The following is a 46,670-nucleotide window of genomic DNA, read 5'->3' as shown; positions in this document are numbered from 1 at the left end:
TAAAACCCTGGACTATTTGGAAAAATCCATTTCCAGGGGGGCCAAAACGGTAAACGTCTGGAAAAATATTGGAATGGAGTTGAAAAATGAAAAAGAAGAGTTGGTAATGATTACCGATCCTGCGTTTGATTCCATCCTGCAGTTGTTGGTGGAAAAGGATATTACCCTGTTAGGCCATCTTGGGGAACCCAAAAATACCTGGTTGCCGCTAGAGGAAATGACGGTTCAGGGGGATCGGGATTATTTTCGGGAAAACCCCCGATACCACATGTATCAGTTTCCGGATTTACCCTCGTATGAGGAGCAGATTAGCGTCCGGGATCAACTGCTCGCCAATAATCCCGATCTAAGATTTGTCGGGGCGCATTTGGGAAGCCTGGAATACGATGTAAACGAACTGGCAAAAAGACTGGATTCCTTTCCCAACATGGCCGTGGATATGGCAGAAAGGATCTCACACCTGCAACACCAGGCCGTATCCAATTGGGAAGGGGTGCGCGACTTTATCATTACCTACCAGGACCGACTCCTCTATGGAACGGATTTGCGCGTCGGAGCATCGGACTTAACGGCAAAGGGATTGACGGAACCGGAAGAAATTTCAAAACATGCCCATCAGGTTTGGTTAAGGCATTGGCAATTTTTTACCGGGGACCAAGAAATGCAGGTACCAAAAGTTACCGGTACCTTCAACGGATTGAAATTGCCCAAGACAGTGGTGGATAAGATCTACCGGACCAATGCCGAAACCTGGTACCCGGGGCTCCGCCGCTAGTTCCAGATGGTAATAAAGTTTTCAATCCTTGCGAATGCCAATGGAACAACTAAAGAAAGGCTTGATGCAATAGCTGCTGCTACCAATCGGTTTTATTTACCGTCAGTTTTCAGCTTAAATTCCCTGCTGCTTGATGTTTCTGCAGAGGGAAAATCCTGTGGGATAGGAATGGTTACCTTTCCTGTTGCGGCCCATTCCACACCCCTTAAAAAAGAGGTAATAAAACCAACGCTTTCCATGGAGTAATCATCATGTCCCAGTGCCGTGTGAAATATCCGGCCTTTACCGTAGTCAATCACCATTAGCATGGGTTCGTGCCGATCGGTGGGAGCTTTGCCTGAAACATCCTTACCAGTAGCCAGTATGGTCAAATTTTCGGCAGGTCCGCGCAATTGGGCATAGCATTCGTCCTTATTTGTTAACCATACTTCCGGCATTCCATCGGTGATAGCATGATCTTTTACACGAAGTGTAATAGGAAAAACATGACTTGGTCCATGAGCACCACTTTTTCCCGGTGAAGAATCACGTATCAGTTCACCTTCGTTGTTGTAATACACATAAGGTCCATCTTTTTCGGTACGGTCACCCCAGCCACCCAGGCCAATCATTCTGTTGTATTCCAGCCAGTCAGGAAAAGAATTGTTAGCGGCATGCACAGAGACAAAGCCTCCCCCGGATGACATATAATTTTCCAATGCTTTTTGTGTATCCTCCGGCCAATTGGCTGCTTTCCAACCGAAGTTTGAAACTATAACATCATAATTCTTGAATTTTGGGGAGAAATCCGGATCATGTTGTGGGTTTTCCAGGTCTGTTGTCTCTCCAACACCAGCAAGTGAAAGGTACTTCTTTTCCCTTGCTGCTCCCCAGGTAAACCTTGTCCGATAAACATCTACCTGAAAAAGCCCGGTTTCTTCCAGGTACTGCTTCATCATTATGGTAGATTTTGGCCACACCGCATGGTTGTTTTGGCCGTCAATGATTAAAGCTTTTAGTGGTGCATTTGGTTTCAACCCATTCTGCCCCTGGGTTTCTTTGTTTGAACCAGGTTCACCCGGCAAAGCAGATTTGGTGCTGGATTGTGCGGTTAAATTTAAGGAAAGAAAGTAGATTACAACATATTGAAGAAATTTCATGCTATTATATTTTAAATATTAATAATATCGAGGTTTTCGGCAGATTTGAAACTTGCACTAAATGTCTTTACTTTTCTCACCACTATCCATTAGCCTGCCGACTTCCTTGTTACCCACAGGACGAAAACAGCATTCAGGGCATCAAAACTTTTAGTCCCTCTTTGTCCCCAATTTCATTGATCTAAAGATAGAGAATATCGTGAATTTTAAACAGATGTCTGGTTTTTTTCCTTTGAATCTGAATAGTTGAATGGCTATCATTTTCGAGTTTGATCATAACAAGCTGTTGCAATTAATATTCCTACCTGTAAGATTTGCTAAGGAATTTTCCTTCTTTCACTCTAAGATCTCGTATTTGCGGAAATTCAATTGTCCAGCAAATAGGATCAAAGCCTATTGTCAAAATAAAAAGGGAGTACATCAATCAATTTTACCTGATAAAATTCCGGATGAAGGGTATTGATCACATAATTGGACTCATCAGGAATAACCGCAGAAGGAACTTTTAGCAGTAGGGATTTATTTTTCTGAAACCAGGGGGATCCAATTTCCTGGCAAGGTTTATAAAATGAGCTTTGGTTCCAGTCATTCGGTAGGTCGGACAAATTCACCTGTCTGGCCGAAATTTGGTCAGGCACATAGATCACCATGGTTCTAAAGGTACTTTTGGTTTGTCCAATGTTTTGGTGTACCATATTTTCCAAACAGGCCAATGAGCGGCTCCGCGAAGTGTATACGACTTCTTCACCTGCTCTGTTCCACCTTCCCGGAAATCCAGGGGTAAAAATTGTTTGCGAAAATGCTGCTTTTGTAATCCTGAAAAGCTCCATTTATCAGACCACGTATCCATGTGCAATGCGCAATATTGCCTGCATTACCAGTTCAACTCCGGTATTTGATTTCAAGAAATCCAATGGCTTTTTATTGTCAAATGCAAAAGCAGGCGAATGTAACCAATCTCTAAAAACCTTACTGCTTTCAAAAACCTCCGCTCCAAATTCAAACAGCTCGTTTAATTTCAAAAGCAGCTCTCCCTCTAAAGCACCAAAACTCCTGCCTTTATTTCTGTAATTATCTATAGTCCTTGGGTCCAAACCCAATAAAGCGGACAATACCTGCTTTTGTAGTCCTGACTTTTTGAGCAACTCATCAAACAGGTCAATGTGAATCCCCTTATCCACTTGATAAACCACCTGAAAATCGTCTCGTGCCTCCATCAAATCAAATTTTTATTAAAAATAAGTATTTTTTCTTTCGATACAAGAATTTTTGTTGTTTTTTCTTGATCTCGATATTCTAAATGATCGTTTTATAGTTCAACCCGGATTTTGAAATAGGGATTGCAGTATCTGCCCCGTTTTTCTCGTGAATGAAAATAATTACATGAAATCAAGCATGAAGAAATCGTCACACAAAAAGATGATTATCGTGGTGAGATTCCATCCCGACCTACAGTGCGGGACAAGTTATGACCGTTAAAAAAACAAATTATAAAAATGCAAAATCAGGTTATTTGGAGAATGAGGCTTAGGCACCGCTGACTCCTATGATTTTTTCTCATTTTCCGAGGCTTTCCACTTCTTCCCAGAGCAATACACTGGCACCGGCTGTCCATTCAGGGTATTTTTGCTCCAGCTCCTCCACCAATTCCAGATAGATTCCACTGGCATGATTTTAGGGTTTAAGGCCAATTTCAAAAGTATGATCACCTGCCTTGTTGTTGGATTTCCAATTAAAAACCAACCTGTAAATTTCATCACCATGATTTTGTTTTAACCGGTTATCTGCAATCCTTATCGGCTCAATTTTGGCGTACAGATTTTCCTGGTCATAGCGGACTTGGATGGTAAAACCATTTCCTACCAGTTCAACCAGACCCGCTCTGACCACTTTACCGGGTAATCCGGTCATAAAATGAAAAGCTGTCTCCCCGGTGTTCTCCAACAGCTCAAAACTGTCTTCGATCAGAAATCTTTTTTTTCGATCCAAAGTATATGTACGTTCCCATGATTTTACCTTGGCATCATCAGGATAGGCCCCAGCTATGTTTGTCGAATACGTCACCTTACCTTTTGACGGATTGTAGGAAGAATCGGAAGCTTTATACCCCCCACCCGGCCTTTGGCCCAAACCGTTGATAACCGGAAGGTTATGGTAATTGGACTGCATGGTCCAAATGGAATACCGCTCAGGACCAAAAGTCTCCCTGGTATAGGTCCCTACTCCAACATCCATAAATACAGGATTCCCATTATAATATAGCATAAATGAGCCCACATCATTGTGATTGTGCTGTTCTCCGTTACTGCCTCCTTTTGCAGCAAAATAAAAGCCCTTGTCGGTTCCCTCTTCGTCACGGGCAATGACCGCATCCAGGTCAATAAAATAATATTCCGCAATCAGTGGTTCTTTTCCCTGTAAAGATTGCCAACCTTCCACATTAAACAGGTTTTCAAGAGCTTCTCCCAATTTTCCGCTAATAGCAGAAATTTTAAATTCAGACTGATCCATTAAAAAAACTCCGAACCCAACCATGGTTTCATCGTTTATGCGCTGTCCATACCGGTAAATTCTTCCTGGATTGTGCCTGATCCTAAAAGGGGAATCCGCAAAATTGATATAATGTTCTCCATTGCTGATGTAAGCCCTGTAAATGTACCTTCCCATATTCTTAATCAGCTCACGATCAAATAAATCAATGGCACCATCGGTATTCTTATGCAATAAATCCAGATAATCAAACATTTTCCCTCCTGCATGCGCCCAATATCCCGGTCCCTCGCTACAAGAACCATCATCAGGATAGGAATTGATAAATAAATCCACCGACTCCATGGTTTTGTAAATGCCGTCATTCTGCTTGATGGGATCCTCCTCTACCAGTAAAATACAGGTTAAAATGTTGTAATTGACCCAAGGGGTCCAATTGTTCACCCTTCCTTCCCCCCAGCCTGTGATCCACCAAAAGTCGTAACGCTCATAAAAAGGTTCCAAAACTTTTTTGGTTATTTCACTTTTTAGCCGCTTGGAAATGACAGGACTGACTTCGTCAAATGCTTCTTTAAAAAAATGGAAGGTCCAGGCAAGATCCGAAGCCACATCCCCTACTACCAAATCAATAATGGGGTCATCAATATCAGGCAAAACTGTTGTTGGTTTCGCAATTGTCCCATCAAAGCCATACAGGTAAAAATGGGCTGAAGCACCCCAATAGGTTTGTTCACAAAAAGCAAACACACCATTTATAATATCATCCAAAAACCTGCCCTTACCCTCCATGAGTTCTGCAAGAACAAGGGATTGAAGGGCCTTTCTACGTGCATTATTGACTTCGGCATCCTTCGTCCGATCGCCAGACCTTGTAAATTCCAGGTACATGGTTGCCTTTACCAGTGGCCAGTCAAATCCCAGAAACTTTTCTCCTTCCTGAATGGTCCTTACTCTCAAATCATCAGGTAAACGGTCCCATGCCTTGCGGTCGGAATATGCTGGATAACCGGCCCAGGCTTGTCCCCGGTCAGTAGAAGCCGAAACAAATTTACGGCTGTACTCGCTTGTCAGCAGGTTCCGTTGTGCCTGGGCAATGGCTTCAAGAGACAAAAATACCGAGAACAATACTATAAGAAGGATTACAGAACAATTTTTCACTTTCTTGTATTTCTTAGTTGTGATTATATTTGTAAATCCAATATAAGAAAGAATTACAATAGGAATAACTTTCGGGAAAATTGAAATACACCTTCAACCTGATTTGATTACTTTCCGTACCGATAAGATATGGTCAAGAAGTTCCCTTCTTGAAAAGGACACCGAAAAAGCAAGTCGGGAAAATCAGCCATTTAAAGGAGGAATCATTCCTATTTCTCTTTCAAAACAGGCTCCAACACCTCAAAATTTCCATCAATATCCTCCGGTGCGGTCAAACCCAAAATCGAACAAAGTAAGGGATAAACATGAATGTTCTGAAAAGGAGGAATGGTAAAGCCTTTCTTTATCGCCGGGCCATGGGCATAAAAAATTCCATTAAGATCCCGAAATTCCGGGCTGTAGCCATGTTCTCCAAAAACGTCCGTCCCAAACATGGCAGAACGGTTTTGGTAAGTCACCATGCCCTTGGTAGTCGCCAGGTAATAGCCCAGCTCGGGCATGATCAGGAGATCGCCTTTTCGGTTTTTGAATTTTTCAGGATCTTTATAGTACTCCAGGTCCTGTACCTTTACGGCCTTAAAAGGTCCCTCTAGGGCATTAATTTGATGGTACACTTCTTCGATTTCCTCAGTGTTTTCCAGATATACGTGTGCCAGCGCACCGTTATTTACCAACCTCGCATTGATACCTTCTGTAATATGGTCCAGGTTCAATAAGTTTTCCTTCGGGACACTGGTCATTCCATGGTCTGAAACAATGACTATATTAATGTCCAAATCAAAACTTTTTAACCCCTCAAACAAGGCTCCCAATTCATGGTCCAGCCGACCCAGCCTTTCTTGTAATTTTTCATCATTATCGGGGCCATACCGGTGGCCAACTTCATCCATGTCAGAAAAATACAGGGTAATCAGTCTGGGCCGTTCCGCATCCGGCAACTGTAGCCACTCGAAAACCTTGGAAATCCGGGTAAGATTAGGAACACTTGCATCAAATGTATAATAATAACTGGGCCTGATTCCCTTTACGGGAGCTTCGGAGCCCACAAAGAAATAGCTGGCTGCTTTTATCCCATTTTGTTCTGCCAGCATCCAGATAGGCGCACCCCCATACCAATATCCATCCTCTACAATGCTTCTGTTGCCCATGCTGTAAACCTGGTCTTTTTCGGGTTCATAGAAAGAATTGTCCACCAAACCGTGGTTTTCCGGAAGCATGCCAGTAGCAATGGTGTAATGGTTGGGAAAAGTCTTGGTGGGAAAGGAAGGAATCATGGCATCGGCGGCAGTCCCCTCGACGATGAATTGGGTCAGGTTTCTCGGTTTAAACCTATCAGTGTAATCGTACCGGTAGCCGTCAAGGGAAATTAATATCAGATAGGGTTCCTTTTCCTGAGCAAAAAGCCAATTAGTAGAAAATAGCAGCAATAGGCAAATACAGCAGCCGGAAAATAATGGTTTCATGCTTCGTGAAATTCAATCGGCAAGGCATCGGGGTCAGCAATATGTTGGACTTTGTTGATTTTGATCATGGAATCATACCCTTGTCCATCTTCTGAATAATTTGTCTTAACAAATCGTTTTGTTCTCTTTTAAGGGTAAAGTACCTGTTGACCCAGGTAAAAATAAAGTAAATCGCGGTGGCAATTACAGCCAGATAAAATATTCCGTAAGCAATTATGGGGAAAAACATATTGAACAATTTAATGAAGAATAAATTAGCAATGGCAAAATAATGAATTTTTATTTAACTAAAGCCTTTTCATTTGGCAAAAATCTGCTTAGGGTCCTGAAAAGCTTTAAATTCAAGGGCATTGCCACTGGGATCCAGAAAAAAAAGGGTGGCCTGCTCCCCTGTTTCCCCTTTGAATCGGATATAGGGTTCAATAATAAATTTGACTTGATGCTTTTTTAACCTTTCTGCCAGATCATGCCAGTCTTCCCATTTCAAAACCACGCCAAAATGCCGCACAGGCACATTTTGTCCATCCACCTGGTTGGCTTCTGCCAGAGCCAATTCTTTCGGTTTGACATGGGCGGATAGCTGGTGTCCGAAAAAGTTAAAATCTATCCATTTTTCGGTGCTTCTGCCTATTTCACAACCCAGCAAATCCTGGTAGAACGCCCTGGTTTCTTCAATGTCCCTGATCGGAAAAGCAAGATGAAAAGGTTGCATGGCCTGCATATATTTTAAGATTCACAATTATATCAAATTAAAGCAAAAAGCATGAAGACCTGAGGCCTTCATGCTATATTTTTTTCCAATCTCAATCAATATCCCGGATTCTGTACCAGATTAGGGTTGATATCGATTTCAGATTGTGGAAAGGGAAACAAATAATGTTTGGATGGATCAAATTGCCGCTGTATACCAGACCCAGGTTCCACCAGGGTGGGAATGTACTCCTCGGCATACCTCCACCTTTTGATATCCCTGTACCGCATGCCCTCAAAGGCGAATTCCACCCTTCTTTCGTTTCGGATCCGCTCCCGCATTTCATCCTGGGACAAGCCTTCAGGAAGAGATGGCATTTCCACCCCCGGACGGGTTCTGATGGCATTCACCGCATCATAAACTGCCTGAGTAGGCCCATTCAATTCATTGGTGGCTTCGGCAAAATTCAATAGGACCTCTGCATAGCGGATCAAAACCCAATCCTGTTCACTTTTTGTGGAGTAATCAATCGGCAGTGTTTCCACATTTCCTCCTTTGGCTGGCATTAACCCGGTCATAGAAACCCCATTGTAGGCAAATTCCACCACTTCACCTGACTCTTTGACAGCAGGATCATTGAAATCCCGCATCGTCTTACCCAAACGCGGATCCCTGTTTTGTTTCCAGTTATCAGGGTCATACAATGGGGATTCGGAGATGGGCAAACCATCGGTACATTCAAATGCATCTCTTAATTCAGCCCTTGGGTTCCATATGCCATGCCAGAGAATACGGATGTCCTGATTACTGAAATTATCAGGATTCAAATACCTGGTAGAAAACATGATTTCCGGATTATTACTCTGCCCTTCAGTTAAAAACATATTTTGCCAATCTTCTGTATAAAGGCCAAACTGACCGTCTGACATCACCTGGGAGGCCGCTTGTGCAGCAGCAGCCCAATCGGATTCAAACAGGTGTACCCGGCTCTTCAGGGCCATGGCAGAGCCTCTTACAGCATGCCCGCTGGAACTGTAATCAGTATTGGGAAGGCTGGAGATGGCCACATCTAAATCGGCCAACACCTGATCGATCACCTGATCCCTGGAGCTTTGGGCCACCTTTGCTTCTTCAGCAGATACCGTGGAAGTATAAAGCGGCACTCCTCCGTAAAAATCGGCCAGGGTAAAATAGAAGAAAGCACGTAAAAAGAGAACTTCCCCTTTATACCGTGTAATTCTTTCAGCAGGCATATCCACCCTGTCAATGTTCTCCAGGAAATAATTACAGGTAGCTATCCCCTGATAACAATGGTTGTAAACATTGGCGAGAAGCCCTCCTGAAACCGCTTCCATTATACCCATAGCGAAGGTTCCGGTAGAGGCTGCACCCAGGCTCTGCCCTCCTTCATTCGCATCACCTGCCATGATGGCCAGGGAATAGACCCCTTCATGGTTAAAGGTATTGGTATTTAACCGGGAATATACTCCCGCCAGAGCCAGATCAGCATCCTTCTGTGAGGTCCAGAAGGTAGGGCCTGAAATTTGGGTTGTAGGGTTTCTTTCCAGAAAATCCGTACAGGATACTGCCAACAAGACCAGCAACCCTATTAGCATATGGTGAATATATGATACTTTTAAATATTTCATCTTGGTAACTGTTTAATGATTAAAGAGAAACTTTCAGGCCCAAAGTATAACTGGTGATCTGTGGATAAGCCTGAAACCAGTTGGTATTGGCTCTTTCGGGATCTGATCCCGGCCAGTCCGTGATGGTGAATAAATTGTCACCGGACATGTAAACCCTGGAAAACCTAAGCCCTAATTTTTCATTTAAACGATCAGGCAAATTGTATCCTATCGCCAGGTTTTTCAACCTCAGATAAGATGCATCCAGTAACCAATAGGAGTTTCGGGTACCTGTCACAGGAGCATAGCCAGAAATATACATGGCAGGGTGTTCATTGGTAGATCCCTCTCCGGTCCACATGTTTTCGATAAAATCCAAAGGAGGAGGCGAGCCTTGTATGTATGGCACCAGGCCCCATGACAAACCCTGGGTGCTCTGCTTGTAGCCTTCCAGACCTTGAAAAAAGGCATTTAAATCAAAATTCCTCCAGGAGAGGTTGATTGTGCTTCCATAGTGAAACCGGGGATAGGCCCCATCCATTACTACCCTGTCATCAGCATTGATCATATTGTCTCCATTTTGATCCACAAATTTCAAGTCGCCGGGTTTGGGGTTAAATTGGTGCTGGGGACTATTCGCGATTTCTTCCTCATTTTGGAAAATACCGTCCCATTCAACCATAAAATGAGAATTAAAAGGAAGCCCCTCCTGAATGGTGAAATTGCCATAAACCGGGGAAAGGATACGCAATACTTCATTTCTGAAGGTGGAGAAATTGACGCTGACATTATAGGCAAATTCCCCAAATCGTTTCATGGATCCCAATTCCAGCTCGATGCCGGTGTTTCTCATCTTGCCATAATTCACAGTGGGCGGGGAAAGTCCCACACTGGCCGGAATAGGCACATTGTACAGGATATCATCCGTCACCTTATCAAACCAATCGAAGGTAACATTGATCAAGCCCTCTTTTAAGGAAAGATCGAACCCAACGTCAGCCATAGTGGTAGTTTCCCATCTCAAATTGGGATCTACCAGGCGGTTTACAAGTGCCCCGGGATGAGCCGTATTAAATGGATAAGAAGTGGTGGTCAAAACTTCCTGAAAAGGATATAAGCCAACATTCTGGTTGCCCAATTGCCCCCAGGATCCCCTGATTTTAAACTCATCTATCCAGGAATTTAGTTGCAAAAATTGTTCTTGAGAGACCCTCCATCCCGCAGAGACAGAAGGAAATACTCCCCAACGGTTATCCGGAGAAATCCTGGAGGTTCCATCGTAACGGATATTGGCCTCTACCAGGTATTTTTCCTTATAATCGTACATGGCGCGTCCAAACAAGGACATGATGGCCCATTCCTGCAAATATCCCCCGGTGCTTTGGTCCAGCGGTGCTCCCGCATCCAATTCCATCAAGGTATTGGTAGGGAAATGTACCCTGGAACCCCTTAGCTGCCGGTTGGAACTGTATTCCTGATTGTAGCCGGCCAAAATATTGACATTGTGGGTTTCATTGAAAAGCCTTCGGTAATTCAAAGTGGAATAAAAGGTGGTCCATAAACCGGTATTCCAGGTTTCCCTGACGCCCAATTGCCAGGTAGAATTATTGTGGGCATAGGAGCCATCCTTGAAAAAATAATTGTCCACCGGGGTTTCATGGTTTTTCAGTGCCCGGTTGTCATAAGACACGGCTCCTTTGGTATACCAGGTGAGGTGTTCCGTTGGTTTGATCTCCACATAAAACTGAGGCAATACATTGTAATTAATATCCGTTTGAATGCCACTGGCATCCTGCGCATCCGGGTTCCTAACAGTCCATTCGCCTATATTTGAACTGTACCTTGCCACGTAACCAGTAGATCCGTCGGGCAGGGTCATGGTAGGAGTATAATTGGGACCTGCTCCGTAAATGGCCAGAATCTGGTAATCAATGTTTCCATTGTCCCAATTACTTCTTTGTATGTCTTTATTAACCAGTTGAATATCACCACCTACCGTTATCCAATCATTAATTTTTGAATCAACTGTTAACCTTGCATTGTATTTTTTAAATTCATACAGACTGGTCAGACCAGGTTGATCAAAATAACCTAATGATAACCCAATGCTTGTTTTTTCCGTGCCACCACTTACCCGTATCGATTGCATGTTTGCCACCGCGGTATTGAAAGAATGATCTATCCAATCAAAATTGGGATAATTAATGGGATCATTTGGGTTATTTCTGAACGCATCGATCTCCTCCTGGCTGAAATAGGGTACCTGGCCTCCGGCCCTTTGCCTTCCCTGATTCCAGTACATCATGTAATCGGCAGAATTGCTTAGTAACCTGGGTAAGCGGGTAGGCTGATGCACCTGCACATTGCTGTGTATATCAATGGTAAGCGCTCCTTCACTACCCCTCTTGGTAGTAATCAGGATAACTCCATTGGCAGCCCTGGCACCGTAGATAGCACTTGATGCTGCATCTTTCAAAACAGAGACCGATTCCACATCATTGGGATCCAAATTGGTCATGTCACCGGCAATACCATTGATGAGAACAAGTGGTTCACTTCCAGCAGAGCTAAAAGTACCTAAACCCCTGATCCGTAATGAATTATTTTCACTTCCGGGTTTTCCGGAATGGGAAGAAACCTGCAGACCGGCTACTTTACCCTGCAGTAGTCCTGCCACATTGGTCAATGGTCGTTTGATGATTTCATCCGCACCAACCGTAGCCACAGAACCCGTCATATTGGCCTTTTTCTGGGTACCGTAGCCTACCACGACCACTTCGTCCAGGGAAGCCATGTCTTCTTCCAATACTACATTGATGGTACTTTGGTTGCCTACCTGTATGGTCTGGGAAGTAAAACCAATAAAGGAAAACACCAGCTCGGCGTTATCCGGGACGGTTAGGGAATATTTACCATCCAGATTGGTGACAGTTCCTCTATTGGTGCCCGGAACCGTAACGGTAACCCCCGGCAAGGGAACCTCATTGGTGTCGGTGACAGTGCCTGAAACTGCAATGTCCAGATTCACAGCTATTCCCGAAGGAATTGCCACATGGGCACTTAAGCATCCAATAAAAAATAATTGGAGTAGCAACACCAAAGACAGCGTTTTTAACAAGTTATCAAATCGCCTGAATACAGTTGTTTTCATGATTTTTGTGGGTTTAGGTTGATGTTAATTTTTGAAATGCAAACGAATGCCCCAAGGGCTGACTTAAACTGAAAACACCGAAGAAAATACCACAGGCATCCTTCCTTTCAATCGAAAGTCATCTGATTTTTTTGGAACAATAAAGTGGGCAGTGGGAATACGAAGCTGTTGGTCTTTTATAAATCCCAGCTAAATAGGCTTGATCAGCATTGACTTAATTTCGTCCAATCAATATAAAAAATATTTAACACAATGTATAATCAATAATTTAATTAATTATAATGAACTTAAACTATAATACAGAATTAAATATGTTACTTTGTACCTATTAAAAAATAACATATTTAATTATTAATATTATTTTGTTATTTTAAATATAAAATACCAAAAATTATATATTAACCGTTTATAAAAATATTTTTTTTACCTGTTAAAAGCATGTATTGTATATAATTTTTTAATATCAATTGTTTCCTGACTTTGGTTTGAGTCACGGTGTACATATCAATTAATCAGATAGTTTTAATCAACCCACACCGGACCCTCAACATTTCACTTTAAAAAAAAACAGCTTCCTCACTCATAAAAATCTTTTTTAATGTTTATATTATTAACCTAATAATGTTAATTAAATAAACAAAATGCACATCAACTGCCACAGTCATTACAGTTTCAAGTATGGTACCCTCTCCGTGGAAGCCCTTGTAGCGGAGGCCATAAAGCACAAACTCGACGCCCTGGCCCTGACCGACATCAACAGCACTTCCGGGGTCTTCCCCTTTATCCGGGAAGCCCAAAAAAACGGGATCCACCCCGTAGTCGGCATCGACTTCCGCAATGGCGTCAGACAGCAGTACATCGGGCTGGCCCAAAATCAGGAAGGCTTTTATGAGCTGAACCTCCACCTCTCCCATCACCTGGTCCACAAACAACCTTTTTCCGACAGGGCCCCGGCCATGGACCATGCCTTCATCATTTACCCATTTTCAGAAGTGCTTTTTTCCCTTCGTGAAAACGAGTACATCGGGCTGCACCCCTCTCAGCTGAAGCGGCTGCCCTACAGCCCCTGGGCAAAGCACAAAGACCGGCTGGTCCTTTTGCAGCCGGCTACATTTGCCGGCAAAACCGACTTCAACGCCCACCGCCTGCTTCGCTGCATGGATGGCAATACCCTGCTGAGCAAATTACCTCTCTCAGAACAGGGAGACCCATCCGATCGGTTTTACGGCTACGCCGACATGGTGGCCCGCAGCGAGGGCCACAGCTACCTGATCTACAATACCCAAAAACTGCTGGAACAATGCCAGTTTTCCTTCTATTTCCAGGCGGTAAAAAACAAGCGTGATATCCTGGGCTCAGACTGGGATGACTTTGACTACCTGCGGCAGGAAACTTTTAAGGGTGCCCTGTTGCGCTACGGCAGCCTGGACGAAACCAAAGAAAAGCGCATCCTGAAAGAACTGGAAATGATCCAGCAAAAAGGCTTTGTCTCCTACTTCCTGATCAACTATGACATTGTCAACTATGCCCGAAAAAAAAACTTCTTCTATGTGGGCCGTGGCAGCGGAGCCAACAGCATCGTGGCCTACAGCCTGTGCATCACGGACGTGGATCCCATCGAGTTGGACCTGTATTTTGAGCGTTTTATCAACCTGTACCGGGAAAATCCCCCTGACTTTGACCTGGACTTCTCCTGGAAAGACCGGGATGAAATGACCGGCTATATTTTTAAAAAATACAACCGCCCCGAAAGTGAGCATGTCTGCCTGCTGGCCACCTTCAATACCTTCCAGTACAACTCTGTCCTTCGGGAATTGGGAAAAGTCTTTGGTCTGCCCAAATCTGAAATCGAATCGCTGATATACCATGGAGACAAGCTGCAACACAACAACTATAGACCTGATCAGTATGGCAAGCTGATCTACCACTACAGTCAGGTGATCCGGGACATGCCCTCCCACCTCAGTATCCATGCCGGAGGAGTGCTGATCGCCCACAAACCCATCCATTATTATACCGCAACGGAACTACCACCCAAAGGCTTCCCCATTTCCCATTTCGACATGCATGTGGCGGAGGACATAGGCCTGCACAAGTTTGACATCCTCAGCCAAAGAGGCCTGGGGCATATCAAAAGTACCCTGGAAATCATCTACCAAAATCAGGGCAAAGAAGTGGATATCCGCCAGGTAGCCACTTTCAAAGAAGATCCCAAAATCAAACAACACCTGCGTGAGGGACGTACCGTCGGTGCTTTCTATGTGGAATCACCGGCCATGCGCATGCTGCTGGCCAAAATGAAAGCTGACGAATACCTGGAACTGGTGGCCGCCAGTTCCATCATCCGCCCCGGAGTGGCCCGCTCTGGCATGATGCGGGAGTACATCCTGCGGCATGTAAATCCTGCCAGAAGGGAAATGGCCCATCCCGTACTCCGCGACATCATGCCCGAAACCTATGGCATCATGGTGTACCAGGAGGATGTGATCAAGGTGGCCCATTACTTTGCCAGTCTTTCCCTGAGCGAGGCCGATGTGTTGCGGAGGGGCATGAGCGGCAAGTCCCGCTCCAAAGATGAATTCCAACGGGTAAAGGACAGCTTCTTTGCCAACTGCCGGGAAAAGGGCCGTGACCCAAAGGTTACGGGAGAGGTCTGGCACCAGATCGAGAGCTTTGCCGGTTATTCCTTTGCCAAGGGCCATTCCGCTTCCTTTGCCGTAGAAAGCTACCAAAGCCTGTACCTCAAGGCCCATTTTCCCCTGGAATTTATGGTGGGCGTTATCAATAATTTCGGTGGCTTTTACCACACCGAATTCTACATTCATGAACTCCGCATGAACGGTGCCGACATACAGGCCCCGCACATCAATGAAAGCGAAAACCTCAGCTGTATCCGGGGCAAAACCGTGTACCTGGGCTTTGTGCACATGAAGTTCCTGCAAAAAGAAAGTGTGATCAAAATCCTGCAGGAAAGGCAACAGGGAGGGCTGTATACCAGCCTGGTGGACTTTGTCTCCCGGGTAGACATCAGTCTGGAACAATTGCTGATACTGGTGCGGATAGGCTGCTTCCGCTTCACCGGCAAGAGCAAGCAGGAAACCCTCTGGGAGGCCCATTTTATCCTGCACCGCAAAAAGACTCCTGCGGGCGGTAGCCAGCGGCTGTTTGCACAAGTCGGATTCCGGGAACTACAGCCACCTGTGCTGGAAGCTGCCGATATAAGGCAGGAGATCATCGACCAGCTGGAGATCCTGGAATTCCCCCTGGACTCCCCTTTTCTATTGGTAAAGGAACAGCAGGTCCGTGGCATTGCAGCCAGAGAAATGGCGCAATTTCTGGGCAGACGGGTGCAGCTGGTCGGTTACCTGGTCACCGTCAAATACACCCGGACGGTAAAGGGGGAAGTGATGAATTTTGGCACCTTTATCGACCGCGAGGGCCACTGGATCGATACGGTGCATTTCCCCCCGGTAGTGAAAAAGACACCCTTCAAGGGCCGCGGCATCTACCTGATCAAGGGAAAGGTCACCGAGGAATTCGGCTTCTACAGTCTGGAAGTCAGCAGCTGTGAGCGGATGGCCTACTGGAATGCGGATGATTGACCGTTCAATTTGTTTTTGCAACGGACACCTTGTTTCATACCTATGACCTGAGCCAACAGGGGAATGGTTTGTCCATAGAAGGCATTCCCTTTGATAAGTTTATCCTCAATCCCGGATATCCAATTGGGGGAAGAAAAGATTATGATACCCCAAAACCAATGGCCGGGGTAGTGGAAGGCTTTTTCAGCATCCATAATAAAGGGCTGATGCTTTATCGCTCCGGTATTTCTCTTGAAGAATTCCCTACCCCTGGCACAGTTACCCGGGAGGAAAGAACGGAAATCATTTCCCAATTAAATCCCTTGAAATTTCTGGTAAGAGAAACAGAAGGAGGATATAGCAAAGTTGGTCACTGCCCCCCTCTTTTCACCCCTACCCATGTGGATGAAAAAAACCGTTTGTGGGCCAGGCAAAACGTTAACCTATTAGATCAGGAGCCTGAATTTTTTACCATTTATCAGGTGGCGTTGGTCGCCCAATAGAACCATTACCTGGCAGTATATTGGACAATGATTGATTGTTGAGGTTGAAATCTAAATTCTAAAATCGGGATTCAATCCTATCCCTTATTTAACTATTCTCAAATATTGCGAACTGACAAGTCCGCTTCGGTAACTCTTGCTCCTGCAACCACTACCAAACCAATGTTGCCTTACCTTTCACCCGGAATTTATATCACCTCCCTGTCCAGCTGACTTGATGTCTTTGTTACATGATATCAATTCCACAAAGAGTCCTTACTTTTATGGGAACCATTTGAGTTTGATATGAAATATTATCCATTCTTTTTCATTTTTTCAGTCATTGCTTTTTGTAGCTGCCAAGAGGCACCATCACCGGAACCTATTCCCGCTGCTGACCTTTATTTTCCGCCTCTCCAATCGGGAAATTGGGAAACTACCAGTTTGGGATTGGAGGAAGAAAAGTTAGAGGAGCTGGAGCAATTGCTCGCCCAAAAAGGCACCAGGGCTTTCATCATTCTTAGGGATGGAAAGATTGCTCTGGAGTACTACTTTGGCAATAGACTGGCCGGTAATCAGCCCTTTCAGGAAAACTCAGCCTGGTACTGGGCTTCGGCGGGAAAAACACTTACCGCTACTTTGGCGGGCATAGCACAAGCGGACGGAAAACTATCCCTGGATCAGTCCACCAGCGAAATCCTTGGGCCTGGATGGAGCAGCCTGCCGGCGGAAAAAGAAAACCTCATCCAGGTCCGCCACCACCTGAGTATGACCACCGGACTGGATGACGGTATAAGCAACTCCGATGATTATGCTCCTGAAAACCTGCAGTACCTGACAGATCCCGGGCAAAGGTGGGCTTACCACAATGCTCCGTATACCCTGTTGGACCCCATCCTTGAACAGGCTACCGGATTGGGTTTATCGGAGTATTTTCAACAAAAAATAGGTGCTAAAATAGGCATGACTGGTTTTTGGCAGGAAATAGGGTATAACAAGGTCTTTTTCAGCGATGCACGCTCCATGGCCCGGTTTGGCCTGATGATACTGGCAAAGGGAATGTGGGGAAGCGAGGAAATCATCAGCGATAAGGCCTACCTTCAAGCCATGCTGGCACCGTCTCAGGAACTGAATGAAAGCTACGGCTACCTTTGGTGGCTCAACGGGATGGATAGTTTTATGGTCCCCGGGATTCAATCTCCTTTTCTGGGAAGTTTTATCCCCAATGGTCCAACTGACATGGTTTGTGGAATGGGCAGGGATGGTCAATATGTGTGTGTTGTGCCTTCCCAAAACCTGGTTTTGGTCCGCATGGGAGAAAACCCTGAACAAAGCCTTATCGCTTTCCGGTTTTTAGACACCATCTGGGAGACAATCAATAATACTCCTTAAAGTTTATCAGGCAGATAATTTGGCCAGCATTACACCCAATGGATAAGTCCAAAAAATTGACTAACTTTTAATCATGAAAATTTATCCCTTAATCGGCCTTTCACTTTTATGCCTCCTTGCCTGCAAAAATGATATACAGGAGGAAGCCGCCTTCACTGCCTTTTCAGGTGCCAAGATCATCGATGGCAGCGGTGCTACCCCAATCGAAGATGGGATTCTTTTGGTTCAGGAGGATCAAATTATAGCCATCGGGTCCAGGGAAGAAGTAGAAATTCCTGAGCATTCCCATGTGATTGATCTTACGGGCAAAACCATTATCCCTGGACTGATCAATGGCCATGGTCATGTGGGGGATGTAAAGGGTATATCTGGAGGCCATTATTCCGCTGAAAACCTTGCTGAAAATTTATCCATATATGCAACCTACGGCATCACAACTGTCGTCAGCCTCGGCGGGGATCAGGAAGAGGCGGTTTCTTTCCGACACCTCAATGATAAAAACCCCCAGAATAGGTCAAGGTTATTTATCGCAGGCGCAGTCATCACGGGAGATACGCCGGCCGAAGCCGAAAAAATGATTGAAGAAAATCACGAAATGGGGGTAGATTTCATGAAGATTCGGGTGGATGACAATCTGGGTAATGCCACAAAAATGTCTGAAGAAGTGTACCGGGCGGTGATCGGCAGGTCCCATGAACTTGGATACAAAATCGCCACCCATTCCTATTATCTGGAAGACAGCAGAAAGTTATTGGAAGCCGGATCGGATCTGCTGGCACACAGTGTAAGGGACTTACCCGTGGACGATTCCTTCATCCAGTTGATCAGGGAAAAAAATATCGGGTACTGCCCCACCCTTACACGCGAACTCTCCACTTATGTCTATGAAGATACGGCTGCCTTTTTTTCGGATCCCTTTTTTCAAAAAGTTTATCTTATGGAAACCATTCAACCCCTTCTGGATCCGGAAAGGCAGGCGAGTGTAGCGGCTAACAGCAATGGACAGACCTATAAAAAACAATTGCCGACAGCCTATGCCAACCTGAAAACATTGAGCGACGCCGGTGTGCCCATTGTGTTTGGAACAGACAGCGGTGTACCCACCCGATTTATGGGATACTTTGAACACCTGGAAATGGAAATGATGGCCGATGCGGGCATGTCTCCCATGGAAATCCTTGTTGCTGCCACCAAAAATGTAGCCGAATATCTGGAATTGGAAGGTTTGGGAACTTTGTCAGCGGGCCATTTTGCTGATTTTATCATTTTGGATGCCAATCCTCTTGAAGATATCCGGAACACCCGGGAAATCAACGAAATATATATTGGAGGAAACAAAGTGGTGGAAATGGATAAATGATGGAATTGATTTTTTTTTTAACAATTGCCAAATAGCTGCAATTCTCAGCCTGAAAAAAAAGCGGGACATTTAAATCCCGCTTAATGATTAAATTAAAGGCGATAACCTGGCCTGTAAGCCCTGTGAAGGTGTTTTTCTGCCTCCGGATCATTCACAAACTGTTCCTTCGCCGGATTCCACTTTAATGGCCTGCCCAGTTCATAGGCAATATTTCCCAGGTTACAGGTAACACAGGTGCTATGACCGATCTCCACCGGGGCAATGGGATCTTTTCTCCTTTTGACAGATTCCATAAAATCGATGTGGTGGGCCCTGCCGCCGCCGCCCTGCAGGCTTTCTCCCTCATCCAGAACCTGATATAGAGAAGGATCTGATGCTTCATAGTGAGAGCGGGAAACTTCTATCCAACCGTCTTTTCCAAAAAACTTGCAGCCCCTGCTTTCCTTGTCATCAAAAGGCTGTTCGGTGACGGTCACCCCATTGGCATATTTAAAAGTCAGGTATTCTGTATCCTGGTATCCCGCAGGAATAATTTCAATTGGCCCGCTTCTGTCCATTCCTATAGCCCATTGAGCAATGTCAAACATATGGGCTCCCCAATCTGTGGTCAGTCCACCCCCGGTTTCTTTGTACCAACGCCATCCTCCCCAGATTTTTTCATTTTCGGGAGGATTCAGGGAAATCGGAGGATTGAGTTCATTATTAAAATGAATGGAAGCATTCAAAGGTCCCAACCAAAGATCCCAGTTCAGCCCTTCCGGAACCTCCTCTTTTGGCAAATCAAAGGGCTTGGGAGGCCCTCCAACACAGGCATAAACCTTGCTTATCTGGCCAATTCTTCCTTTTTGAACCATCCGGACAGCCTGCTGAAAATTAGCGTAGGACCTTTGCATGCTCCCCGTTGCCAAAACGATGTTATTTTCCCGAACAGCCTTGACCAATTCCTGCCCTTCCTTAATGGTAAAAGTGAGTGGTTTTTCCAGGTAAATATCCTTTCCTGCTTTGCAGGCATCAATGGCCATCAAGGCATGCCAGTGATCAGGTGTGGCTATGACCAAAGCGTCTACATCTTTTCTGGACAATAGGTCATGGTAATTTTCATAAACCTCCACTTTTATTTCCCGCTTGTTTTCCTTGTAATAGGCTTGAGTTTTATTCAGAAACCGCTGCCTTTTGGCTGCATATACATCACATCCTGCTACTACATCCACATTGGGAAGGGATATAAAACTGTTTAACAACCCATTGCCCTGTCTCCCAAGCCCAATAAAGCCCAAACGAAAAGTTTCATCCCTAATTATTTCATTTTGTCCTGCCTTACCTACGCTGACATGTGGCAACACTCCCATTCCTGCTGCACCAAGCAGACCGGTTCCCATAAATTTTCTGCGAGATAGCAGGCTCTTTCTTTCCTTATTCATTGTTTACAGGTTTATTGTTTGATTGCATAAAATTAATAGATAAAATTAAAACCCACTTATAAAACCCAACAAATGGATGTTTCAGGTTTCCAGTTAAATACGGTAAAACGGACATCCCGGGCCATCCCTTCCGTCAGTTCTGCACTGATTTAACCATCTTCTCCTTTCTTTAACGGGTTTTAAGGGCTTGAAAGGCGCTCAACCTGAGCATCAAATTTCCTAATATACTGTTGGGCTCCTGCCATGGATCTCAGTGGCTCACCTATGCTTCCGGAAGCAGTATCATCCCCGGCTAATGACTCATGTATGTCTGTTGCCCAAATTGGAAATGAAAAAAATGAGCAACAAAAAACAATGAGAATCAAACGAGAAATTGGCATAAAATTGTTTTAACAACATTCGATAAAATAAATCTATACATATTACTCCCTACAGCCAAATATTTAAAGTGGAATTTCCAGATGAAAAAAAATCAATAAAAAAGGATTTTTCAACCTATATGTCTGATGAAGCGCATCTTTCTTGCTGGTGATCACGAAATACAAAAATAATACAACAAAATACTATTTTATATTTACAAAAATTTTATCTAAAAAACAAGTTATTTTTACTTAAATATGTAATAAAGTTTTATTAATTTTGAATTATAATATATTTCTTCTGATTGAAAGAAGCAATTAAGTTAAACTAAATCTATTGGTAAAAGCCTTTTTTTTTAAAATTAACAGATCATGGAAACTTACACCTTTTTGTTTGTGGCATTAGGCATCAGCTTGGGACTTCTCTACACTATTAAGGCCATCAGAGATGCTAAAGATGACCCTGAAACTTTCGAAGATTTCAAAAAAGAAGGCAAATACCGAAAACCCGCAAACTGGAAGGTGGGACAAATGCCGGAAGATATCAAAAAAAAAAGCAGGATGAGCAATCCTCGGATAGATTACAAGCTTGACTATCACATGATTAGTCAAAATTGATTTGAAACAATCCTGAAAGCAGTTCCTTTGCGCACTGCAATTTTTTTTAAATTATTTTTAAAACGCTTCTCCGATAAAGAAGTAAAAACCAGTGCCTTCCTGAGTAAAAGCCACATCTAACCGGGTATAAATATCTTTTTTAGGAAAAATCAAAAAACGAAGCCCGCCTCCGGCAGACCATACCATTTTATTCCAATCAAAAGCTGCCAAGCTGGGAAATACCTGTCCTGCTCCGGCAAAGACTGCCCCACCCAGTCTATCGGTAAAGCCAAGCGGGAAGGGTAAGAACCGCATCTCAATTTGTCCCGCCAATTGGTTTTGGTCCCTATACCTACCGGTATAATAGCCCCGCATTAAACTCTCCCCACCCATAAGGGACAATTGATTAAAAGGAACCTCCCCCGAATTGAATTGGCCAAACAATTGCGCCGCCAATACATTATTCTCCCCAACCGGCTGGTAATACCGGGTATCGGAAAGCAAAGTGGTGAAGTTAAATGAACTGCTCCAGAAGGGATTGTACCGCATCAATGCCAATTCCGAAAACAAACCATCCCTCACGTTCAAGACATTGTGACGGTCATCATAAACCAAACCTAGCCCAAGTCCCAGGTTTGAACTTCCCTGATACCCAAATGGCAGCTCATATGAAGGGTTTGACTCCGCGGGCAAAAATTTCACCTGGCTAAGTTTTTGCCAATCCATTTCCAATCCAAAAAACAAGTTGCCTTTGATTTTTCTCAATACCCTTTCCTTGATCAAAATCTGGTTGGCATCAACTCTTGCCAGGTAATCGGCCGAACTGCTATTTCCGATTCCGTAATACAAGAGAGGAAAACTTTGCAGCCTGATACGACCTAAAAAAAACCAACGGTCACCTGGAGAATAGTTGGCATGATCAAACCATAAACCATACTGATTTTCAAGGGTAAAAAACGTAAAGCCATTGATCTCACTCAACCTGTTGACTGTGTCTCTTTCAGCGTAGTATACATACAGGGTGCTGAAGCCTATCTCCCAACTGGTTTCGGGGGAATAGGCCAGGGTAGGGTACATCAGGAATTGCGGCTTGGAAATATCGCTGGTATCGTTGACAATGGAGTTGAGATAACGTTTAACGAATCCCTGGGAATTAGCTTCCATTACCGAACAAAGTACCAAAAGCAAAAGGAACGAAACCCTTAAATAATTTTTCATAAATAGTAAACTCCTTCAAAAAGACCGGAAAAATGGATCAGGCTTCGGTTACAACTTTTTTTAACTTTTCCATCATCCCTTCATGGTCCGGCAGCTGGATCAGAAAAACTTCCTCCAACAGTGCTTTATACTCCCTGATGTCCGTTAAGGTTTGCTTTATACTTGCTTCATTTTTACGATGAGTGGTGAATTGATTGTTAAACAAAGCATATCTCCCCCATGGCATGCAGCGAGCTGCCATTAATGAAGTAACAAACATGGATGCGGGATGATGGCCAAGATACCAATTGACCACCTCATAATCCGGGAGTAATTGTGGTTCCAGGCTGAAACGGTAAAGTAGCCTCCATTCCTCCCGGATCATTATTTCCAAATAGAAAAAATCATCTACTTTATTGATCCTGTATTTTTCGTGGGGAGTGAGCTGTTCCTCCATCTGATCCAAGGACAAAGGAGCTGTAAATGATGATCCGCCAAAACCCACATCCGCAATATATTTCCTGCCACCTACCTGCACCAGCAACAACATGTGATCCCTGGGTTTCACCTCTCCTTCCGGCACTTCCCAGAAAACCCTGGCAGAAAGCCCTCTTACCAAAAACCCCATGGTTTTCAATACATGGCCAAACAAAATATTCTGTTCAAAACAATAGCCTCCCCTTCCTTCCAAAACCATTTTCTTTATCAGATCAGACAATTGTAACTGCACTGGAATACCCAAAAACGGGTTGAGATTTTCAAAGGGAATTGCCTGAGGATGCAGGTAATGCAGCAGTTCCAGCGTGGAATAGGTAGCCTCCTTTTCTCCGGAATAACCTACCCGGTTAAAATAAGCCTGCAGCGTTTTATCCTCTAAATGTTCATTAAAAAGTGACAGGTCAACTTGATTCGCAAACATCCTTTTTCTGTTTATTTTTAAAATAAAAATAAGGTTTCCAAATCATTTGAATCAAATACCAACAATCTCGAAAACCCAATACTGATTTATAAGTGGTACAAGATAAGCAAACTTGTAATTTTTTCCAGTTTGAATAAGGGGCAAAATTTCAATTATTGCTGCGAATTACGGCAATAGCCGTAGCTATCAGATTATCTTCCCCTCTGCTCACGGCCAATTCAGATAGGTCAACCCTTAGGTCTGCCAGGACTCCGTCCTCCAATTGTCTATCCTCAAGATCAATGGTTTGGGTAGCTGAAAACCGATAGGTCCAGCCATTGGTCAATTCTCCGAAGACAGGGGTGCCTCCTCCCCCTCCGGTTTGGTCTCCCAGTGTAATGGCATTGGGAAGCACCTTCATCATCTGTGCAAAAAAAGTGGTGGCACTGTAAGACCTGCGGTTTGTCAATACCACCACCGGTCCAAGATAGGTCCCATCTTCCCGGGGGCTGATTTTCATGTCTTCCCAGGAGCCAAAATCACCTGTTCCAGGTCCCGATTTAATCCTCTGTCTGGCGTACACCATTTCTTCTTCTGCAAAAGCCGAAGCCAAAAGGGATGCATTGCTTAAATTACCCCCTCCGTTATTTCTTACATCAATGATCACCCCCCGGCTTCTTCTGGCTCTTTCCACCACAATCTGGAGATTGGATTCGGAAATACTTTGGGCAAAAGACCGGTAATTGACATATAAAATATCATCCAGCATTTGGTGCTGTAATGGACCACTTATCCAGTAATCCTTTCCCAGATAGGACTCCTCTATCAGATTTTCATCATAGTTGACCGGAAATTCCTGATACCATTCCCAGTTCCTGCTTCGGTTAAACCCAGTACTCAGGTTGACATGCCCATCCCTGAGTTCAAACAACATGTCAGCTAAAAGTTCATACAGCTCTAGCTGGCCCATTTCCGCATTGACTTCCGGCCTGTACTCCTCCCGGATCTGCTCCCAGTCCAGATTTTTATGATCAAAGAATGAATACCTTGCATACACATCCTCCCACAATTGGTCAAACACCTCCACAGCCCCCGACCCAGGATCTTGGGGCATGACCCATTGCTCACAGGAGGAAAAAACAATAAGAAAAAGAAAAAACAACCTGATTCGCTTTACCATAATTTAACCTTTAAAACCAACAACAAAGCATTCCCAAAGCTTGCTACAGGCTGGCTCCCTTGCAGGCCTGAAACATCCAACCTGTAGTTTACGCCAAGCTTATTTTCCGAAGGAAGTTCCCAATAAAAAGACGAAGTCAACCCAAAGTTCCAGTCTTTCCCAATAATAAAAGGCTCCATGCTCTCAAAAAAATTACCAATGGTAGTATTTTCCCCGGAATAACCATCGGGGTTGGCACCAATATACCCGGATTTGACTTGAAACCCCACAACCTGCAGGTGGGACAAGGTATGCCATTCGAAATGCTGCCCCTTCCATTGGAGAGGCATGATGTACCGTACTGATGGACCTAAGGATGTAAAGTAATCGTATCGCAGGCTATAATTTGAAAAACCATTGTGACTTCTGATGTTGAAAAGATTCTGGTTGGACCATCCCCAATGGAGGTTTTTCTCCCCAGTTTTTCTTTTATGGTAATAGGTATAGGTCAAAAATCCAATGGTCATTGCATTCATAGAATTGCCTATCCTGTTTTCCAAAGGTCCATAGGCAAAATCAAATTGAAATAACTCGGTTTTTTGTGGTTTGTGTAGCTGAAAGATGGCGGTGCTCATGCTTCGAATACCGGAGTATTTCTGGGGCGAAAAACCCTGATCCCTGCTCGTAAAATCTTGTATTCCGGTAGACAAAAACAGGGAACCAGAGGATTGCGAATAAGCTTGCATGGAAACGAAGCTACTTAAAAAGCAAACTGCAGCAAGCCATTGTATTTTATTCAACATTTTAGCAAAAGTCATTCAAAACCAAAAGCAAGTTCAAGTGAGATCAAATTACGCTATTTTTTCATCAAACCTTATCATTAATTCCCTTAAAATAATTAATTTTGGGAAATTTTTGACATCTGTAAAAGCTTTCAATCAGCAGTAAAACATGAAAAAAGCAGCGCTCATTTACTTTTTATTTATCACAACGCTACCTGTGCTGGGCCAACAAGGATTTTATGGAATTCAAAACAGCCAGCGCAAGGGTATGGTCAATGCGTTGATGAATCCGGCGGAATTAAACAGCCTTTCAAAGAAAGTTGAAGTGACTTTTTTCTCTGCTGATGCGTCTTTAAGCAACAACGTTCTATCCTATCAGGATATTTTGGATGATCCCGACCAATGGGAAACCATCTTTCAAAATATCTCAGAACCAGTTAACCTAAGAACAGATTTTTCAATTATGGGTCCGTCTGTTGGCCTTCGGATAGACAAGTGGTCCTTTGGTTTCACATCTCAGTTAAAAGGTAAGGCAGATATCATTGATTTCAACCCCGATCTGGGCGATGCAATAGTGACAGAGAGTATCTCGGGAAACAACAGCCAAACCGTACTGAATATACCTTATAACCAACGCCTCAATACCATAGGGTGGATGGAGTTGGGATTAATGGTTGGAACCAGCCTGATAGACAATGATTTACATGCTTTATCAATTGGGGGTCATTTTAAAGCCCTGTTTCCCGGCACCTACGCCAATTTGGGATTGGATGAAATCCAGGCCACTCTGGTGAGTGAATCCGACCAAATCAGTCTGACGAATGCCACTGGAGCCCTAAATTTGTCTTATGACGAAAGGTGGGACAGCAACAATGGCAATGCCTTTGATCAAAACCTGTGGCAGGGCCTTTCGCCAAACGGTTTTGCCATGGACCTGGGGGTAAATTACCAGTTAAGAACGTTTGGGAGAACTTTTCTCAATACGGGGCTATCCCTAAAAAACCTCGGAAGCATGACAGCCCCACAGGATCAAATAACACGCAATTATTCCATGAACATTCCCCAGAATGAATTCTTTAGAATTGATAATTTAGAGGGAGATGTGGCTGACATTGAACAGCAATTGATTGACAGCGGGTATTTTACCATTGACAGGGAGAGCTCTCTTACCAAGATCAACTTACCCCAACTTCTGGCAGCTTATGTAGAATTTAGCCCTGTAAAACAATTTCAGGTATCTCTTTATGCGCAAAAAAGAATGGCAAATGAAAATGGAAACCAGCAATTAAGCGGTCCTGATCTGCTTGTATTGACCCCAAGATTGATATTGGGCAAACTGGAAATATATTCTCCCTGGATGCAACATCAGGTTGCTGGCCTGACTGGAGGGTTTGGTTTGCAATATGGTGGCTTTTTTGTGGGTAGCCATTCCTTGGTTACAGGCTTAATTGCCAACAGTAACCGGGCAGATGTTCATGCTGGACTATCCTGGGGCTTTGGCCGCAATGATTGACACTTTTTGGAGCAATATTTCACCTGTTCCCAGTCTTTTTTCCACTTTTTTCGCCAGGTAAAAGGCCGGCCACAAACCAGGCAGGCCTTTTGGGGTTTTGGTTTTTTCATGGTACTCATATGAGAATCTTAACTCCTTCTCCTGGTATTATTTCCGATAATCTTTTCACTTTCCTCTCAGTCATGCTGTCATTTTTCACAGCTATCACGACAGCCTCAGGTTTTTTTAGCCTGCCCATGCAGGTCAGAAAATTAGATCCTATAGCTATTCAAAGCCAAATGCAGTTAAAATGTTTATCTTTAATTGTTCATATCTGAATTAAGCTGGTATAAATGCCCAAAATAGAGGTTTATTAAGTACCAAATTAATTGCCCTGCCAGATTTTATCCTCAATATATTGGGCCTTTGACGAATGGATTTGCTATATTGGAAAGTCTTTAAAACCTTTAATTCATTTTTCAATCCATGTTAACCAAAGATCAAAAGCAACAAATCGAGAAACAAGGCATGCCTCTGGAAGTAGTGGAAGAGCAAATCAACAACTTTGAATCCGGATTCCCTTTTCTGGACATCCAAAAAGCTGCTCAAATAGGTGATGGCATAATCGAACTAAATGAGACAAGCCTGCAAAAAGCCCTGGATGATTACCAGGCCAAATCCGGTGAGATGGTAATTGTTAAATTTGTCCCGGCCAGCGGGGCGGCCAGCAGAATGTTTAAAAACCTTTTTTCCTTTCTGGAAAAAAATGATACATCCCTGGATAAGGATGATTTTGTTAAAAAATTCATCTCGGAAATCAAATCATTTGCCTTTTATGAGGATTTGGATCAAAGCCTGAAGAGCGCCGGCAGCAGCCTGAAAGAAACCCTGGAAAACAAAGAATATTCCACCATCATTGCACATCTGTTGGAGGACAAGGGTTTGGGTTATGGTAATTTACCCAAAGGTTTATTAAAATTTCACAACTATCCAGATGGAAGCCGGACACCAGTAGAAGAACATTTTGTGGAAGGAGCACAATATGGTATAGGTAAAGGCAAAACGGTAAGACTTCACTTCACTGTTTCTCCCGAGCACCAAAAGAAATTTGAGGAAAAAGTAGCGACAGTAAAGTCCGCAATGGAAAGTAAATTTGGTGTCCATTTTCACATCAGCTTTTCCCAACAAAAGAAGTCTACGGACACCATTGCCGTGGATTTGGAGAACAAGCCTTTTATGGAAGAAGATGGTTCGATCCTCTTCAGACCTGCCGGCCATGGTGCCTTATTGGAAAACCTCAATGACATAGATGCTGATTTGGTTTTTATCAAGAATATTGACAATGTTGTTCCAGACCGGCTAAAAGACACCACCACTACCTATAAAAAAGCGATCGGAGGCATACTCTTGCATGCACAGGAAAAGGCCTTTAATGCACTCAAAGACCTGGATTTGGCCGTAGATGAAGTTACCGTTGAAAGGGCTTCCAAAGTATTCACCGGAGTAATTGGCGGCAAACTCTCCCCCTCCTTCCCTTCAAAAACACTGCAGGAAAGAGCAGCGCATTTGAGAAAAAAACTCAATCGACCTATCAGGGTTTGTGGAATGGTAGAAAATACGGGAGAGCCAGGTGGAGGTCCTTTTTGGGTAAAAGAAGCAGACGGATCCTTTTCCCTGCAAATTGCTGAAACCGCGCAGCTTGACCTCAACAATGCCTCACAGGAGAAAATTTTCAAATCCTCTACCCACTTTAACCCTACCGATTTGGTCTGTGGCATTAAAGACTATAAGGGAAATGCATTTAATCTGATGGATTTCAGGGATCCAAAAACCGGATTTATTACACAAAAATCAAAAAGTGGAAGGGACTTAAAAGCCCAGGAATTACCGGGGCTTTGGAATGGTTCTATGGCCAATTGGAATTCCATATTTGTGGAAGTACCTCTAATTACCTTTAATCCTGTTAAAACAATCAATGACTTGTTAAGGGATGTGCATCAATAATTTATGCATTCCTATTTTTCCCATAGAATTATTCAAAAAGCTACGATGACTTATATGATCAAATCTCTGACCCTGCTTTTGTTGGGTGTATTAATCAACTTGCCTTCATGGGCCCAAGTCGGTGTGGGTGCGGAAGCCCCAAAAGATGCAGACCAGCTCTTTAACGGTAAAAAACGGTCCCTTCATAAAAACTGGACCTATTGGGAAGGCCCCAGGTTGGCTGCAGAACTCCCCATCAAATGGGAAATTGTACCCGACCCGGTAGAGAAAGGTACAGCTGTCAGCTCCAATGACCCTGCCGGTGCAGGAGGAAAATATGGAGCGGCAGATATCGTTTCCAAGCAGAAATTCACTGATTTCAGGCTTCATGTGGAGTTCTTGATCAAAGAGGAAGGGGGAAATAGTGGCGTATACCTGCAAAACCGTTATGAAATTCAGATCCTGGATGGTGACAGTACAGACCACGGAATGGCCGCCATTATCAATGAAAAAGCAGCCCCCTACAGGGTTTATAACGGTGTCGGAAAATGGAATGCTTACGATATTCGCTTTCGGTCCGCCCGATTTGATGATAGCGGAAACCTATCTGAAAAGGCCATGACCACCATTTACTTCAATGGAGAAAAAATCCACGAAAACGAATCTATCTCGCAAGTATGGGGAGGAGCCAATTCCGGTCTGGACGGAGGCAGGGATGGTGGAAAAGGCATTACCAACCGCCCTGGTGGAATAAAACTTCAGGCAGAGGGACATGAAGTCTTATTCCGGAATATCTGGGTCCAAAGGTTAAATCTGGAAGAACCGGATACTGATTTTTAGTGGGTGCCGATGCGGATTCAGACGCAAGTTGCACTGTTGTATTGTATGTCATTTTAATTTGTAAGCAAAAAGGTTTTCGCCTTTCTACCTGGTTGACTTTGGGATATCGGGAACATTGGCAGTATTTTTGAGAATTAAGTTTTAAAAAATTGTTATGAATTTTAAACGCATATTTGGACCCTTATTGACCATACTCGGATTAGGCGCATTGGTTTACGGGTCCTACCTTTTTTTAGTACCTGAAGATGCTGACTGGAAAACCATTTTGGTCCTCTTCGTATTGGGCTTTGTATTTTTTAGTTCAGGATTAGGCCTTTTAAAAACAACAAAAGACAGGAGTTAGCGACAATTAAAACAGGAAAAAGTTCATTTTTCTTTACCATTAATAAAAAGGAAATCCCGGTTTGTTGTATGTTTGAGGAATAAAGCTTATGTTGAAAGGATTATTACCTTTTTCTCAGCATTGCGAAATGAAAACCCAAAAATTACCTTTAATAGGATTGCTGTTGGTACTACATGCCTGCCAGCAACCCAAACCAGCCCCTTCAACTGTGGAACTTCCCCGGGAACAGGTCTCTACCTACGTAGAAGAAAGTCCTGATCCCATATATGCCGAGCATGTCAGAACCACAAAATTCCAAAGTCCTGAGGAGGAGAAGGCTGATTTCATCCTTCCCCCTGGCTTTGAAGTTACCCTATTTGCATCTGAGCCTGATATCAGTAAACCCATCAATATGGCATTTGATGAAAAAGGCAGGCTTTGGGTAAGTCAGTCATCGGAATATCCCATTAAAGCTGGAGAAGGAGAAGGAAGCGACCGGATTAGTATTTTGGAAGACAGCAATGGTGATGGGAAGGCGGATAAGATCACTCATTTTGCTGATGACCTGAATATTCCCATTGGTATCCAACCTATAAAAGGAGGGGCAATAGGATTCAGCATTCCCAACATTTACCGGTTTTATGATTTGGATGGGGATGACCGTGCTGATAAAAGGGAGGTCCTGCTGGGGCCTTTCGAAACCAAAGATACCCATGGCATGGTCAATAACCTTTTCAGGGGCCTGGATGGTTGGATACATGCCTCTCATGGGTTCAGCAATGTTTCCACTATTGCCGGTAATGATGGAGATTCCATCCGAATGGTATCGGGTAATACCTTCCGGTTTACAGCAGATGGAAACCGGGTAGAAAAATCCAGCGATGGAAGAATCAATCCCTTCGGGTCTGACCTGGACGAATTGGGCTACCACTATTCTGCAGATTGCCATACCCTGCCTATTTATCAGCTGATCAAGGATGGAAATTATACCCAATGGGGCAAAAAGGAACCTAACCTGGGATTTGCCCCCACCATGATGGACTACGGACTCAATTCCACCGCCTTGTCAGGTCTTGTTTATTACACGGACAATCAATTTCCGGAAGCTTATCAAAACAGCTTTTATTCCGGTGATGTGGTCACCTGCAGGATCAGTCGAAGTACCATAAGTTTTAACGGATCCAGTCCAAAAGCTACCAGACAAGCTGATTTTTTGGTCAGCAAGGACCCCTGGTTCAGGCCGGTGGATATTAAGGTAGGTCCTGATGGAGCACTTTACATCGCTGATTTTTACAACAGCATCATCGGCCATTATGAGGTGCCACTGGATCATCCTGAAAGGGACCGAAACAGCGGAAGAATTTGGAAAATCACCTATAATGGACAGGAAAAAGAAGTCATTGATTGGTCTCAGGCAAGCATGGCAAGATTAATCGAAGCTTTGAAAGACAGGGTACTACACACAAGAATGGTGGCTACGGATGAGTTGGTAGACAGATACGGAAAGGAAGCACTGCCTGCCATTCAGAAAATTGTCAACCATAAAAAAACGCCATCGAGACAATTGGTTCAGGGATTATGGGCACTTCACCGGTTAGAGGAACTGGATGGAGAGAACCTGGAAAAAGCCCTGCAACACCCGGATTTATTGGTGAGGATTCATGCACACCGAATTCTTGGCGACCGCCGGGAGTTCAGTCCCCAACATTTTGAATGGACCCGAAACGGATTGGAAGATGATCAGGCACATATCAGAAGGGTGGCAGCCGAAAACCTAATCATACACCATGACCCGGCCATGGTCCGGCCCATAATGAGCAGCCTGCTCCAAACCAATGATCTGGATAGTCATTTAAAGTATGCGCTAAAACATGCCCTTTTCAGGCATGCACAGCAAGCGGAAATCGCTACAGTTCTGGCTGGTGAGTCATGGACAGGTGAGGAGGTGGAAATGACAGCCCTGGTTTTTTCAGATGTGCAATCCCGAATAGCAGGGGAGTATTTGTTGCGCTACCTGCAAAACCAAAGCCCTCCTGAAAAACGGGTTCTGCCCTATCTCACAGCCATAGCAAGTAATCTTCCAGCCTCGAGAATGGAAATGGTGGTTCAGCTTGCCCAAAAATTAAAGAGTCATGGTATATTCGACTACCAGAAAGCTAAAGCCCTGAACCAGGGATTAACCTTTCAGGGGATGGATTGGCCTGAACCGGTCAAAAACTGGAATCTAACCCTTAGCGATAAAATACTCAGTGATTTAACGGACAAATCCAACAACTGGTCTGAATCAGAAATTGATCAGTTGAATTTCGCCACTGAAATTTCCAGACAGCTACGAATAAAATCCCACATTCCTCGCCTTCAATCATTGGTCGATAAAAATTATCTGGACGAAAATGTCCGCATTGCTGCCGCCAGAGCCTTGATGGAAACCGAACCCAAAAGCCAGGCCAGCTTTCTGCAAAAAAACCTGTACAATATTGAAAACACCTTGAGTTTTCGCCAAAAGATAGCAACGGTCCTGAATATGGATCAAAGCCAACAAACCAGGGAAATACTCGGTGAGGGAATGAACAATGCCCCACAGGAATTACAGGAAACCATCGCAGCCCTACTTGCTACCAACAGGGAAGGGAAAAGTGACTTGATAGCCATCATAAGAGCTGGAAAAGCACCTGCCAGAATTTTAAAACAAAGAACCGTAGAAGAAAACTTCCTGGCCAATGCTTCGGAGGTACAACTAGAAGCTTTTCAACTGCTGACGGAAAATTTATTACCTATCAGCGAAGAAAGGCAGCAGCTGATTGCAGAACGGGTAGAAAACTTTGAGCAAGGCAATGGACAAGTACTCTCCGGACGGACATTGTATGAGCAGCATTGCAGCATGTGCCACCGGATTGAAGAAGGCGGAGCCATGATCGGCCCCCAATTGGACGGCATTGGCAATTGGGGGCTAACTGCCCTGGCTACCAAAGTATTGGATCCGAATCGAAACATTTCCGAAAACTTCCGTACCTATACCTTAAAACTCAAAAATGGCCAAACCCGCTCCGGGCTCTTCAGACGGGAGGAAGGGCAGGTAATCGTGATGGCAGACCAGAGCGGACAGGAATTTTCGGTTCCCAAAAACGATATTGCCGAACAAACCGCCTCCACCATTACCCTGATGCCCGATTATTTCAGCACTACATTGAATCAGGAACAGTTCAACGATTTAATGAATTACCTACTTAGCCTTAGATAAGATGTTTATTCCAGCCCCCCTATCCAGCAAAATTGCAGCATCACTAATCATCCTGATTGGAACGATTTTGCTCCCACCCTCTATGGGGCAGGATGCATCCGGTGTTCCAGCTTCCGAGATTTCGTTTCGGAAACATACCCTAAGCAATACCTTCCTGGCAGAAGGAGCAGCCATAGGCGATGTCAATCAGGATGGATTGATGGACGTAATGGCCGGGGCCTATTGGTTTGAGGCACCGGATTGGACCCCACACGAACTGGAAGTGCCACAGGAATTCCAGTACGACAAGGGTTACAGCAATGCCTTTATCAGTTATGGCATGGATGTCAATCAGGACGGATGGGTTGATTTTGTCCGCATTGGCTTTCCCGGTAAAGAGGTACAATGGTTTGAAAATCCAAAAAACAAACCCGGTCACTGGGAGGTCCACCTGATTCACGAATCGCTAGGCAATGAATCTGCAGGGTTTTTCGATGTGGACAAAGACGGCATCAAGGACCTTGTAGGCAGCATTCCGGAGACGGGAGAAATGGTCTGGTTCAGGGCACCTTCCCGCCCGGATGATCTGGCATGGAAAAAATACCCGATCAGTGAAAAGAAAAGTCCGGGAACTGCCCAATTTTCCCACGGCCTGGGGATGGGGGATATCAATGGGGATGGGAGAAAGGACCTGCTCATCACCGGGGGCTGGTGGGAAGCACCCGAAGACCCTACCAAAGGCCCCTGGGAATTTCATGCTGCTAATCTGGGGGAACCGGCAGCACAAATGTATGTGCAGGATTTTAATGAAGACGGTCTCCCGGATGTGGTTTCCTCCTCCGCCCATAAATTGGGTATCTGGTGGCACGAACAAAAAAAATCGGGACAATGGGAAACCCACCTGATTGACGATTCTTTTACCCAAACCCATGGACTGGAACTGGTCGATATGAATGGGGACGGGCATCCGGACCTGGTAACTGGCAAACGGTACTTTGCCCATATGGGCAATGATCCCGGCGAATACGACACGCCCTATTTATCCTGGTACGCCTTTACCCCGGGACCGGAACCCCAATGGACCCAGCAGGTGATCGATAAAGACTCCGGTGTTGGGGTACATGTGATTACAGCCGATTTTAATGGCAATGGGTTGATCGATGTGGTGGTGGCCAACAAGAAAGGGGTTTTTGTGTTTGAACAAGTGAGGGAGTAATGGGAAGCTCCAAGAAAGGCTGATCCAGCAGGCAGGCCTTGCTTTTTGTCCTTTCACGGTGACGAACGGCGGCTTACCTATGACCTTGTCTTTACCGCTGTCTAACAGCTAAGACTTATCCTACTGCTCGATTAAGAGCACAGGAAGCCCATCTTCAAATTCATCGACAAGATGCTCACCAACAAAAAATTCAAAGACTTCTTCCAGAAAAATGTGGCAGCGCTATAAATTCGAAAAGCCCGGACTTGCCGGGCTTTTTTTTTAAAAACTTGCTCTACCTTTTAGGATGTCAACCATATAATCAGCTCCCTCACTACCGTTATAAATCCTACTACTATTAGAGCGTAAATAAACAGGTTTCTACCAATCTTATGAATTGCATTAAATTTATGGACACCTACTTTATCTCTCCGGATAATCCGAAAGTAGAGATATGCGCCCGAAATGAAAATCAATAACCCTATAAAAATCATCATCAATTTTTTACTGCAATGATGTCGTATTTGGTGAGCCTTGTTTGCCTGACATTATTTCACCACTTAGGACAACCTAATTATTTTGTTATTAAAATTTAGGAGTAAATCTACTATAGATTTTCAACACATTCCAACTCATAAATTTTCTTTTAGGGGATTAACTAATATATTTAGACATGAATCCAATGTCGATTTTTTTACAATGTATAAGAAAGGCCTAAGCGAAAGGGACATTTGCACTAAATTCATCACTCCGGCACTGAAAAAAGCAGGTTGGGATATCCAAAAGCAAATTCGTGAAGAAGTGTTTTTTACCGACGGACGAATCATCGTTCAAGGTGCGCTTCATACTCGTGGAATAAGAAAAAGGGCTGACTACATTCTCTATTACAAAAACAATATCCCTCTTGCCATTATCGAGGCCAAGGACAATAAGAAAGGAGTAGGTTCCGGGATGCAGCAAGCACTGGAATATTCCGAAATACTTCAATTGCCCTTTGTCTTTACTTCAAACGGTGATGCTTTTGTTTTTCATGACAAAACCAACGCCGATATAAGAGAAAAGGAAATCCCTTTAGATGAATTCCCCTCTCCCACTACGCTTTGGGAAAAATACCTGAAATTCAAAAATATTGAAAAGCCAAAGGAGCGTGAAATCGTAGAGCAAGATTATTATGTCGATGATTCCGGCATGAACTTAAGGTACTATCAGGCCAATGCGGTCAACAGAACGATTGAATCCATTGCTAAAGGACAAAATAGAATTCTGCTGGTCATGGCTACCGGAACAGGAAAAACGTACACCGCTTTCAACTTGATCTGGAGACTTTGGAAAACAGGGATCAAAAAACGAATTCTTTTTCTGGCGGATCGAAATGCCTTACTCACCCAGACCAAAAACGGGGACTTCTCCCCTTTTGGAAATGATATCATGCATATCATCAAAAACCGCAAAATTGACAAATCTTATCAAATATACTTTGCGCTGTATCAAGGATTGACCAGCAATGAAGAAGAGAAAAATGCCTACAAAGAATTCAGCAGGGACTTTTTTGACCTGATTGTAGTGGATGAGTGCCACCGGGGTTCGGCCTCAGAAGCCTCCGCCTGGCGGGAAATCCTGGACTACTTCCAGGGAGCCACACAGATTGGTATGACTGCCACGCCCAAGGAAACCAAAGACATCTCCAATATGGATTATTACGGAGAACCTGTCTACACCTATTCACTCAAACAGGGGATAATGGATGGTTTTCTGGCTCCTTATAAGGTCGTAAGAATCACCACCAACCTGGATGAAGGTTGGAGACCATCTTCGGGAATGTTGGACAAATTTGGCCATGAAATCAAAGACCGGATTTACAACCTGAAAGATTACGACCGTAAAATGGTCATCGATCAGCGGACGCAACTCATCGCAAATAAGGTGACGGAATTCTTAAAAGCAACCGATAGGTTTGCCAAAACCATTGTCTTTTGCATTGATATAGAACATGCCCAACGCATGCGACAGGCTTTGATCAATGCCAATGCTGATTTAGTAACAAAGCACCCTTACTATGTGGTCAAAATCACGGGAGATGATGAGATAGGGAAAGGCGAGTTGGATAACTTTTTGGATGTGGAAGAACGCTTCCCCGTCATCGCTACCACATCCAAAATGCTAACTACGGGTATGGATACCAAAATGGTCAAACTGATCGTACTTGAAGCGAATATTGCTTCGATGACGGAATTCAAGCAGATCGTAGGAAGAGGTACAAGAATCCGGGAAGCCGAGGGAAAGCTGTTTTTTACCATTATGGATTTCCGAAAAGCCACCAACCTTTTTGCCGATCCCGATTTCGATGGGGAACCCGTTCAGATCTACGAACCTGGAATAGAAGATTCTCCGGTACCGCCCGTGTATCCGGAAACCGAAGAAGAAGAAAATACTGATTCAATTGAAGATACTGATCCTCCCGGATTAGAGACTCCCCCTCCTGGTATTGGGATACCTGACCCTGACCCGGAGGCAGAACCTAAAAAGTACTATGTCAACGACGTAGAAGTAGCTGTCATCAATCAGCGAATCCAATATTTTGGAGCAGATGGCCGATTGATCACCGAATCATTGAAAGATTATACCCGAAAAAATATGGATCAACATTTCGGGTCTTTGGATGCCTTTATTCAGCGCTGGACAGCAGCTGAGAAGAAGGAAATTCTACTGGCAGAATTGGCTGAGCAGGGCATTTTACTGGAGGCACTTCGGGAAGAAATTGGGAAAGAAATGGACGATTTTGACCTGATCTGTCATATTGCCTTTGACCAGCCCGCACTTACCCGAAAAGAACGCGCCGAACAGGTACGCAAAAGCAACTACTTTGCCAAATACAGTGAAAAAGCCCAGGCCGTGCTGAATGCACTCCTGGACAAATATGAACAAGAGGGAATCACGACCATCGAACAGGGAGCTATTCTTAAAATACAACCCATCAACCAATTGGGATCTCCGGTGGAATTGGTCAGGGCATTTGGCAAGGGAAAAGATTTTGAGCAAGCAATAAAAGAATTGGAAAAGGAAATTTATCAGACAGCTTAAAAGAATAATTTGACCGGCTTATGAGCACCTATTCACAAATTTATATTCAGGTGATATTCGCTGTTAAAGGGCGAACTAGTTTGATTGGTGCCTCTTGGGAGGAGGAATTATTTAAATACATCACAGGAATCATCACCAATAAGGATCAGAAACTGCTTGCAATTAACGGCATGCCGGACCATATTCATATCCTAATCGGAATGAAGCCCGCATGCTGCCTGTCCGATCTTGTAAGGGAGGTTAAAAAGGCATCCAATGCTTTTGTCAAAGAAAAGAAATTTGTCAAGTATAAATTTGATTGGCAAGAGGGTTATGGGGCATTCTCTTATTCTCATTCCGCTTTAGATAATGTGATTGCCTACATCCAAAATCAAAAAGAGCATCACAAGAAAAAAACATTCAAGCAAGAATACATTGGGTTTTTGAAAAAGTTTCAAGTGGAATACGAAGAAAAATATTTATTTGAATGGATAGATGATATAGAAAATTAATTCATTCCAATCCATTTAATAATTAAACGGATTGGTAATAAATCAGACCTCGAAGAGGTAACATGTGTATAGAAATGGCGTTTACGCCCGAACAAATGCGACCCCGTCGGGGTCGTCTCGTTCATTAACATCTTGTTGCTATAAACATGCGATCCCCTTGGGATCGGAATGGACAGAAAATGAAGAACAAGACCTCGGAGAGTCAAATGTTTATAGGATTCGTGTAATAGACGAATCAATTCGACCCCGACGGGGTCGTACCGTTCGACGCCGTAATGTATCTATAAACATTTGATCCCGCTGGGATCGATATTGACGTAAACGAACTAATTGACCTCAAAGAGGTCATATGTTTATAGCAAGTCGTCTTGTGCGAATTAATACGACCCCGACGGGGTCGTACCGTTCGATGCCGTAATTTATCTATAAACATGCGATCCCTTTGGGATCAATTTGCATCTTTGGAATTGATTAAAATTGCCAATGTAAAACTGACCTCAAAGAGGTCATATTTTTATAGCAAATGTGGTTTTCCACGGATTAATGCGACCCCGACGGGGTCGTACCATTCGATGACTTCATATTGCTGAAAACATGTGATCCCGTTTGAATCAAACATTAACAAAAAAGAATACAAAAAAATAAATGACTACAATCACCACCAATGTCAAAGGCATCCGCGACATCATGCGGAAAGACACAGGAGTAGACGGGGATGCACAGCGCATCTCGCAGATGGTCTGGATGCTTTTTATGAAGATTTTTGCAGATAAGGAAGAAGAATGGGAAATCACCATAGAAAATTACCAAAGCCCCATCCCAGACCCATTCAAATGGCAAAACTGGGCAGCCAATGAAGAAGGACTGACCGGAGATGCCCTGATGGACTTTGTCAACAATGAGCTTTTTCCGGCCCTTAAAGAACTGGATTTCAGCATCAGTCCTCAGGCCAAAATTATACGGTCTGTCTTTGAAGACACCTACAACTACATGAAAAACGGAACGCTCTTCCGTCAGGTAATCAATCAGATCAACAAAATCGACTTCAACAGTTCCAAAGACCGTCACCTGTTCAACGACCTCTACGAAACGATATTGAAGGAATTACAGTCGGCAGGTTCATCGGGCGAATACTATACGCCTAGGGCGGTGACACAGTTTATGGTGGATATCATCAACCCCCAACTCAAGGAAACCGTCCTCGACCCGGCTTGCGGGACGGGTGGCTTCCTTACCTGCACCATAGACCACAAGAAAAAACTGGTCCAAAACGAGCAGGACGAACGCGACCTTCAGGCAACCATCAGAGGGATCGAGAAAAAGCCCCTACCCCACTTGCTCTGCACCACCAACCTGATGCTGCATGGCTTCGATGTGCCTGCGGTGCGCAGAGATAACCTCCTCAACAAACCTTATGCGGATTGGGGAGCGAGTGATAAGGTGGATATTATCCTGACTAATCCTCCTTTTGGCGGTGTGGAAGAAGATGGTACTGAAACCAATTTCCCACAGAAGTTCCGGACCAAGGAAACTGCTGATCTATTCCTGGCCCTGATCATCCGCTTGCTGAAAGACGGTGGTAGATGTGCCGTGGTCTTACCGGATGGAACGCTTTTCGGGGAAGGGGTGAAAACCCGTATCAAAGAAGAACTGATGGCCCGCTGCAACCTGCACACCATTGTGCGTCTTCCCAATGGCGTATTCAATCCCTATACAGGTATTAAGACCAATTTGCTTTTCTTTGAAAAAGGAAGCCCTACCAAAGACATTTGGTACTTTGAGCATCCCTATCCGGATGGTGTCAAGAGCTACAACAAGGGCAAACCGATTCATATCACCGAATTTGACCTGGAAAAAGCCTGGTGGAATGACCGGGAAAATGAGGACTATACCCAATATGCCTGGAAGGTCTCTGTGGAGGAAATCAAAAACCGGGGATACAACCTGGACATCAAAAATCCCCATCAGGCCGCGGATGACCTGGAAAGTCCGGAAGTCCTGCTAAAGCGATACCAAGCCACCGAAAAAAAGATCTCCGAGATTCAGGAGGAGATTGTCAAGGTATTAACAGAAGCCCTCAGATAAATGATGCATTTATTAGAACATTTTAAGGAACTGACGGTGCATCCCAAAAATGCGGAAAAGTTGAAAGGCTTGATCTTGCAACTCGCCGTGCAAGGGAAACTGACCCAGAAATGGCGCTCCCTTCGACAGGCTCAGGGACCGCCTCTCGAACCTGCTTCTTTACTTTTGGAAAAGATCAGAGCCGAAAAAGAAGAAATGATCAAAGCTGGAAAGATCAAAAAAGAAAAACCACTTCCAAGTATTGAAGAGGCTGAGATTCCAGGTTCTCTGCCTAATGGTTGGAAGTGGTGTAAATTGGGCAACTCTGGCTATACTCAAACAGGCAGTACTCCACCTAAAAACGATTTTACTAATTATGGCAATTTTATTCCTTTCTTAGGGCCTGGTGATATTTCAAATCAATGGATGAAGTATCCAAAAGGAGGGCTTTCAGAGAAGGGGATTAAAATCGGGAGATTAATTCCAAAAGGTTCGTTAATGATGGTTTGCATTGGAGGAAGCATTGGCAAGTGTAATATCAATGATATGGATGTTAGTTGTAATCAACAAATTAATACAGTTTCTCCTCTTATTATCCCACCTGATTATATCAAAACTGTATGTCAAGCACCTTTTTTTCAAAAGGAAGTTTGGGTAAAATCATCTGGTTCAGCAACACCAATTATTAACAAAGGGAAATGGGAGAATATCATTATTCCCATCCCTCCTCTTGAAGAACAAAAAGCGATTGTAGCAACCGTCAATCAACTCTTTGCCGAAGTTGAGCAATTGGAAGCCTTGACCAAGGAGCGAATAAAGTTGAAGACTGACTTTGTGACTTCGGCCTTGAATCAGTTGACCAAAGCGGCAGAACAGGATGTGGCAAGCCATTGGTCATTTATCCAACAACAGTTTGGCACCTTCTTTACCGAAAAATCAACCATCAAAAAACTCCGGGAAACCATATTGCAATTGGCGGTGCAGGGGAAGCTGACGCATCATTGGCGAACCCTTCGACAAGCCGAGGGAAAACCAATCAAATCTGCTTCCGACCTGCTAGAAAAAATCAAAGCTGAAAAAGGAGAGTTGATAAAAGCCGGAAAAATCAAAAAGGAAAAGCCACTCCCTGAAATTTCGGAAGAGGAGATTCCTTATGACTTGCCGGAGGGGTGGGTTTGGTGTAGGTTTGGGGAATTAATTATTGATATTGAAGCTGGGAAGAGCCCAAAATGTCTTCCAGAAACTGCGAATTTCGATGAATGGGGAGTAATAAAAATGAGTGCTATCTCATGGGGCGCTTTTAACGGAAAAGAAAACAAAGCACTTCCGAAGGATGAAACACCTTTTGAAGACAAGGAGATAAAACCAGGCGATTTCATTTTAACCAGAGCCAATACGAGTGATTTAATTGCGAAAAGTGTCATTGTGCCAGATAGCGTTAGAGCAAAATTGTTGTTAAATGATAAAACTTTAAGGATTAGATTTTCAAATTTAATTTCTCCCGAATTTTTAAACCTTTATAACAATGGTGGACAAGCCCGGGAACACTATAAAAAAGTCTCATCAGGCACGAGTGATTCAATGCAAAATATTTCAAGGGAAAACATAAAACTATTGATTTTGCCGCTTCCACGTTTAGAAGAGCAAAAAGCCATTGTTGAAAAAGTCAATGCCTTAATGACCCTGTGCGATAAACTAGAACAAGAAATAGATATCCATCAAAACACCCAGAAACAATGGATGCAGGGTTGCTTGAGGGAGGTGGTGAAAGCGAAGGCTCCTGATGAACTTCCTTTAAATATGGCCGCAGAGCCTATCCCAAGGTACGGAAATAAATAAGGACTTTGGAACGATTTTGTAAACTTATAGGTTGACAATATGAAAGTTATTTGTATATTTGAGCATTCAAAAAATTGCCTTTATGCAGTAAAGTATGAAGGGAGTGAGCAGGATGCGCTGGATATACTGCAGGAAAAATGGGCGGATCCGGAAGATTTGCGTCTATTTTTCAAACAATACAAAAGAGACTATGAATCGTATTATGGTAAAGCTACACTTAGCCAAATCGTCGAGAAAGCAATCGAAGATGCAGATGCTTTATTTGAAACCCTATTCAAATTGGCCGAAGATGTATCAGGAAAGCATCTAAGCGAATTTTTTAAACCATTACACAAAAAGGAAGCTGGAACAGCTTATGAACTACAACAACTTAAAGCTTACGGTACTCAAAGCAACTCGTTCCTGAGGATTTACGCCATCCGGTATGCTAACTCGTTTGTCATCACAGGTGGTGCGATCAAGTTGACCGATCAGATGAAGGATCGGAAGCACACAAAGAAGGAACTATATAAGCTTAATATGGTGAGGGAGTACCTGCAGGAGAAAGGTGAAGAAGGGGAGTTCGTTTACTTAGATATTTAAAACCATGAGCAAGACAGAAGAAAAGATAAAAATTCTGGCGGCAGAGAATGCTGCTTCCGGTTGGAAGGAAAAAGTTGCTTTTAGATTAGCAAATAAAGCATGGCTCAAAAAGTCAACCCGGATTTCCTTGCGGATATTGGATGCCCTTGACGATAAAGGCTGGAATCAAACTGACCTTGCCAATGCTTTGGGTGTCAGTCGGCAGCAGGTGAGCAAATTGGTAAAGGGGGCGAATGATTTCAAGCTTTCAACAATTGCAAAGCTGGAAGAAGTCCTAGAGATACGGTTACAGGTTATTTTGGCAGAAAACGAACAAATAGTAACTGAAGAAATGATTTGTGACCGAGTGAACCAAGAAATCATGGATTACCATCGTAAATGGGCCCTAACTCAGCAATATTTTAGTTTAAAACAACAAAAAACCAATCCTCAATTAGTAATGGCCGTAGAGCCCTCAAGTGAGGATGATTATGCCAAAGCAGGATGAAAGCAAAATTTTCTCCGTTACAGTTATTGGATTTCAAACTACTTCAATCTCACTATGGATATGAAGTAACTGAACAGGACAACCTGGATTTGCAGGAACTATTTTCCACCTATTCAGTAGAAATTAATTTTGAAATGGCCAAATGTGAGGAAAATGAGGAGATACAGCTTCTTACCACCATTGAAGTTAACCAAGACAAAGAAAATCCAAAACCGGGGTACCAAATTATGGTAGAAGGAGGAGCAACATTTAAACTCAAAGACGCTGAAAATATCGAGGAGAGGTTAAGGAATAACTTATCTCAGTTTTCTACCCTGAATATGATAATCAATAACCTTCGAAATATCATTTTTCAAATTACCAATCTGGGCCCGATGGGCGGATATCTACTTCCTCCAATCGACATCACTAAGCTTTTACAGGATAAAGCAGATTTGCAGGATAAAAAGCAATAGTTTATTCTATTTGAATTTGGAATATATTGGTAAAAATTCTGAGCGTTGTAAGATAGATTAATTATTATATGTATAGGTTAATATGCTGAACAAGGGCTCACATTTATTAATTTAATTAATATTCAGTTCCAATTTTATCTGGATCAATGACTTGAAAAATCTCTAACACCCTATCCCGTCTTCCAGAGAAACCAAATTGCAACGAACTATTATTATCGGTCTTTAATTCATTTAATTTTCGCTTGAAACTTTCTATATCACTAAAACCAAAAACATTTTTTACTTTTTGAAAATGTTTTCTTGAAACCATTCGATACAATATCTCAATTTTGCCTACCTCTCTATAACGCGCTTGTTCGAAATAAATATAAAGATCAGGAACCCAATACTTCCCTTTTAGTACTGCGACATAATGGCATAAAAGATCAGCTTCTACTAATTCTTGCTTAGAAACTTGCTTAACTAACCTTGACGTAAACAAGTGACCTAGTGGTGAAGGGTATCTTTGCTGTTCAATATGCTCATAATATTGAATCAAATCTTCATTTGATTTTGAAAGAAAAAATGTAAAATTCTTACCTTCATTTTTATAATTATCTCTGTCCTTTGTGAAATATAATGAAGAGAATAGGTTCTCCAAAAATCCATATGACCTATATTTTAAAGCCAATGCAACGACGTAAAGGAAAAATTCATGAATTGCTATTAGAAAACCCTCATATTGATAGGCATAATGGGAGCCGCTGCCTTTACTATTCAAAAGAAGCGTCATCTTCTCAAAAAAAGAAATTATTAAATCAAATTCAAACTTTATTTCGGAACGAATGATTTTTTGAAAAAATAAAACAAAATCATTTCTTATTGGAGTATATTCGTTTACAAAATTAACGAGAGACTTACCAGCATCAGACCTATATTTACCTACACTAGATATTTCAAGTTGACTTATTTCATCAAAAACACTTTCCAAAAATTCTTGAATTAACCCATTTAACCTTTCTGGATGCCGATCCAATTGATTATCCAGCCGCCTAACGGCAATTGAAGTTTTGAAGGTGTTTACTGAATCCTGAACCAAGAATTTTGGAGGATTACCTAAAGCTGGTTTTGAAATTGAAGGTCTGTTAAATAGATTCCTTAAAAGCTCTTCATAATTGAATTCAAAAGTACTTTCATCAGATAGATCAAAGTACAATCTGCTTTGAAGATAAACAGGCAAAATAGCCTTCCCATCATCATCCTTCTCAGTGACAATTGGAATAAATTTTTCCTGATCACTCTTTTTATAAAGTCCTGGGGTAATAATCTCGGTTTCGGTTCCTACACCTCCTTTCCTTTCATTAGCTTTTTCAACATAGGTCTTATCAGATACTATTAAAACTTTTTTTATCGCAACATCTGAAACCATTGATTCCATAAATTTATGAAGATCATGACCAGGCTTTAAATCCCATTTATCCAAAACTACATCGACACCGTCGTGGCGGAGCCTATTAGCAAATCTGATTGTCCAATCTTGATGCTTCGGATTTGTTTGACTGTAAGAAATGAATACTTTGATTGCTTCGGGTTGTTCCATTATATTAAAAGAAAATTAACTTTATAAAATATCTTGCCATCAGAAATTATTCATTGTCTCATAAAAATAATCCTTTGCTAATTATATTCTTTCCATTCATTTTCTGGCATCTCATCAAAAGTCTGCCAATTGAGTTCTCAGCCTGCTTACTCCTTGTTCTTCCCATCCCATTGCTTGAAGAAGATGGCCAGGTTGGCCGCTTAACACTGTTCCTGAATATCCAGGACTCAGTCTGGGTTCGTAGGTCTGGCATTGTGACCGCTCTCTCCTCCTACAATGACCCAGTTGATGCCCTTAACCGGAGGATTTTGATTTCTTTTTTCTAAAGAATTATCTCCAGTTATTTTCTCTACTTCTTCCTGGCTGTAGAAGGCTCCCCTCTCCATCTCAGCTTCATCCGATTCTTGGCTGTATTGCTCAATACTGAATGGGCTTTCCAAGAACTTGAGCAAAAAAGCTAATTCAGCCTACCGGTTTTTGATTTCCTCCAGCTGCAACTTAAGTTGTTCCACAACTCCAGGATAATCAGTATACCGGTTTTCTCTCTCGTAAGGGTCCTCCTTTATCCGGTACAACTGTCCCCTGGGACCACCCTTCTCAGGATCAAGTCTGCCCGGATAGGTAAAGCCTCCGGATCCCAGCCCATCGATAAATTTCCATTCCGGAGTCCGGATGGCAAACATACCTGAGGAGGAATGGTGAACCATCTCCGTACGGGACACGAAACCGGTATCTCCCTGCAATACCGGTAAAAAACTATAACTATCCATCGCCGCACCTTCGGGTATTTTTTGATCCACCAGGCCGGCAAAAGTGGCGAAAAGATCGGTAAGACTGACCAGCCCCCGGAATGTTGCTTTTTCCTTTATGCCTTGCGACCAGGAAATCAAAAGCGGAACCCGGTGGCCGCCATCCCAGACATCCCCTTTCTGACCCCGCACTCCCCTGTTAGAATCGTGACCATACAATAAAATCTCTTCTTCCGGCCAATAGGCCCCATTGTCACTGGAAAAAATCAACAGGGTGTTTTCCAGCAATCCCTGACGCTGGAGCTGCTCCTTCACTTTGGCTACCACCTGATCGATATCCATGACAAAATCTCCGTACAGGCCCGCTCCCGATTTACCCTTATGCTCCTCTGAGGGAAGCCAGGGGGTATGGGGCCCGGTCAGCGGCAAATACAAAAAAAACGGGTTGTCTGCCGATTGTCGTTCGATAAAGGCCAAACCCTGAGCGGTAATTTCATCCAGGCAATCTTCACCACGAAACGAGGGCGCCATCTCCCCCTGACGCCACCACACGCCTTTTTCCCAGTAC

35 protein-coding genes are annotated in these 46,670 nt (G+C 43.5%); 18 read left to right on the top strand and 17 right to left on the bottom strand.

What is annotated here, in order from left to right; translation table 11 throughout:
* Nucleotides 1–775, top strand: a 775-nt coding sequence (locus tag HUJ21_RS14865; protein ID WP_291371109.1) for an amidohydrolase family protein, incomplete at its 5' end; no start/stop codon positions are given.
* A gap of 92 nt (nt 776–867) precedes the next feature.
* Here the strand turns inward: HUJ21_RS14865 and HUJ21_RS14860 are convergent.
* The 8 genes from HUJ21_RS14860 to HUJ21_RS14825 form a co-directional block, all read right to left on the bottom strand.
* Entirely contained in the window at nt 868–1,914 is a 1,047-nt protein-coding gene (locus HUJ21_RS14860) for a ThuA domain-containing protein (protein WP_291371107.1), read from the bottom strand.
* 386 nt (nt 1,915–2,300) lie between these two features.
* Complete coding sequence (locus tag HUJ21_RS14855) at nt 2,301–2,744, bottom strand: RES family NAD+ phosphorylase (protein ID WP_291371105.1); 444 nt, start codon at nt 2,742–2,744, stop codon at nt 2,301–2,303.
* Between the two features lie 3 nt (nt 2,745–2,747).
* Nucleotides 2,748–3,131, bottom strand: a complete 384-nt coding sequence (locus HUJ21_RS14850; RefSeq protein ID WP_291371103.1) for an antitoxin Xre/MbcA/ParS toxin-binding domain-containing protein — start codon at nt 3,129–3,131, stop codon at nt 2,748–2,750.
* Between the two features lie 457 nt (nt 3,132–3,588).
* A complete protein-coding gene (locus tag HUJ21_RS14845) occupies nt 3,589–5,562 on the bottom strand; it encodes a heparinase II/III family protein (protein WP_291371101.1) in 1,974 nt (657 codons plus the stop codon).
* A 209-nt stretch (nt 5,563–5,771) separates the two neighbouring features.
* Nucleotides 5,772–7,025: an ectonucleotide pyrophosphatase/phosphodiesterase gene (locus tag HUJ21_RS14840; RefSeq protein ID WP_291371099.1), complete on the bottom strand. Its 1,254-nt coding sequence runs from the start codon at nt 7,023–7,025 to the stop codon at nt 5,772–5,774.
* Between the two features lie 298 nt (nt 7,026–7,323).
* Nucleotides 7,324–7,746, bottom strand: a complete 423-nt coding sequence (locus HUJ21_RS14835; RefSeq protein ID WP_291371097.1) for a VOC family protein — start codon at nt 7,744–7,746, stop codon at nt 7,324–7,326.
* An 86-nt stretch (nt 7,747–7,832) separates the two neighbouring features.
* On the bottom strand, nt 7,833–9,365 hold the full coding sequence (locus HUJ21_RS14830; protein WP_291371095.1) for a RagB/SusD family nutrient uptake outer membrane protein: 1,533 nt from the start codon (nt 9,363–9,365) through the stop codon (nt 7,833–7,835).
* Between the two features lie 19 nt (nt 9,366–9,384).
* A complete protein-coding gene (locus HUJ21_RS14825) occupies nt 9,385–12,495 on the bottom strand; it encodes a TonB-dependent receptor (protein ID WP_291371093.1) in 3,111 nt (1,036 codons plus the stop codon).
* Between the two features lie 641 nt (nt 12,496–13,136).
* Here HUJ21_RS14825 and dnaE point away from each other — a divergent pair.
* The 4 genes from dnaE to HUJ21_RS14805 all read left to right on the top strand — a co-directional run bounded on the left by dnaE (nt 13,137) and on the right by HUJ21_RS14805 (nt 19,310).
* Nucleotides 13,137–16,097, top strand: a complete 2,961-nt coding sequence (dnaE, locus tag HUJ21_RS14820) for a DNA polymerase III subunit alpha (RefSeq protein ID WP_291371091.1) — start codon at nt 13,137–13,139, stop codon at nt 16,095–16,097.
* Nucleotides 16,094–16,579, top strand: coding sequence for a hypothetical protein (locus HUJ21_RS14815; RefSeq protein ID WP_291371089.1), 486 nt, complete (start codon nt 16,094–16,096; stop codon nt 16,577–16,579). The genes dnaE and HUJ21_RS14815 overlap by 4 nt, the downstream gene beginning before the upstream one ends.
* A 285-nt stretch (nt 16,580–16,864) precedes the next feature.
* Complete coding sequence (locus tag HUJ21_RS14810; RefSeq protein WP_291371087.1) at nt 16,865–17,950, top strand: serine hydrolase domain-containing protein; 1,086 nt, start codon at nt 16,865–16,867, stop codon at nt 17,948–17,950.
* A gap of 73 nt (nt 17,951–18,023) precedes the next feature.
* Nucleotides 18,024–19,310: an amidohydrolase family protein gene (locus HUJ21_RS14805; protein WP_291371085.1), complete on the top strand. Its 1,287-nt coding sequence runs from the start codon at nt 18,024–18,026 to the stop codon at nt 19,308–19,310.
* 92 nt (nt 19,311–19,402) lie between these two features.
* Here the strand turns inward: HUJ21_RS14805 and HUJ21_RS14800 are convergent, their stop codons facing one another.
* On the bottom strand, nt 19,403–20,731 hold the full coding sequence (locus HUJ21_RS14800; protein ID WP_291371084.1) for a Gfo/Idh/MocA family oxidoreductase: 1,329 nt from the start codon (nt 20,729–20,731) through the stop codon (nt 19,403–19,405).
* 731 nt (nt 20,732–21,462) lie between these two features.
* Here HUJ21_RS14800 and HUJ21_RS14795 point away from each other — a divergent pair.
* Nucleotides 21,463–21,708: a hypothetical protein gene (locus HUJ21_RS14795; protein ID WP_291371082.1), complete on the top strand. Its 246-nt coding sequence runs from the start codon at nt 21,463–21,465 to the stop codon at nt 21,706–21,708.
* A 57-nt stretch (nt 21,709–21,765) separates the two neighbouring features.
* Here HUJ21_RS14795 and HUJ21_RS14790 read toward each other — a convergent pair whose 3' ends face one another.
* The 4 genes from HUJ21_RS14790 to HUJ21_RS14775 form a co-directional block, all read right to left on the bottom strand.
* Entirely contained in the window at nt 21,766–22,905 is a 1,140-nt protein-coding gene (locus tag HUJ21_RS14790; protein ID WP_291371080.1) for a BamA/TamA family outer membrane protein, read from the bottom strand.
* A 37-nt stretch (nt 22,906–22,942) separates the two neighbouring features.
* Nucleotides 22,943–23,803: an arylamine N-acetyltransferase gene (locus tag HUJ21_RS14785; RefSeq protein ID WP_291371078.1), complete on the bottom strand. Its 861-nt coding sequence runs from the start codon at nt 23,801–23,803 to the stop codon at nt 22,943–22,945.
* 148 nt (nt 23,804–23,951) lie between these two features.
* Nucleotides 23,952–24,962 carry a S41 family peptidase gene (locus HUJ21_RS14780; protein ID WP_291371076.1) on the bottom strand — a complete coding sequence of 337 codons (1,011 nt, stop codon included), beginning with the start codon at nt 24,960–24,962 and terminating at the stop codon, nt 23,952–23,954.
* Nucleotides 24,956–25,744, bottom strand: coding sequence for a hypothetical protein (locus tag HUJ21_RS14775; protein WP_291371074.1), 789 nt, complete (start codon nt 25,742–25,744; stop codon nt 24,956–24,958). The genes HUJ21_RS14780 and HUJ21_RS14775 overlap by 7 nt, the downstream gene beginning before the upstream one ends.
* Nucleotides 25,745–25,892: 148 nt before the next feature.
* On the opposite strand from HUJ21_RS14775, the gene HUJ21_RS14770 reads away from it, so the two are divergent.
* Nucleotides 25,893–27,236, top strand: coding sequence for a DUF5723 family protein (locus HUJ21_RS14770; protein ID WP_291371072.1), 1,344 nt, complete (start codon nt 25,893–25,895; stop codon nt 27,234–27,236).
* Here HUJ21_RS14770 and HUJ21_RS14765 read toward each other — a convergent pair.
* Nucleotides 27,197–27,346 carry a DUF2256 domain-containing protein gene (locus HUJ21_RS14765; RefSeq protein ID WP_291371070.1) on the bottom strand — a complete coding sequence of 50 codons (150 nt, stop codon included), beginning with the start codon at nt 27,344–27,346 and terminating at the stop codon, nt 27,197–27,199. The genes HUJ21_RS14770 and HUJ21_RS14765 overlap by 40 nt on opposite strands.
* A 355-nt stretch (nt 27,347–27,701) precedes the next feature.
* Between HUJ21_RS14765 and HUJ21_RS14760 the strand changes: the two genes are divergently transcribed.
* The 11 genes from HUJ21_RS14760 (at nt 27,702) to HUJ21_RS14710 (ending at nt 43,774) form a co-directional block, all read left to right on the top strand.
* Nucleotides 27,702–29,219: a DUF4301 family protein gene (locus HUJ21_RS14760; RefSeq protein WP_291371068.1), complete on the top strand. Its 1,518-nt coding sequence runs from the start codon at nt 27,702–27,704 to the stop codon at nt 29,217–29,219.
* A gap of 54 nt (nt 29,220–29,273) precedes the next feature.
* On the top strand, nt 29,274–30,038 hold the full coding sequence (locus HUJ21_RS14755) for a DUF1080 domain-containing protein (protein ID WP_291371066.1): 765 nt from the start codon (nt 29,274–29,276) through the stop codon (nt 30,036–30,038).
* Between the two features lie 431 nt (nt 30,039–30,469).
* Complete coding sequence (locus tag HUJ21_RS14750) at nt 30,470–33,601, top strand: PVC-type heme-binding CxxCH protein (protein ID WP_291371064.1); 3,132 nt, start codon at nt 30,470–30,472, stop codon at nt 33,599–33,601.
* 1 nt (nt 33,602) lies between these two features.
* Nucleotides 33,603–34,796, top strand: a complete 1,194-nt coding sequence (locus HUJ21_RS14745; RefSeq protein WP_291371062.1) for a VCBS repeat-containing protein — start codon at nt 33,603–33,605, stop codon at nt 34,794–34,796.
* 678 nt (nt 34,797–35,474) lie between these two features.
* On the top strand, nt 35,475–37,856 hold the full coding sequence (gene hsdR, locus HUJ21_RS14740; protein WP_291371060.1) for an EcoAI/FtnUII family type I restriction enzme subunit R: 2,382 nt from the start codon (nt 35,475–35,477) through the stop codon (nt 37,854–37,856).
* Between the two features lie 20 nt (nt 37,857–37,876).
* Nucleotides 37,877–38,347 (top strand): IS200/IS605 family transposase, encoded by a 471-nt coding sequence (gene tnpA / locus HUJ21_RS14735; RefSeq protein WP_291371058.1) that lies wholly within the window; start codon nt 37,877–37,879, stop codon nt 38,345–38,347.
* Between the two features lie 645 nt (nt 38,348–38,992).
* Entirely contained in the window at nt 38,993–40,432 is a 1,440-nt protein-coding gene (locus HUJ21_RS14730) for a class I SAM-dependent DNA methyltransferase (protein ID WP_291371056.1), read from the top strand.
* Nucleotides 40,433–42,250, top strand: coding sequence for a restriction endonuclease subunit S (locus HUJ21_RS14725; RefSeq protein WP_291371054.1), 1,818 nt, complete (start codon nt 40,433–40,435; stop codon nt 42,248–42,250).
* 39 nt (nt 42,251–42,289) lie between these two features.
* The gene (locus HUJ21_RS14720; protein WP_291371052.1) at nt 42,290–42,832 is read left to right on the top strand and encodes a hypothetical protein; all 543 of its coding nucleotides are present in this window, start codon (nt 42,290–42,292) and stop codon (nt 42,830–42,832) included.
* 4 nt (nt 42,833–42,836) lie between these two features.
* Nucleotides 42,837–43,319: a helix-turn-helix transcriptional regulator gene (locus tag HUJ21_RS14715; RefSeq protein ID WP_291371051.1), complete on the top strand. Its 483-nt coding sequence runs from the start codon at nt 42,837–42,839 to the stop codon at nt 43,317–43,319.
* A complete protein-coding gene (locus HUJ21_RS14710; protein WP_291371049.1) occupies nt 43,316–43,774 on the top strand; it encodes a preprotein translocase subunit SecB in 459 nt (152 codons plus the stop codon). The genes HUJ21_RS14715 and HUJ21_RS14710 overlap by 4 nt, the downstream gene beginning before the upstream one ends.
* Before the next feature lie 115 nt (nt 43,775–43,889).
* Here HUJ21_RS14710 and HUJ21_RS14705 read toward each other — a convergent pair whose 3' ends face one another.
* From HUJ21_RS14705 to HUJ21_RS14695, 3 genes are all read right to left on the bottom strand, one after another.
* A complete protein-coding gene (locus tag HUJ21_RS14705) occupies nt 43,890–45,353 on the bottom strand; it encodes a TIR domain-containing protein (protein ID WP_291371047.1) in 1,464 nt (487 codons plus the stop codon).
* Nucleotides 45,354–45,580: 227 nt separating this feature from the next.
* Nucleotides 45,581–45,805 carry a hypothetical protein gene (locus HUJ21_RS14700; RefSeq protein ID WP_291371045.1) on the bottom strand — a complete coding sequence of 75 codons (225 nt, stop codon included), beginning with the start codon at nt 45,803–45,805 and terminating at the stop codon, nt 45,581–45,583.
* A gap of 15 nt (nt 45,806–45,820) precedes the next feature.
* Nucleotides 45,821–46,670: sulfatase-like hydrolase/transferase (locus HUJ21_RS14695; protein ID WP_291371043.1), on the bottom strand; the 850-nt coding region annotated here is incomplete at its 5' end.

This window comes from Cyclobacterium sp., assembly GCF_014762705.1.
Lineage (GTDB): Bacteria > Bacteroidota > Bacteroidia > Cytophagales > Cyclobacteriaceae > Cyclobacterium.
Note: the sequence above shows the minus strand (reverse complement) of the source record. Positions and strands in the feature narration are given on the sequence as shown.

What these genes read in the sequence shown, in the direction of transcription:
- HUJ21_RS14850 (WP_291371103.1), bottom strand. Translation starts at nt 3,131, where the DNA reads ATGGAGGCACGAGACGATTTTCAGGTGGTTTATCAAGTGGATAAGGGG.
- HUJ21_RS14805 (WP_291371085.1), top strand. Translation starts at nt 18,024, where the DNA reads ATGAAAATTTATCCCTTAATCGGCCTTTCACTTTTATGCCTCCTTGCC.
- tnpA (WP_291371058.1), top strand. Translation starts at nt 37,877, where the DNA reads ATGAGCACCTATTCACAAATTTATATTCAGGTGATATTCGCTGTTAAA.
- HUJ21_RS14760 (WP_291371068.1), top strand. Translation starts at nt 27,702, where the DNA reads ATGTTAACCAAAGATCAAAAGCAACAAATCGAGAAACAAGGCATGCCT.
- hsdR (WP_291371060.1), top strand. Translation starts at nt 35,475, where the DNA reads ATGTATAAGAAAGGCCTAAGCGAAAGGGACATTTGCACTAAATTCATC.
- HUJ21_RS14830 (WP_291371095.1), bottom strand. Translation starts at nt 9,365, where the DNA reads ATGAAATATTTAAAAGTATCATATATTCACCATATGCTAATAGGGTTG.
- HUJ21_RS14860 (WP_291371107.1), bottom strand. Translation starts at nt 1,914, where the DNA reads ATGAAATTTCTTCAATATGTTGTAATCTACTTTCTTTCCTTAAATTTA.
- HUJ21_RS14730 (WP_291371056.1), top strand. Translation starts at nt 38,993, where the DNA reads ATGACTACAATCACCACCAATGTCAAAGGCATCCGCGACATCATGCGG.
- HUJ21_RS14790 (WP_291371080.1), bottom strand. Translation starts at nt 22,905, where the DNA reads ATGAAAAATTATTTAAGGGTTTCGTTCCTTTTGCTTTTGGTACTTTGT.
- HUJ21_RS14715 (WP_291371051.1), top strand. Translation starts at nt 42,837, where the DNA reads ATGAGCAAGACAGAAGAAAAGATAAAAATTCTGGCGGCAGAGAATGCT.
- HUJ21_RS14710 (WP_291371049.1), top strand. Translation starts at nt 43,316, where the DNA reads ATGAAAGCAAAATTTTCTCCGTTACAGTTATTGGATTTCAAACTACTT.
- HUJ21_RS14775 (WP_291371074.1), bottom strand. Translation starts at nt 25,744, where the DNA reads ATGTTGAATAAAATACAATGGCTTGCTGCAGTTTGCTTTTTAAGTAGC.
- HUJ21_RS14725 (WP_291371054.1), top strand. Translation starts at nt 40,433, where the DNA reads ATGATGCATTTATTAGAACATTTTAAGGAACTGACGGTGCATCCCAAA.
- HUJ21_RS14750 (WP_291371064.1), top strand. Translation starts at nt 30,470, where the DNA reads ATGTTGAAAGGATTATTACCTTTTTCTCAGCATTGCGAAATGAAAACC.
- HUJ21_RS14755 (WP_291371066.1), top strand. Translation starts at nt 29,274, where the DNA reads ATGATCAAATCTCTGACCCTGCTTTTGTTGGGTGTATTAATCAACTTG.
- HUJ21_RS14785 (WP_291371078.1), bottom strand. Translation starts at nt 23,803, where the DNA reads ATGTTTGCGAATCAAGTTGACCTGTCACTTTTTAATGAACATTTAGAG.
- HUJ21_RS14770 (WP_291371072.1), top strand. Translation starts at nt 25,893, where the DNA reads ATGAAAAAAGCAGCGCTCATTTACTTTTTATTTATCACAACGCTACCT.
- HUJ21_RS14810 (WP_291371087.1), top strand. Translation starts at nt 16,865, where the DNA reads ATGAAATATTATCCATTCTTTTTCATTTTTTCAGTCATTGCTTTTTGT.
- HUJ21_RS14825 (WP_291371093.1), bottom strand. Translation starts at nt 12,495, where the DNA reads ATGAAAACAACTGTATTCAGGCGATTTGATAACTTGTTAAAAACGCTG.
- HUJ21_RS14835 (WP_291371097.1), bottom strand. Translation starts at nt 7,746, where the DNA reads ATGCAGGCCATGCAACCTTTTCATCTTGCTTTTCCGATCAGGGACATT.
- HUJ21_RS14745 (WP_291371062.1), top strand. Translation starts at nt 33,603, where the DNA reads ATGTTTATTCCAGCCCCCCTATCCAGCAAAATTGCAGCATCACTAATC.
- HUJ21_RS14800 (WP_291371084.1), bottom strand. Translation starts at nt 20,731, where the DNA reads ATGAATAAGGAAAGAAAGAGCCTGCTATCTCGCAGAAAATTTATGGGA.
- dnaE (WP_291371091.1), top strand. Translation starts at nt 13,137, where the DNA reads ATGCACATCAACTGCCACAGTCATTACAGTTTCAAGTATGGTACCCTC.
- HUJ21_RS14705 (WP_291371047.1), bottom strand. Translation starts at nt 45,353, where the DNA reads ATGGAACAACCCGAAGCAATCAAAGTATTCATTTCTTACAGTCAAACA.
- HUJ21_RS14795 (WP_291371082.1), top strand. Translation starts at nt 21,463, where the DNA reads ATGGAAACTTACACCTTTTTGTTTGTGGCATTAGGCATCAGCTTGGGA.
- HUJ21_RS14720 (WP_291371052.1), top strand. Translation starts at nt 42,290, where the DNA reads ATGAAAGTTATTTGTATATTTGAGCATTCAAAAAATTGCCTTTATGCA.
- HUJ21_RS14855 (WP_291371105.1), bottom strand. Translation starts at nt 2,744, where the DNA reads ATGGAGCTTTTCAGGATTACAAAAGCAGCATTTTCGCAAACAATTTTT.
- HUJ21_RS14780 (WP_291371076.1), bottom strand. Translation starts at nt 24,962, where the DNA reads ATGGTAAAGCGAATCAGGTTGTTTTTTCTTTTTCTTATTGTTTTTTCC.
- HUJ21_RS14840 (WP_291371099.1), bottom strand. Translation starts at nt 7,025, where the DNA reads ATGAAACCATTATTTTCCGGCTGCTGTATTTGCCTATTGCTGCTATTT.
- HUJ21_RS14765 (WP_291371070.1), bottom strand. Translation starts at nt 27,346, where the DNA reads ATGAAAAAACCAAAACCCCAAAAGGCCTGCCTGGTTTGTGGCCGGCCT.